Below are 56950 nucleotides of genomic sequence, written 5' to 3' on the forward strand. Positions count from 1 at the left end.
CACGGCCCGCATGAATGGGCTGCGGATGGGACGAGCCGTGGTAGTGGCCTTATACAGGCCATCCTTCCCTTATACCTTCGGCCATTTGTCGGAGCAATGCTTCGGAGCCCTTCGTAATGTCGTTGTTTGTCTGGGAGCAAATGCTCCCTGAGGGATGTCATCGTTTGGAATGCAAGTAACCGTTAAAGCCCAATGAGGCGGCGGTAGATCGTCAATGCGAATCTTTATTGAGACCGTTGATATTCTTTCGTTGAAAACGTTGCCTTCGTCATCGATGAGGAAGAGTCCCGGCTGGATATTGTCGATACGCATGACTGCCTTACGCCGCTGCCGGCTCCAGCCGCACGCCCGATGCCGACGTCATGCCCCTGCGCGGGGCAATGCTTGCAAACCGACACGAAAACAAGGAAAGGCCAAAGCCCATGGAGTCGCAAATACAAACGCCCCGCGGCACGCGGTTTGAGGCATCCTTCCCCATGCTAGAATCGCCCGCATTCCTTCCCTGCTGCGGGCCAGAAAAAACATGGCAAGACCGGCGGCTTCGGCCGAACGCAACGATGCTCAATCCGAAAGCCGGCGCAAGTACGATCCCGAGCAGACCAAGCGCAATATCCTCGAAGTCGCGACCGCCGAGTTCTCGGCGATGGGTCTCGCCGGCGCGCGTGTAGACGCGATCGCCGAGCGCACCAATACCACCAAGCGCATGCTGTACTACTACTTCGGCAGCAAGGAAGGGTTGTACGAAGCGGTGCTCGACAAGGTCTACGGCGACATCCGCGCGCTCGAACTGGACCTGCACATCGACGAACTGGACCCCACGGAAGGCCTGCGGCGTCTCGTCGAATTCACCTTCGACTATCACGACCGCCATCGCGACTTCGTGCGCCTCGTGACCATCGAGAACATTCACGGCGCAAAGTACATCGAGCGCCTGAAGACCTTCCGCAGCCGCAACGCCAGCGCGATCCGCACGATCGAGGACCTGCTTGCGCGCGGGGTGGCGAGCGGCGCGTTCCGCGACGACATCGATCCCATCGATCTGCACCTGCTCATCAGCTCGATGTGCTTTCACCGTGTAGGCAACCGCCACACGTTCGGCGCCGCGTTCGGGCGCGACCCGTCGCATCCGCGCCTGCGCGCGCGCCATCGCGAGATGATCGTCGATGCGACGCTGCGCTTTGTGAAGAAGTAAGGCGGCCCGAAAGACGCGGCCGCCCTGGCCGCTTCGCGCGCGCCGGGTCGATGCGTGACGCATTGGTCAAGGCGTGCCCGCCTGCCCGCACAGCGCCGCGCAGTGCTGCCAAAACGCCCCGGCGAACGCTACAAATTCATCTCCAAAAGCCCGGCGAGCCCCGTTCTGCGCGGCTGTCAGCTAGCGTTGCTTGTCCCAAAAAAGTGCGCAAACGCATTACACTACGGCGGACAAGGCCGCCGCTCGCGGCCTCGCCCTGCGCAGCCGCGCCCTGCCTCGCCGGCAGGGGCGGTGCGCCGGTCCACGCCACCGGAGAGTCCCAAGCGCAATGAGCACAGCCATGCCCCGTTCCGGCCAAGCCGGCCTGCCGCGACAGACTCAGGGTCGTTACACCCTCGGCACGCGCATTGTCCTCAGCTTTGGCTTGCTGTTCGTGCTGATGCTCGCAATGGCCGCCATCTCCTGGGATCGCCTGCGCGCCATCGACAGCGAGGCGATGAGCCTCACGCACGATTCGGTGCCCGGGCTGTTCTACGCGACCTCGTTGCGCGCGGCGGCCAACCAGACTTACAACCTCGTGGAGCGCGCGGCCTTCGTCGATGCCGATCCGCAGAGCATTGCGCGCGATGTTGCCGCGCTGCCCACGGCGATGGCGCAGGTGGACGAGAACGCGCGGCAGTACGAGCGCTCGCTCTTTCGGGCGGACGACCGCGAGCGCTTTCAGCGCTTTCGCGACGCCTACGCGCGCTATCTGCCGATGGCGAAGGCCGTGGCAAGCCAGCTGAGCGCATCGCGCCCGGCAGCGCAGGCCGCGTTCATGCAAATCGGGCCGGCGTGGCAGGAAGTGCTCGCCACGGCCAATGCGCTCGTCGAGGAGAACCGTCAGCAGGCCGACGAATCCGCGCAGACCATTCGCAGTTCAGTCACGGGCACGGAAATCACGCTCGCGACGGCGCTCGGCGTCGTGCTGATCGCCGCGCTCGCCACGGGGTACGCGCTTTATCGCGCGATCACGGTGCCGATGGCGCGGCTCGTGGAGGTGCACGACTCCATGCGCACCGGCAACCTTTCGCAGCGCCTCGCGTTGAACCGCGGCGACGAATTCGGCGTGCTGGAGGACGGCTTCAACCGCATGAGCGACGAACTGGCGAGCCTCGTGGCCCAGGCGCAGAAGTCGTCGCTGCAGGTCACGACCTCCGTGGCCGAAGTGGCCGCGACCTCGAAGGAGCAGCAGGCCACGGCGAGCGAGACGGCGGCCACCACGACCGAGATCGGCGCGACCTCGCGCGAGATCTATGCCACGGCGCGTGACCTCGTGCGGACCATGAGCGAGGTGGCGACGGTGGCCGAGCAGTCGGCCGGGCTCGCCAGCACGAGCCAGAGCGGCCTCACGCACATGGAAGACACCATGCGCAGCGTGATGGAAGCCGCGGGCTCGGTGAACGCGAAGCTCGCCATCCTCAACGAGAAGGCTGTGAGCATCAATCAAGTCGTGGCGACGATCACGAAGGTGGCCGACCAGACCAACCTGCTTTCGCTAAACGCGGCGATCGAAGCGGAGAAGGCGGGCGAGTACGGGCGCGGCTTCTCCGTGGTCGCCACCGAGATCCGGCGTCTCGCCGACCAGACGGCGGTGGCGACCTACGACATCGAGCAGACCGTGAAGGAGATTCAGTCGGCGGTGTCGGCGGGCGTGATGGGCATGGACAAGTTCGCGGAAGAAGTCCGGCGCGGCATGCACGATGTGCAGGCCGTGGGCGCCCAGCTTTCGCAGATCATCGGCGCGGTGCAGACGCTCGCGCCGCGCTTCCAGGTCGTGAACGACGGCATGCAGGCGCAGGCCACGAGCGCCGAGCAGATCACCCAGGCGCTCACGCAGCTTTCCGAGGCCGCCCAGCAGACGGCGGAGTCGCTGCGCCAGTCGTCGCAGGCCATCGACAATCTCACGCTCGTCGCCAACGAACTGCGCACCGGCGTGTCGCGGTTCAGGATCGAGGCGTGACGCGGGAGCGGTGATGCTCTTCCTGGTGTTCGAACTGGACGGCGAACGTTACGCGCTCGATGCCCGCGAGATCGCGCACGTGCTGCCGTTGGCTCCCGTGCGCGCGTTTCCGGGCACGCCCGCGTATATCGCCGGCGTGATCGACTACGAGGGCGCGGCCGTGCCCGTGGTCGATCTGCCGATGCTCGCGCTCGGGCGGCCCGCGCGCGCGCTCATGTCCACGCGGCTCGTGCTCGTGTACGACCGTGGCGATGACGCCGGCGCGGCTGCATGCGCGCCGCCGCGTCGCCTCGCGTTGCTGCTCGAAAGCGCGACGCGCACGCAGTCGATCGCGCCCGAGCGTTTCGCCGAAGGCGGCATCGCGACGCCCGAGGCGCGCTGGCTCGGCCCCGTCGCGTCCGACGAGCGCGGTTTCGTGCAGTGGGTGAAAGTCGCCCATCTGCTCGATGCGCGCGTGCGTGCGCTGCTCTTTCCCGATCCGCCTTCGTGGCAAGGCGCGCCATGAGACAGGCCGACCCGCGCTTCGCCGCCTGGCTGCTCGAAGAAACCGGCATCGACGCCGAATCGCTGGGCGCCAATGCGCTCGCGCGCGCGGTGGGCGCACGGGCGGCGGTGACGGTCGAGGTCGAGGCGGATCTGCATCCTGCCGAGACGCGCAAGGAGTGGATGAGCGGCGCCGTGCTGCCCGAATGGGCGCGCGAAGCGTACTGGCAGCGTCTCACGACCACGCCTGCCGAGCGCCTGGCGCTGATCGACGCGCTCGTGGTGCCCGAGACCTGGTTTTTTCGCGAGCGCGAGGCCTTCGCCGCGCTCGCGCGCCTGGGTGCGAAGCGGCTGGCCGCGCAGCCGGGTGACGTGCTGCGCGTGCTGAGCGCGCCGTGCTCGAGCGGCGAGGAGCCGTACTCGGCGGTCATGGCGCTGCTCGATGCGGGGCTGACGCAGGAGCAGTTCGCCATCGACGCGATCGACATCAGCGGGCAGTCCATTGCGGCGGCCGCGCGCGGCGTGTACGGCCGCAATGCGTTTCGCGGCGACGGCCTCGCGTTTCGCGAGCGCTACTTCGAGGCGACGCCCGACGGATGGCGTATCGCCGCGTCGGTGCGGCGCGCCGTGACGTTCGAGCGCGCGAACCTGTTCGAATGGCTCGCACCGCACCCCGTGCGCTACGACTTCATTTTCTGCCGCAACGTGCTGATCTATTTCGAGCGCGCCGCGCAGGACCGCGCAATCGACCTCCTGCGTGCGCGCCTCACGGCGGGCGGCATGATCTTCGTCGGACCGGCGGAAACAGGGCTGATGATGCGCCATGAGATGGTGTCCGCCTATATTCCGCTCGCGTTCGGTTTTCGTACGCCTGAACCCGGCGCCACGGCGGATCATCATCCGGCGAGCCCGGCGGCAGCGGTACCGCCTGCGCTCACGCCACTGCCGGTGATCGCGGCTACGGCAGCGGCGCCGGCTTTCGGCAGCGCACCGGTGTTCACGCCGCTGGACGCGCCTGTGGCCGCGGCGGCGCGCCGACCCGCACCGCCGCAGCTTTCGCTGCGGCCCTTGCACGGTGCGCCGGCACCACGCGCCGCCGCCGTGGTGCGCGCGCCGGCTTCGGGCGCGCTGTCCACCGGGTCCACGCCTGAAGCGGCGCTCGCCGACGCGCGGCGCCTGGCCGATGCAGGCGCGCTCGACGAGGCCGAACGCCTCGCCGCGCAAGCGGCGAAGGCGCTGGCGCAGAACGCGGACACCTGGTACCTGTTAGCCCTGATCGCCGATGCGCAGGGCCGTCCCGCCGAAGCCCTCGCGCACTATCGCAAGGCCATCTATCTGGAGCCTTCGCACTACGAAGCGCTCACGCATCTGGCTGCGCTGCTCGAAGTGCAGGGCGACGGCGAGGGTGCGCGCCGTCTGATGCGCCGAGCGAAGCGCGCGGCGCAGGAAATGGCACGGCGCGGCGCAGCGAATGCAGGAGGCACGTATGCCTGAGCGCGACTTCACGGAGGACCTGGTGCTCGCCGCACAACCGCCCGACCCGTGCTGGAAAACCATCGGCACGCTCGGCGACAACTCGTGCCCGCGCCTCGAAACGTGCGTGCGTTGCCTGAATTGCCCGGTTTTCGAAGACGCGGCGGCGCGCATGCTCGACCGGCCCGCGCCGCTTGCGTCATCGGCGCTTGCGCCCGAACGCGTGCCTGAGTCCGCCGGCCCGCGGACGCGCCACGAAGGCTCGCTCGTGTTTCGCGTGGGCGCCGAATGGCTCGCGCTGCCCGCTACAGCGCTGCGCCAGGTGGACGAAGCGCGGACCATCCACACGTTGCCGCACCGGCGCAGCGCCGCCGTGCTGGGCGTTGTGAACGTGCGCGGCGTGCTCACGCTCGCGGTATCGCTGGCGGCGCTCCTGCATATCGAAGCGGCCACGGCAGGCGTGCAAGCGCGTGCTGCCACGCCGCGGCTGCTCGTGACCGAATGGGCGGGCGCGACGACGGCGTTTCCCGTCGACGCCGTGGAGGGCGTAACGAGCTTCGGCGCCGACGCGCTCCTGCCTGCGCCGGCCACGCTCGCGCAATCGGCCGGGCGGCATGTGCGCGGCGTGACGCACTGGCGCGGGCGTTCGGTGGGCGTGCTCGACGCCGACATGCTATTCGATGCACTTGCAAGGAGTTTGCGATGAGCGACGACGAACTGAGCCGCCGCTCGCTTCTCGACCTATTCCATGAGGAGGCAGCGGCGCAGACGCGCACGCTATCCGCGGGCCTGCTCGCGCTCGAATCCGCTCCCGAGGATGCCTCGACGCTCGAAGCCTGCATGCGCGCCACGCACTCGCTCAAGGGCGCGGCGCGCATTGTCGGACTGCCGGAGGCGGTCGAGGTGGCGAGCGCGATGGAGGATTGCTTCGTGGCCGCGCAGCGCGGCGAGTTGCGCATCGACGCGGCGCGCATCGATGCGCTGCTCGTCGGCATCGACTTGCTGATCGCGGCGGGCGACGTCTCGGCACCGCCGCTTTCGCGCGAGGCGGTCGAGGCGTTCGTTGCGCGCCTGCAGGGCGTAGTTCTGCCAGGCGCGGACGCCGCTGCCGCGAGCGTGCGTGTCCCCGAGGCCGACGACCTCGCCGCTCTGGCGGCGTCGCTGCGTCTACCCGAGCCGCAGCCCGAGACGCAGCGTGAAGCCGCGGCGTCCGCCGACGTTGAACCTGCCGCACTGGCGCGACCCTCGCAGCCACGTTCAGCCGACGCCGAGCGCATGCTGCGCGTGCGCGCCGGGACGCTCGATCGCTTGCTCGGTTTCGCAGGCGAATCGCTGGTGGAGTCGCGCCGTATGCGGCCGTTCGCCGACGGTCTCTTGCGCACGCGCCGCGCGCAGGGCGACGTGCTCGCGGCATTGGGACAGTTCCAGGAACGCCACGCCGATGCGCTCGACGCCGACGCACGCGTCGCGCTTGCCGGCATTCGCAATGCGCTGGCGTCGCTGGATCATCAGCTATCCGAACGATTCGACGACATCGACCGTATCGACCGGCGCGGCACGCAACTCGCGCAGAGCCTCTACGACGAGGCGCTGCAATGCCGCATGCGGCCATTCGGCGATGCCGCGCACACGTATCCGCGCGTGGTGCGCGACCTTGCGCGCTCGCTCGGCAAGCGCGTGCGCTTCGCGATTGTCGGCGAGTCGACGCAGGTCGATCGCGACATCCTCGAAATGCTCGACGCGCCGCTCGGCCACTTGCTGCGCAATGCGCTCGATCACGGTATCGAGGACCCCGAAACAAGACGGCGCGCTGGCAAGCCCGAAGAGGCGAGCCTGACGCTCGAAGCGCGTCATAGCGCGGGCAAGCTGCTGATCGCCGTGGCCGACGACGGCGCGGGCATCGATCTCGACGCACTGCGCACGAACATCGTCGCGCGCTCGCTCGCGCAGCGCGAGGCCGTTGCCGCGATGTCCGACGCCGAGTTGTTCGACTTCCTGCTGCTGCCTGGCTTCTCGCTGCGCGACACCGTGACCGACGTGTCGGGCCGCGGCGTAGGCCTCGACGCCGTGCAGAACTTCGCGAAGGCCGTGCGCGGCACGGTGCGCATCGAAAGCGCGGCGGGGCAGGGCACGCGCTTCGTGCTGCAGTTGCCACTCACGCTCTCGGTGGTGCGCAGCCTGATCGTCGAGGTCGCGGGCGAAGCCTATGGGTTCCCACTCGCGCACGTGCGCCGTGCGCTCAGCGTGCCGCGCAGCACGATCGAGATGCTCGAAGGCCAACAGCACATTGCTTTCGAAGGGCGGCCCGTGGGACTCGTGACCGCGCGTCAACTGCTCGGTGCAGGCGCCGAACCCACGGCCACGGAAGACCTGAACGTGGTGCTGGTGGGCAGCGAAACGGGCCTTTATGGCGTGGCCGTGGACCGCTTCGCAGGCGAGCGCACGCTCGCCGTGCAGCCGCTCGACGCGCGTCTGGGCAAGGTGCGCAACGTGTCGGCCGCGGCGTTGCTCGACGACGGCGAGGTCGCGCTGATCGTCGACGTGGAGGACATCGTGACATCGGTTGGGCGTCTCGTGCGCGACGGTCAACTCGCGGGCGTCGCGCGCGGCGGGGCACAAGACGGGGCGCGCGCACGCAAGCGCATTCTCGTTGTCGAGGACTCCTTGACGGTGCGTGAGCTGGAGCGCAAGCTGCTCGAAAAGCGCGGCTATGATGTGACTGTGGCGGTGGACGGCATGGACGGCTGGAACACCTTGCGCAACGCGCACTTCGACCTTGTGATCACCGACGTCGACATGCCGCGCATGGACGGCATCGAACTCGTCACGATGATCAAGAGCGACGCGATGCATCGCAACGTGCCAGTGATGATCGTCTCGTACAAGGATCGTGAAGACGACCGGCGGCGCGGCCTCGACGCGGGCGCCGACTACTATCTGACCAAGGGCAGCTTCCACGACGAAGCGCTGCTCGACGCCGTACACGACCTGATCGGGGAGTCGACAGGATGAAAATCGGTATCGCCAACGACATGCCGCTCGCAGTCGAGGCGCTGCGTCAGGCCATCGCGACGCGGCCAGGCCATCGCGTGCTGTGGGTGGCGGCAAACGGCGAGGAAGCCGTGCAGTTCTGCGCGGCCCAAGTGCCCGACGTGATCCTCATGGATCTCGTGATGCCGAAACTAGACGGCGTGGAGGCCACGCGGCAGATCATGGCGCGCTCGCCGTGCCCCATTTTGATCGTGACGAGCAGCGTGGGTGCGAACGCCTGGCGCGTCTACGAGGCGATGGGCGCGGGCGCGCTCGATGCCGTGGACACGCCCACGCTCGCCGGGCCCGATACGCGCCGCACGATGGACCTGTTGCTCGCGAAGATCGAGCAGATCGGGCGCGTGTCCGGCGCGCTCGATTTCACCGCGCGCGCGCCGGCCGCAGCAGTGCCAGGCATGCCGAAGGCGCCGCTCGTCGCGATCGGTGCCTCGGCGGGCGGACCCGGCGCGCTCGCCGCCGTGCTCGGCGCGCTGCCCGCCAGTTTCGGCGCGAGCATCGTGATCGTGCAGCACGTAGACCAGTCGTTCGCCGCGGGCATGGCCGCCTGGCTCGACGGCCAGACACCGCTCACGGTGCGCATTGCGCTCGAAGGCGAGCAGCCCGCGCCCGGTTGCGTGCTGCTCGCCGCGACCAACGATCATCTGCGCATGACAGCCGGCGGCAAGCTGGCTTACACTCGCGAGCCGGCCGACACACCGTACCGTCCCTCCGTCGATACGTTTTTTCACAGCCTCGTCGAGCGCTGGACGGGCGAGGCGATTGGCGTGCTGCTCACCGGCATGGGACGTGACGGCGCCATCGGCCTGAAGGCGATGCGCGCCAAGGGCTGGCACACCATCGCCCAGGACGAGGCGACCAGCGCCGTGTACGGCATGCCGAAGGCGGCGGCGGCGCTTTTCGCCGCGCGCGCGATCCTGCCGCTTGGCGCCATTGCCCCCGAGCTTGCGAGCCGGGTGAAATCACCGCATCAATCTGCCGGCTAAACGCCAGCCATCACGAGACGCGACCGACATCATGACCGAGAAGTCCACTCTTCCAACCAGCGCAAACGTTGCCGATAGCACGGGCCTCGAGACGGCCCTTGATGCTGCCCTCGACCCCAGCAGCGCCGACGACGCCTCGCTCGCCGTCGCGCTGGAGGCCGTGCGCAGCGCGCTGGAGCAACCGCTGCCCGCCGCCGACATGCCGATGATGGTGCTGCTGGTGGACGACCAGGCGATCGTGGCCGAGGCCGTGCGCCGCTCGCTCGCGAGCGAGCGCGAGATCGACTTCCACTATTGCGCGCATCCCGACCAGGCCGTGCGCACCGCCGAGGAAGTGCGCCCGACCGTGATCCTGCAGGACCTCGTGATGCCGGGCACCGACGGCCTCACGCTCGTGCGCGCCTATCGCGCGAACGAAGCGACGCGCGACGTGCCGATCATCGTGCTCTCCACCAAGGAGGAGCCCGCCATCAAGAGCGCGGCGTTCGCCTCGGGCGCGAACGACTACCTCGTCAAGCTGCCGGACAGCGTCGAGCTGATCGCACGCGTGAAATATCATTCGCGATCCTACGTAAACATGCTCCAGCGCGACGAGGCGTATCGCGCGTTGCGCCGCTCGCAGCAAGAACTGCTCCGCGCGAACCTCGAACTGCGCCGCCTCACGCATTCGGATGGCCTCACGGGTCTCTCGAACCGGCGTTATCTCGACGAATTCCTGAGCGCCGAGTGGAAACGCGCGGAACGCGAGCGCACCGAGGTGTCACTGCTGATGATCGACGTGGACTACTTCAAACCCTATAACGACACCTACGGCCACGTGTCGGGCGACAACGTGCTGCGCTCGGTGGCGACGACGATCCGTCGCGAAATACGTCAGCCGCGCGACCTCGTGGCGCGCTTCGGCGGCGAGGAGTTCGCAGTTGTCTTGCCGGGCACGGGCAGCGCGGGCGCGCGGCTGCTCGCCGAGAAAATGCGCCGCGACGTTGCGGGGCTCGCTCTGCCGCACGTGGGCTCCGCCGTGAGCGAGCACCTCACGATCAGCGTTGGCGTGGCCACGCTCACGCCCGCGCCGGGACTCGCGGAAACGGCGCTGATCGAGGAAGCCGACGCCGCGCTCTACCGGGCCAAGCGCGATGGGCGTAATCGCGTGGCGTTTTCCACGCAGGTCTCCGGGCGCGAGTAGAGCGTCGAGGTTTAACGCGGCGTCCAGTCATACATCAGGATTTTGGCGCGCGCATCGTCCTCCACGAGCACCACGTAATCGCCGTTATCACGCTGCGCCGCGCTCATGCCCATATAAATGTCCACCCATCCGCTCGTGCTGCCCACGTCCGCACCGGGTGTCATCGAGCCGACGATCTGACCGCTGCGCGCGTCGTACACGTCGATTTTCTGCGTGTATAGCTCAGCGATGAACACGTAGTTCCCGGCCACGGCGATCCCCACCGTCGTCACTTGCGGACTGCTGCTCGTGTTCCAGGGCAACGACGCTTGCCACGTAAGCGTGGGCGAACCGCTCGACCAGTTGTCATAACGCGCGAGCACAGGCCCCGCTTCCTTCCAGTGCGAGGCATCCCACGCAATGTCCGCGGTGAAGCCGGTGATGTACATCGTGTCGGTTTCGGCCACATAGACGATACGCGCAATGCGGTTGAACGGCGTCGGCATCGGGAACATCTTCGACGATGCATAGGTGTACTGGGGATTGCCGTGCGCGTCGAGCCCTTGCATCGGCATCTCGCGGATACCCGAAAGCGGCGTGGCGAGCCACACGTTGCCGGGCGTGTCCACCCACCAGTAGCCGTTGCCGACAGTCGCGCCCGTCGAGGGGTTCGACGTGATCTCGCTGGCATCCACATGGCCGTCGCCGTTCGCGTCGCGCCACATCCATTCGCCGTAGGTCGGTTGACCGGCGGGCCAGTCGCCCGGCATCGGATTCTGGGCGAGCAAGCCCGAGGGAATCGCGATTTCGCCATCGGTTGCGGGCGAGAAGCGGTAGATGTTCAGGTAGCGCGCGTACTGGTCGAGCGTGTAGAGGAACCGCCGGCCATCGAAACGGCGCACCATCGGCGAGCCGCGCACGCCGCGCGTGGAATGGAGCGCAGGATCGTCGGGATAAGTGAAGCGGTCGAGCGTGAAGCCCGCATAGGTCCATTGCTTGCCAGGCGCCTGGCGGTAGTCGAGCGTGAAGCGTTTCGAGCCGGTAAAGACGTTTGCGGTATTGGCCGGGTCGAAGGCAGCGGCATCGACGAAAGTGAGGCCGTAGAGGCGCCAGGCCAGCGAGCGCGCGCCCATCGCATAGCTTTCGAGCACCGCTCCCTGGCCTACGAGCGCGGTGCCGTAAGGCCGTGGCCCCTGGCCGTTCTGCGCGACGTACAGATTGCCCGCCTGGTCGTAGCCGATGCTCGTGATGCCGTTAAAGCGCCAGTCGCCGGGCTTGCCCTCCACGACGTGGAAGATGCCCTGGCGCGTGCCGAGCGTGCCCGCTGCCGCCATCTGGCCGTTCGGCGTGCGCGTGTAGAGCAGGATCTGCTGCGTGGGTCCGTTGTCGGCAATCGAGAGTTGGCCGGATGGCGCGAAAGCGAGGTCGGTGGGCACCGTGCCCGCGGGCAGCACGGGCGCATCGTTGAGCGCGGTGCCGTCCGTGCGGTAGTGGCCGATGCTAGGGCCGCTCGCGTCCTGCAAGCCCTGAATCAGCCACAGCGTGCCGTCGCTCGCGAGCGCAATGCGCCCCGGCGAGGGCACGGTGAACGAACGCAGTTGACGCATGGTCTGCGCGTCGTAGACCACGATGCGGTTGTCTGCGGTATCGGCAACGTACAACTGCGTATCGGTGGACGCGAGGCCGCGCACGGCGCCGTCGCTGCCGCTCGGCGCGGCGAGCACGCGCAGGAAGCTGTTTTTGGTCGCGTTCGCGCTGTTGCCAATGCCGCTCGCGAACGGCGCGCCCTGCGTTACGTCCGAGCGCAGACGGCGCGTCACGCCGAACCACGTCTGGTTTGCAGGCGGATAGTCCGCGCCCACAAGGCCGTTGCCCTCGTTGCCGATCGACATCGCGGCATACACGTAGGTGCTGTTCGCCGCGATGGCGTCGCCGCCCGCATTGCCCCAGCCGTGCGTGTTGCCGGCCACGGCGAGTTTGTCGCCGCCGCGGTAGACGCCGATCTCGCTACCGCTTTCGTCCCAAGGCGCGTTTGCGTAGACGGTGCCGTCGGGCGCGACGGCAATCGCCTCTACGTCCTGCTGCATCCACTTGCCGTCGCCGAAACCGAAGCTGTTGCCGATCCAGGACGTTGTGTAGTTGAGCGCGCTTTGCGCGACGGCTGGTTGAATCGCGAGACCTTGCAGCGCAAATGACAAGGCGATGAAGCGAGCAGCATTTTTCACTTGAATTCCCGTAAATCACGAACTTGCCGGAGGGTGTACGGCTGTTGGGCGTGATGCTCGCATGGGCGTTTAAGGAAATAATTCAAATATTATTCAATGCGGGTAATGTGGCGTTTTTTTATGCGGATGCGATGAATGAGCGGTCCGCGCGGCGCAAAATCGCTCGAGCACAGTGCAAAAAGGGAATTTCGTCGCCCGGAGGAATAATCCGCGCCCGCCGCGTGTTAGTCCCCGCATCGCCACCCAATCAGCATTGAATCAAGATCATGAAGTTTCGCGGGCCGCTCGACGAGCCGCCAGTTTCCGAAGCCGATATCCAGGCCTATAGCGACGGCACGCTCGCCGGCGCGCGGGTGGCGCACGTGCGCCGCTACCTCGCGGGCAAGCCTGGCGAATGGCATCGCATCCTGTTCTATCGGCGCCTGAACGCCCAGATCCGCGATGCCTACCCGGCGCCGGCGGCGCAGACGGCGCACTCGCGCACCGCTCCCGCCCGAGGCAGGCGGGTGTCGCGCTACGCTCTCGCTCTCGCGGCCGCCCTCGTGTTGGCGGTTGGCGCATGGGGGTGGATCGCCGTGACGCAGCCGTCGCAGCAAGTGCTGAACAACGCCGCGGTCATGGCCCTGATGGAGGCCGAAAACGCGCAGCCCGAGGCGCTGGAAGCAGGCGCGGCGCGTGCGCCGTTCGATTTCGGCGCGGCCGGCCTGCACTTTCTCGGCGGCGGTGAAGTGCGGGTTGGCGCGTTCGCGAGTGCGCAACGTTATGTCTACGAGAACAGCCAGGGCGAGCGCGTGGTGCTGCTCGCGAGCCGCGCCTGGCTGGCGGGCGCGGCGCCCCAATGGAGCGCGCACCGCGCGGGTCCGCTGAGGCTCCTGATGTGGCGCGAACGCGGCACGCGCTGGGTGCTCGCGGGCAGCGCGCAAACGCGCGGCTTGATGCACGCAGCGGACCTCGCGACACTCGCCACGCCGCCGGCGCGCGAGGGCGAAGGATCGTGAACCCGCCCGGCGATGCAAATCGCGCAATGACCTTTGCAGCAATCCAGGATGAAACATGGACATCCGTGACGAGCTGATAGAACACGTGCCGCGCCTGCGACGCTACGCGCGCGCGCTGATCAACAATCGCGAGCTCGCCGACGACCTCGTGCAGGACACGCTCGAACGCGCGATCGCCCGCACGGAGCTGTTTCGTCCGGGTACCGACCTGCGCGCCTGGCTTTTCACGATCATGCACAACATCTTTGTGAACCAGGTGCGCAAGTCGGCGGCGCGCGGCGCGCACGTTTCCGTCGACGACGAAAGCGTGCCCGAAACCGATTACGCCGTGCCCGCCACGCAAACGGGCGCGCTCGAAGTGCGCGATCTGGATTTCGCGCTGCAGCGCCTGCCCGTGGAGCAGCGCGAAGTGGTGCTTTTGGTGGGGCTGGAGGAAATGAGTTACGCCGATGTCGCATTGGCGCTCGACATACCGATCGGTACGGTCATGTCGCGTCTGTCGAGGGGACGTGAGCGCCTGCGCGCGCTCATGGCCGGTTCCGTCCCGCGTGCGAATCTGAAGGTGGTGCGATGAGCGATCAACAAAATCCCGTCACGCAGGACGAGATCCACGCCTACGTGGACGGCACGCTTTCCGAGGCGCGCCGCGCCGATGTGGAGCGCGAGCTCGAGCGCAATCCCGAGCTTGCCGCGCGCGCGAGCGACTTCTTCGCGCTCAACAACCTGCTGCACGAGCGTTACGACCGCGTGCTCAACGAGCCGCTGCCCGCGCGCCTGCGCGTGGCCGCGCCTGAGCCGCAGGCGCAAACGGTGCGAAACACCCGGCAGGCGGCGAACTGGCCGCGCTTCGCGAGTCTCGCGGCGACGCTCCTGCTGGGCGTGGGAATCGGCTGGGGCGTGCACTACGGCATGGGCGGCATGAGCGGCGCGGGCGCACCCGCAGGCGCGGCCGGCGGCGGCGAGCTGCGCGCGGTGAGCGCGGACAGCTCCATGCGCTTCGCACAGCAAGCGGCGCTCGCGCACGTGGTCTACATGCCGACGGTGGCGCGGCCCGCCACGATGGACGACAGTCAGGAGCAGGACTTCGTGAAGTGGCTCGCCAACCGGCTCGGCACCAACGTTCGCGCGCCGATGCTCTCGAAGAGCGGCTTCGAGCTTTCGGGCGGGCGCTTGTTACCGGCCGACGACGGCGGCGAAGTCGCGCAGTTCATGTATCACAACGCGCAAGGCGAGCGCGTGACGCTGTGTATCTCGCACCGCAAGACGAGCGCCAACACCACCGCGTTCAAGCTGTATCAGGATGGACCGGTGAATGTGTTCTATTGGGTGGACGGAGATTTCGGGTACGCGCTTTCCGGCGGTATCGACCGTAAGGCGCTGCTGCAGCTCTCGCATGACGTTTATGCGCAATTGACGCAGCAGTGAGCGCGCCGGGCGCGGGCACGGCGGCTCGTGGGGCCGCCGCGCCGCGCTTGTGACCCGGGCTTCACCCGAGCTTCACCTAACCTTCACAGCAACAAAGCTGCGCGCGTTATTGCGCTGAATCAGCAGCGACATGCTCTTCGTCGCCTTTGCTTCGAGCGCGGTGGCTTGCTCCTGCGTTTCGATCAGCGTGCCGTCGAGCGACAGTACGACGTCGCCAGCCCGCACGCCCGCGCTCGCGGCCGGGCCAGTCGAGGCTTCCACCATCAAACCGAGCGGCAGGTCGGTCGAGCGCTTTTCCTCTTCGCTCAGTGCGTGCGCGATGAGGCCGAGGCGGTCCGCGGCATGGCGCGGCGCCTGCGCGGTGACGGGTTGGGCGAGCGGGGCGCCGGTGTCCGTCATCACTGCCTTGACGGCGCGCACGTTAGCCGGCGGCGTCTTGCTTGCCGGAGCCTCGACGGCGGCCGCGACTGGCGCGTCGGTCTTTTCCGCCGCCTGTGCGACTTCGGTCGCTCGTGCCGCCGTTGCCCCTTCTGCCCCGGCTGCCGCCGCAGGCGCATCCTCCGCCTTGCCATCGAACGCGGTGTTCGAGAAGCCGGTCACCGCTGGCTGCCGGTTGCGGATCACCTTGAGCGGGGCAGGCGTGGCGGGCGGTACGGCAGCGAGCGCGGCGGCGAGCGTCGCGGCCCGGTCGACGGGTTTGGTGCCGATCTGCACGATCACGTCGCCGGTTCGGATGCCCGCTTTGCCGATGGGCGAGGCCGGATCGACGGCGTCGACGAGCGCGCCGCCCGCGTGCGGCAAGCCGAGTGCCGCCGCGAGCCCGGGGCTCACATCTTCGATCTGCATGCCGAAGGTGCGGATCGTGCCGCCATTGCCCGCGCCTGTGCCGTTTGCCGCGTTCGCCGCATTGGCGCTGCCGGGGGGCGCCGCCTTGCGCGCCTGCAACTGGGCGCGGAACTGGTTGGCGGCGTCGATCGGAATCGCGAAGGTCAGGCCTTGGTAGCGGCCGCCGTCCGCGTAAATCTGCACGTCGATGCCGATCACCTCGCCCGCGCGATTGAAGATCGGGCCGCCGGAGTTGTCGGGGTTGACCGCCACGTCAGTCTGGAGGAACGGGAACGGCTTGCCGTCGGGCAGCGTGCGAGAAGTCGCGCTGAGGATGCCCGTCGTCACGGTGTTCTGATAGCTGTCCGGCGACCCGATTGAGAGCACCGGTTCGCCGGCATGCACCTTCGCCGTATCGGCGAGCTTCACGAACGGCAGATCGTGAGCGTCGATCTGCAGCACGGCAACGTCGCTTTGCGGGTCGACGGCGACCACCTCCGCCTTGAACTCGCGCTTGTCCGTGAGCCGCACGGTCACCTGCTCGGCGTTGTCGACGACATGCGCCGTGGTGAGCACGACGCCATCGGGGCTGACGATGAACCCGGAGCCCGCGCCCGTCATGACGCGCGGCCCGCTCGCGTCGGCGTCGGACGCCGGCTTCGGCGCGCGCTTGAAGAACGCGAAGAAAGGATCGTCGGCGTCGATGGCCTCCTGCTCGGGCTGCGCGGACGGGTCGTCGTCGCTGTGCGCGATCACGTGCACGACGGCGGGGCCGTAGCGCTCGGCGAGCGAGAAGAAGTCGGGTGTGGCGGCCGCCGGCGCGGATGTCTCTGCGGCGGCCTTCTGCGCGGCTGCCGTGTCGCTAGCCGCCTTGTCGTTGGCGGCCTTATCGTTAGCGGCCTTATCGGCGGCGGCTTTGCTGTTGGCGGTTTTGTTGGCGGGCGGCTTGGTGGAGGCCGGAGGCGGCGTTGTCGCGTTCGCCGCGTAACAGAAAGCGCTGACAAGCGCGAGGGCAAGCGCGGCCGCGGGGCGCGAAGTGCGGGCGAAGTTCAGGCGGAGCACAGCACACCTCCCAGTGATGATCGTGCTGGCGGGCGGCACGCGAACGCGGATAGCAAACGAATGCCGACGCACATAGTGTAGTCACGTCGCGAGGCAATTGGGGGGCAGGGTTTGTCCTGTAGCGCACGCAATTCGGCATGCCGGCGTGACGGTGCATGCGCGGAGCATCGAAGACGGCGGGTGGCTGACGTTGCGGCTGGCCAGGACGCTTGAGAGCGGGAGGGGCGGCGGCGAGACAAGCGCGCGCGATGCCCCGCTCGTCGCGAGCGGGGCGTTCGACTGTGGGAGGGGGGCGGCTAGCGGGAGGCGGCGATCGCTTTCAACTACCCGAATACAGGTTGCAGAAACTCACCGGCCCGACGCACGCCGTGCGGCGCGCCGGCGTCGCTCGTGCCCTGCATGGGCGCGCCCATGCCGCTGGGTTGCTGCTGTTGCTGCTGTGCCTTCGCATGAGCGACTTGCTGCGCGAATACAGGGCTCACATCGGGATACGAGCTATCGGTTACGAATTGCGAGCCGTTGGCCTGCGCTTCGATCAATTGTTCGCGCACCTGGGCACGCGTGAGTCCTTGCGCGGACGCGGTGGATACAGCGCCGATGGAAGCAATCACGACGAGCAAGGCGAAAAGCGGGCGGCGGTTAGTCATTTCGAACTCCTGATTAAATGGCATGGTTCGGCGACCGGCTGGAGCATGGTCGCATCAACGGAGACTGCACTGGGTATACCGCCGCGGGTGAGTTGCTATTCCCGTAGAGTTGTAACGGCGCGGTGTTTTTCTACGTGAGCTGTACCTGGAGCCAATGCGGCAGGCCCGCGCCGATCAGGCTGACGCCAACGAGCGCAAGCGCGCCGGCAAGGAGAAGAACGAGCGGACTGACCCGCGTTCTGAGCAGCACGCAAAGCGACACGACGGCAATCGCCTTCGCGGGCAGGCCGCCGTTCAGCGATTTGAGCAGCACCCAGCCCGCCGCGAGCATCATGCCGGCCGCGATGGGACGCAGGCCGCGCTCGAGCGCCAACTGCCACGCCGCGCCCTGATAGCGGCCCCAGATATGCGTGACGCCGTAGATGAGGAAGCCCGTTGGCAGCAAGAGCGCTGCGGTCGCCACGAGCGCGCCCCAGAAACCGGCCACCTGCCAGCCGATCAGTGTGACGAGCAGCGAGCCCGGGCCCGGCGCCATGCGCGAAATCGCGAAGTCGGCGGCGAATTGCGAATGCGTCATCCATGGATGCACTTCCACGACCTGGCGCTGAATCTCCGCGACGATCGCCTGGCCGCCGCCGATCGTCACCAGCGAAAGTGGCGCGAAAATGGCGGCTAGCTGACCGAGCAGGCGTGCCTTCATCGCGCACCCCGGCGGATCGCCACGTATTCGTAGAGCACGCTCACCGCGCCGCCCGTCACGACCACCCACACCAGCGACAAACGCAGAATGCCGATTGCAAGAAACGTCGCCGCCATGAGCAGCAGCGGCAGCCCTTGCCGCCGCACGCGTCGCGCGGTGACGACACCCATCGACAGCGACAGTCCTGTGGCCGCCGCAGCGGCGCCAGCGATCAGAATCTGCGTGAGCGGATGGAAGATGAGCGCGCCGACCACGCTGCCAATCACGATGATCAGACACGCGGGCGGCACGACGATACCGGTTACGGCCACGGCGGCGCCACGCCAGCCCAGCAGCCGATGCCCGATCCAGATCGCCATGTTCTTGACGTTGATGCCGGGCAGCGCCTGCGAGATGGCGAGCCCGTTGAGGAAGTCCTCTTCGCTGATCCAGTTGCGATCCTGAACGAATTCGCGCAACAGCCAGCCGCTCAAGCCGCCGCCAAAGCTCGTCAAGCCAATGCGGCTGAATATCAGAAAGAGTCCGAACAGCGTGGGGCGCGGCGGGGCGTTTGGCGGGGAAGCAGTCACGGGAATGGTGGAAAGCGGGTCATGCCGAACAGTTCGGCGATCGTCGCGTGCGGCCTTTCTTTCCGGTTTCAGCGCGACTGAGTCTGTCTTTTACCGGTATTTGAATGGGCAGCGCGGCAACGGTGGCCGAAATTATAGCGCCGTGACACTTGTGACGCTTAAGCGGTCAGCGGCGGGCTGTCATGCAAAATTCAGCGCGAGGTCAGGGCCGCTATGATGGTTGGACTCGCAGCGACTCGATCGCTGTAAAGCGCTGTCCGCCGCGTGGCTCCTGGCGTGACGTGAACAAAACGCCTTGTCGCCATTGCTCATGCCCAGGAAAAAGACCAGCGTCTGGCTCAAAGGTCTCGAACTGCTCACCCGCATGAGCGCACCGCGACCGAAGAAAAAGGCCGCAGCACGCAAAGTGGCGCCCGCGAAGGTCGCGAAGGCCGCGAAGGTCGCGAGGCCGGTAGCCAAACCGAAGCGCGCCGGGAAGGCGCACGTGGGGCGTGCGCAACCGTTGGGCACGGGCGGCAGGTGGATCCGCTCCTATCATTCCGCGCCGCCCAGGGCCGGCCATCTAGTCAATCACCTCGCGTATGCGCTCTATCTGCCCGCCGGCGCGGTTAGCGCCGCGGGCCTGCCGCTCGTGGTTATGCTGCACGGCTGCAAGCAGACGGCAGAGTCGTTCGCCGCCGGCACGCGGGTTTGCCGGTTGGCGGATCGGTCAGGTTTTGCCGTGCTGCTGCCCGAGCAGGCAAAAACGGCGCACGCACAGCGGTGCTGGCACTGGCACGGCGATCATGCGCAGTCGGAGGCCCCAGCGGTGGCCTCCCTCGTCGACGCGATCGTGCGCGAGCACGGATTCGATCGCGAGCGCGTCTACCTGGCGGGCATCTCGGCGGGGGCGGGGCTCGCGTCCGTGCTCGCCATGCGCTATCCGGGGCGCTTCGCGGCCGTCGGTCTGCACTCCGGACCGGTATTCGGCGCGGCCACCTCGACGATGAGCGCGATGAACGTCATGCGTCACGGTAGCCGCGAAGAGCCGGTGCATCTCGTCGATGCCGCGCTCGACGTCGCCGTGCATCCCGGTATGCCCACCTTCATCGTGCAAGGCGAAATCGACGCGGTCGTGGCGACGCGCAACGCGATGCAACTCGGCATGCAGTTCGCGCGTGTCAACCGGCTGCTCGACACGCAAGGCGAATTGCGCATTGGCGAGATACGGACCTATAGCCGCGACGCGGTGGCGTACACGGACTATGTCAAGGCGGGCAGGCTCGTCGTGCGGGTGTGTGTCGTTCGAGGGCTCGGGCACGCATGGAGCGGCGGCGACCCACGCGAACCGTTTCATTCGGATCGAGGTCCCGACGCGATGTCGATGATGTGGCAGTTCTTCCGGCGGCAACGGCGAAGCGCAGCAGGTGAAATGGCGTGAACGGGGTTCAGCTCTCGTTTGCGCGGCGCACTCGCGCCGGAAGCAGCACGGCCGCCGCGAAGCACAGCAGATGCAGAGCGCAGAGCGCTGCGAACGCCGGCAGGAATTGCCGCGGCTCGGCAGCGGAGGAACTCGGCACTGCCAGGGAAACGGCGATTGAGACGAGCGTGGTCGCGACCGGTCCGCCAATTCTCTGCGCGATATTCAACGCGGTATTCGCCACGGGAAGCCGTGCTTTCGGCATGCGGGCATACGCGGCGGAAATAGAAGGAATGCTAATGGTTCCCTGACCCACGCCCGCGATAAAAAGACTGCCCAACGCAAGGCCCGTGGAAAAGGTGTGGCCGGTCATCCACAGGAACGGCAGCGTGGCGCATAGCGCCAGTAGCGCGCCGCCTGCCGCGAGCGCACGGCAGCCCAGCCGCTCAGTGAGATAGCCCATGCAGGCGAACGAGCCCATCATGCCCGCGCCGGTCGCCGCGAGCAGCCAGCCTGCCTGCGCGGCGCTCAAGCCGCAGCCGGTTATCAGGTAGAGCGGAACAGCGAGCTGCCTTCCATACATGATGCCGTTGGCGAAGAATTGCGTGATGGCGGGCACCGCGAACATCCGGTCCGCAAACAGGCGCACGTCGATCAACGCCGACGTTGGGCGGCGTACCGAGTGCCACACGAATCCCGCGAGCAGCGCGGCGCCGGCAAGCAGAAATGCCGCGCCTTCCGCGTGCATGGCGCTCTGGAATCCATAGACAAGCGCGACGAGTCCAGGCGAGATCAACGCAAAGCCGGTGAAATCGAATTGGCGCCGCTGCGGCTGGCCGGCGTCGGGCGCGAGCAAGCGCGCAGCCAAGGCGACGCCGACTATGCCGACCGGTACGTTGATCAAAAAGAGCCAGGGCCAGGCCGCCCGCGCCAGCACGGCGCCGGCAAGCACGGGGCCGAGGATCGGGCCGAGCAGGATGGGCAGCGCTGCGTAGCCCATCACACGCTCCATGTTCTTGCCCGCGACGCGCCCGATCATCATCTGCGCCATGGGGGCGAGCAGTCCGGCAACCAGCCCCTGAAAAATGCGCGCGCCGATCAATGCCCCCATGCTTTGCGCCGCGCCGCACAGCACAGAAGCGAGCGTGAAGGTCGAGAAGGCAAAGAGATAGAGCCGCTTCGCACCTATGCGGTCCACCAGCCAGCCGTTGAGCGGGAGCATGAGCGCCATGGCCAGCAGATAGCCGCTCATGATCCACTGCGTCGTGCCAATGGGTGAGCGCAGCGCATGGCCAATGGACGAAAGGGAGACGTTGACGAGCGTCGAGTCCATCTGCGCCATGAACGAGCCAATGGAAACCACCACGGCGACCTTCCAGACGGACGGGGGAATCCGGTTTGCGGAACCACGGCCCTCGCGCATGCCGCTCATCGTTCAGCCAGCCTTCTGATGATGTCGCCTGCCTTGAAGTGCATGGCGCGCTCGTCTTCGTTGAGATCCGCGATGGCTTGCGAGAGCCACCGTTGTTTCGCGTCGCGGGTTTTCTTGCGGAGTTGCCGGCTCTTGTGCGTCAGCTCGATGTTTGGCAGACATGGCGATTCACGCGAATTCCGCTGTGACATCCCTTGAATGATGAAGTTAAATAGCCAGGCTTGCAAATTTACCTGTTCAAAATTCGGAGGTGCGAGAAGAGAAATGCCGACCGGCGAATGCCAGATGCGTGCCATTCAAGCGTATGCTTGCCGTTAAACGACGGCATTCAACCCCGATGGAGACACGCATGGCGGCACTACAAATCGACGATGTCCCGGCCGCGATCCGGCAGGCCAAGCGTAGGTTGCGCGCGCAACTGCCGAACTATCGCGAAGTGTTCGAGGAGGTCTCGCAGGCCATAGGCGAAGAAGCGCGGCACATCGCCCGGCTGCGCGAGGCGGGCGAGGCCGTGATTCCGGAGATCGCGTTCGCGGATATCGCGGCGCAGCGTGTGAGCGCCGAGACGATCGCGCTCGTGAAAGCGCGCGGCGCCTGCGTGATCCGCCGCGTGTTCGAGCCGGAGCAGGCCGCGCGCTGGGACGCCGAAATTGCCGATTACGTGGCGCGCAACGATCTCGACGCGCGCGCCGCCCAACGCGCGGCGCAGCGCAATGCCCTCCCGCCGCAAGCGAGCCGCCCGCTGATCTATGGTGTCTACTGGTCGCGCCCGCAGGTGCAGGCGCGCGAGTCCGCCGAACTCACAGCCGCGCGCGTCTTCCTCAACCGCCTGTGGCGCCACGAGAGCGAAGGGCGCGTGCATTTCGATCCCGACGTCGTGCCCGCCTACGCTGACCGTCTGCGGCGCCGGCCGCCCGGAACGGCGGCGCCCGGCCTCGCCGCGCATTGCGACGGCGGTGCGGTCGAGCGCTGGGTCGACGAGAATTTCCGCCAGGTGTATCGCCACGTGTTTTCGGGTGACTGGCGGCGCTACGACCCATTCGACGGCGCTTACCGTACGAACGCGAGCGAGATTCCTTCGCGCATCGCCTCTTCGATGTTCCGCACCTTCCAGGGCTGGACCGCGCTCACGCCGCAGGGGCCCGGCGACGGCACGCTGCAGGTCGTGCCTATCGCCAACGCCATGGCGTACGTCCTCCTGCGCGCGCTGCAGGACGACGTGGCCGAAGACGACCTGTGCGGCGCGCAACCGGGCCGCGGGCTGCCGATCAGCCCCGAATGGCACGCGCCGCTGTTCGATGCGCTGACATCGATTCCGCAGATGCAGGCCGGCGATACCGTGTTTTGGCACTGCGACGTGATTCACTCAGTGGAAGATGAACACCGCGGCCGCGGCTACAGCAACGTGATGTACATTCCGGCCACACCGGGTTGCGCGAAGAACGACGCCTATTTGCAGCGCCAGTTGCCGAGCTTCCTCGAAGGCCGCAGTCCGCCGGACTTTCCCCCTGAGCACATCGAAGCCGATCTGGGGGACCGGGCAGGCGCGGCCGATCTCACTTCGCTTGGCCGCACACAGCTCGGTTTGCCCGGCGCCGCTTGAGCTACGTAACACAGGCGGATGACGCGCGCGTGTCGGTGCATCGATTCGCGCGCTTGCCTGCAAAAGCACGCGTATGGCATGCTGTGCGCCGATCAACCGGCCACGACGACCATGGATTTCGCTTCGTCCGTCGCAACGTATGGCGCCGACCTGTCGGGCCTCGTTTGCGGTTTTCGCTTCGCGCCCGGGCAGCCCGGGCAGCCGGTCACGTGCGACGACGTCCTCGACGCGCTGCGGCGCACGCACGAGAGCGGCGAGCCGCAAGCCGCGCGCGACGATACGTTTTACTGGCTGCACTTCAATCTCGCCCATGCCGCGGCGCAACCGTGGATGCGCGCGCATCTCGACCTGCCCGACGCCTTCTTCGAGATGCTCGTGGAAGGCTCGCACTCCACGCGCATCGAACACGTCGACAATGGGCTGTTCGCCGTGGTCAACGACGTGATGTTCGATTTCGAACTCACGCCCTCGCAGATCGCGACGCTCTGGTCATACACGCACGAGCGCATTCTCGTCACGGCGCGGCTGAAGCCGCTGCGCTCCATCGACCGTCTGCGCGGCTACGTGCGCAACGGCGAGACATTCCGCTCGCCAGCTGAGTTGCTCATCCACTTGATGCGCGACCAGGCCGACCTGATGGTGGAGATCGTGCGCCGCACGAGCGTCGATGTCGATCGCGCCGAGGACCAGTTTCTCGCCTCGCGACGCTCTGCGAGCCGTCATGAACTCGCGGCCATGCGGCGCATCCTGGTGCGCTTGCAACGCATGCTCGCGCCTGAGCCGGGCTCGATTTTCCGTCTGCTCGCGCGGCCGCCGCGCTGGCTCCAGACACCCGACATGCAGGACCTGCGCGAAGCGACCGAGGAGTTCTCGCTCGTGCTGGGCGACATGGCCGGACTCGTCGAGCGCATCAAGCTGTTGCAGGAAGAAATTGCCGCGCGCCTCGAAGAGCAGAACAACCGCACGCTTTTCACGCTCACGCTCGTCACCGTGCTCGCACTGCCTATCAACATCGTCGCGGGCTTCTTCGGCATGAACGTGGGTGGCATTCCGCTTGCGGAAAACCGCCACGGGTTCTGGCTCATGGTGGTGCTGGTCGCGACCTTCACGGCGTTGCTGGGATGGTGGGTGTTCCGCCGGCGCGGCGACACCTGAGGCTTGCGGGCGCGCTCCCGGGCCGTAACGCGTGCACGGCGACTTCGCGCGCTACGGCGCGAAAGAAGACGGATGTAACCGCATCGAATCCGCATAACGCGCGCTCACGTTATCTGACGTTCGCGTGCGCCGGGCACCGCGCGCGTGCGCCGCGAGCGCGTTGGTGTATGTTGGCGTCATACCATAGCCACCCTCCATGACCGCCCTGGTGCGGAGGACGCCTTGCCCGAAGTCTCGTCCAACCCCGGCGCGGTCCGCGCGCGAGTTTCGCGTTTGCTCGTGCTGCTGGTCGCGGCGCTGATTCCGATCCTGCTGTGTGTGGCGCTCGCACGCTACGAAGCCGAGCGTATTGCGCGGCGCGAAGCGACCCTGGCTTCCACGTTCATCGTCGGGCAGGTTGTTTCGATTGTCGAGACGGCGCAGAGCGCGGCCCAGACGTTCGCGCCGCGTGCGGCCGAGGCATGCGAGGCGCTCTCGCCGGACCTCACGCTCAAGGCTGCCACCGTGCCCTATGTGCGCACGCTCAACATCCTGTATGGCGGCCGCATCGACTGCTCGTCCGCCATCGCGCAACAGGCGATTCCCATCGATGGCTTGCTCAACGGATATGTGCCGGCCTCGGACGACGAATGGCTCAGGATCGTCGACGACACGCCGGTGGTGCGCAACCGCCCCTCGCTGCTGGTTGGCGTAGCGGGCGAAGCGGGGCATGCGGTCGTGGCCGTGGTGGACGTACAGTATCTGCTGGACCTGCTGCATGGCGCCGCGCCCCTCACGGAATTTCGCCAGGCCGAGTTGCGCGTGGGCGAGGGCACCGTGTTGCGCGAAGCCATGGCGCTCGTGAACGTGCGCGGCGCGCCGTTGCTGGTCGACGTGCAAAAGCGCATGGCGGGCGCCACGATCGACCTGAAGATCTACGGTCAGCCCGAGCGCATCAACGAAGCGTGGGGCGGCCTGCTGCTGCGCTATCTGCCATGGGCGGCCGCCTTGTCCGCGCTGCTCGTCTGGCTCGTGCGGCGCTTGCAGCAAAGCGGGCAGTCGCGCCGCGAACAACTGCTGCGGGGCATACGCGCGAACGAATTCCATGTCGAATACCAACCGATCTACGGTGTGGCGACGCAGCGGTGCGAGGGCGTGGAGGCGTTGCTGCGCTGGGTGCGGCCAGGTACAGGCGCGACGCGTCCGGACGAGTTCATTCAGGCTGCCGAAGAAGAGCACGTAATCGTGCCGCTCACGCAGCATCTGCTGAAACTCATCGCGCGCGACGTTGCGACCTGGGACGTCGCGCGGGGCTTTCACGTCGGCGTCAATTTCGCGCCCGAGCATCTGTCGGGCGAGCAACTCGTGAAGGACGTGCTGGGGCTGCGCGCGGCGCTGGCGCCGCGTGGCGTGACCATCACGCTGGAAATTACCGAGCGCACGCTGGTGTGCAATACCGAGCAGGCGCGCAACAGTCTCGCGACCTTGCGGCAGGAGGATGTCAACGTCGCCATCGACGACTTTGGCACGGGATATTGCTCGCTCTCGTATCTCGAGAAATTTCCATTCGATATCCTGAAGATCGATCGGGGCTTCGTGCTCACGATCGATCCGGAAGGTAAAAGGGCGGCGGTGCTCGACTCCATCATCGATATCGCGCATAGCCTCGGGGCGCAGCTCGTGGCAGAGGGCGTGGAGACTCAGGTGCAACGCGACTATCTGTGCGCGCGCGGCGTCACGTACATACAGGGTTTTTTCTACGCGAAGCCCATGCCGTCGGAGGCGTTCATGCGCTGGTATCGCGCGCATGGGGCGCATATGTCGCCCGACCCGCGCATGACGGCTGGCACATAGGGCGCAGGCGTTGCGCGCCCGCGCATTCCCGCTGGCGTGATTTGCTTAGCGCGAAACATCGGTTCTGCGAACGCGTGCGTGCCGGTAGCATCAATGGCTCGATGGCTGCGCCGTATGGGTGCATGCCGAATGCCAATACGGACCCGCCGAAGATGACTCGCCCGACGCCGCCCACGCGCTATTCCCGCCGCCATTTCCTCGCCACGCTGGGCGCGACGCTCGCGAGCGCGGCGCTGCCCGCCACCGCCTTCGCGAAATATCAGCCCGACCAGTTCCGCATCGGCTACCAGAAGGCCGCGAGCACGCTGGTCCTGCTCAAGGCCTACGGTACGCTGGAAACGCGCCTGGCGCCGCTAGGCATCAAGGTGTCGTGGACCGAATTCCCGGCCGGCCCGCAATTGCTCGAAGGCCTGAACGTGGGCGCAATCGACTTTGGTTATGTGGGCGAAGCGCCACCCGTGTTTGCTCAGGCCGCGGGTGCGGATTTCGTCTACACGGCGTATGAACTGCCCACGCCGCACGCAGAGGGCGTGGTGGTGGCGAAGAATTCGCCGGTCCGTGACGTGGCTGGACTGAAGGGCAAGAAAATAGGCCTGAATCGAGGCTCGGACGTGCATTGGTTTCTCGTCGCGCTGCTGCAGAAGCACGGCCTTTCTATCGCCGACGTGCAGCCCGTGTACCTCGCCCCCGCCGACGCGCGCGCAGCGCTGCAAAGCGGCGCCATCGACGCCTGGGCGATCTGGGACCCGTTTCTCGCCGCCGTCGAATCGCAGGATGGCGCGCGCCTCATCGCCGATGCCAGCGGCGTAGCGAGCCATCATCAGTTCTTCCTGAGCCAGCGCGAATTTGCGCAAAATCGCAAGGACGCCCTCGCGATCGCGCTGGACGAACTCGGCAAAACGGGGCAATGGGTGCGCGCCAACACGGCGGCAGCGGCCGCGAAGCTTTCACCGATCCAGGGGCTGGATGCGGCGACGATCCAGACCGGCCTTACCCACTACGCGCATGAATACCGGCCGATCGACGCCGCCGTGATCGCGCAGCAGCAGAAGATCGCGGACACGTTCTACGACCTCAAGATCATTCCGCGCCGCGTGGTGACGAAGGACGCCGTGCTCGCGTAACGTCTGCGGGCACGGACGTCTTCCGGGCGCGCGCTTAGTGCGACGACCAGCCCTTGTAGCTGCTTACGTTGTCGCGCGTGACGAGCTGAGGCGTCATTTCGATCATCGGGTTGGCGGGCTTCTTGCCGTTCATGATGTCGTAGCCCACCTGCACGGCCGTCTGCGCCATCTTGTACGGGTCCTGGCTTGCCGAAGCCTGCACGAGCGTATCGCTCTTGAGCGCCGTTTCGATATCGGGCGCGCCGTCCACCGACGTAATGACGATGTTGCTGCGATGCAATTGCTTCGCGGCGAGGTCGCTGCCAATGGCCTGCGGATCGTTGATGGCGAACACGCCGGCAATCTTCGGGAAGCGCGTGAGATAACCCTGCATCGCGTTCATGCCGCCTTCGCGCGAACCCTTGCCGTCCTGGTCATCGGAGAGGATCTTGATGCTGGGAGTCTTGGCGAGCACCTGCTTGCAACCGTTCACGCGGTCGATCACGGCGGAGACCTGCGGCCCGTTCTGAATGATCACGTTGCCGGTGTTGTTGATTTTCTTCGCGAGGTATTCGCACGAAATTGCGCCGGCCTTCACGTTGTCGGTCTGCACGGTGGCGTTGGCGCCCGCGGCGGCCACGTCCACGGCTACCACCACGATGCCAGCCGCCTGGGCCTTCTTCACCGCCGGTTCGATCGCCTTCGGATCGGTCGCGTTCAGGAGGATCATGTCCACGTGCGCCGAAATGAAGTTGTCGATCTGCGTGAACTGCTTGTTGAGGTCGTAGTCGGCGGAAACGGCCGTGACCTTGGCGTTCGGGTTGATCTGCTTCGCCTTGGCCTCCGCACCCTGCACGATCGTCACGAAGTAAGGATTGCCGAGCGAACCCACGGTAACGCCGATCAATTTGAGCTGCTTGTCAGCGGCATGCGCGCCTTGCAGTGTGAAGCCGAGTGTCAGGGCGGCAGCGGCGAGAATGGCTTTTTTCTTGAACATGAGGTTGTCTCCTGAGGGGTCCTGTTTGGGTGCTTTCCCGGCGAGCGCAGCAGGACCGCCTGCGCTCGCGCTTGTTTCTCTCTGTTGAGCTGTTCAGTGGCTTACGTGCGGGCCGAGCCACGCTGGCGGTAGCGGTCGAGCGCGACGGCGCCAACGATCACGAGGCCCTTGATGATGTACTGCCAGATGTCCGAGACGCCGAGCAGCACGAGCCCATTGGTCAGGACTGCGATGATGAGCGCACCGATCAGCGTGCCGATGATCGAGCCCACGCCGCCCACGAAGCTCGTGCCGCCCAGAATCACCGCGGCGATCGCATCGAGTTCATAGGACTGGCCCAGTTGCAGGCCGTTGGCCGCGTAGAGGCGGGCGGCGGACATCACCGCCCCGAGACCCGCGAGCAGGCCCGAGACGGCATAGACGAACATCTCGATGCCCCACACCTTGATGCCAGACAGGCGCGCCGCTTCCGGGTTACCGCCCACCGAGTAGATGCGCAGGCCGAGCACGGTACGGCGCAGCACGAACCACGAGCCGGCCACCACCACGAGCGCGATGATCACGAGCCAGGGCACACCGAGCACCGTACCGTTGCCGATGAACGCAAACGAGAGCTGCGGGTTGAAGATCGTCGTGTCGTGGCCCATGAGGCGCGCAATGCCGCGCACCGCCGTGAGCGAGCCGAGCGTGACAATGAACGGCGGCAGGCGCAGGAGCGCGATGAGCGCGCCGTTGACGAGGCCGAAGCCGAGTCCCACCGCGAGCGCCATGGGCACGCCGAGCCAGCCCCAGCCCACGATGTTCGAGCCGATCATGGCGGCCATGGCCGCGGCGGCCAGCACCGAGCCCACCGAGAGGTCGATGCCGCCCGTGAGAATCACGAAGGTCATGCCGGCAGCGAGCACGATGTTGATCGACGCCTGCTGCGTGACGATCGATAGATTATCGAACGTAAAGAAGCCATCGTTGAGCAGACTGAAGCCGATACACAGCAGCACCAGCACCGGCAGCATGCCCGCTGTGCGGACGAGCGACTTCATGCGCTGGCGGTGGCCGTCGACCGCTACGCTGCGGGTGGGTTGCGCGCCTTGCGCGGGCTGCGTGGGCGTCGCCGCGACACCGTGCCGGGGAAGAATGCTTTTCATGTCGTACTCCTGAGGGACGTTTCTTGCGTATGCGGTGAAGATCAAGCGGCTTCGTCGAGCGGTTGCTGCGAGCCGGTGGCGAGTTCGATGATCGCTTCCTGGGTGATCGGCCTGGCCGTATAGCCGCCCAGCTCGCCGGCGAATTCGCCTTCACGCATGACGAGCACACGGTCGGCCACGCCGATGATCTCGGGCAGCTCGCTCGAAATCACGATGATGCCCACGCCGGTCCTGGCGAGGTCGTTGATGATGCGGTAGATCTCAGACTTCGCGCCGATATCGACGCCGCGCGTGGGTTCGTCGAGAATCAGCACGCGTGGTTTCGTTTCCAGCAGGCGCGACAGCAGCACCTTCTGCTGGTTGCCGCCCGAGAGCGCGCCAACGTTTATACGCGCATTCGGCACGCGAATGGAGAGCGAGCGGATGGCCTCCTTCGCGCGCTCGCCGCCGCGCGCGAGGTCGAGGACGCCCATGCGCGCGTCGCGCCCGGCCACGGCCACGTTGATGTTGTCGCGCACGCTCATGTCGAGAAAGAGGCCTTGATGCTTGCGGTCCTCGGTCAGATAGACGAGGCCCGCGTTGATCGCGTCCCGCGGCGTGTGCACGTTGAGCTTCTTGCCGTCGATGGCGATCTCGCCGCGCACGCGCGGCTCCGCGCCGAAGATGAGGCGGGCGAGCTCGGTGCGGCCCGCGCCGACGAGGCCCGCAATGCCGAGCACCTCGCCCGCGTGCAGGTCGAGGCTGCACCCGCGCACGCGCTTGTCGTCGGCCACGTCGCGCACGGTAAGCACGGCCTTGCCCGGATCGTAGGGGGCATGCGCCTTTTTGTAGAAGCCCGAAATATCGCGGCCCACCATCATGCTCACGAGGCTTTCCGCGTTGAGCGCGTCGCGCATGAGCGTGCCCACGTAGCTGCCATCGCGCAGCACGGACACGCGGTCCGAAAGCTCGTACACCTCAGCCATGCGGTGGCTGATGTAGATGATCGCAAGCCCTTCGTCGCGAAGCTGGTTGATCAGTTTGAAGAGGCGTTCCGTTTCACGTGATGAGAGCGGCGTGGTGGGCTCGTCCATCACGAGAATGCGGGCGTCGCTATGCACGGCGCGCGCGATCTCCACGAGTTGACGCTCGGCGATGGAAAGCGAGCCGACCAGCGTGGTGGGCCCGAAGCTCGCGCCGAGGCGCTTGAGCACGTCTTCGCTGCCGCGTTCCATGGCACGGCGGTCGACCGTGCCGAAGCGGCGGCCGCCCTTGCGCAGCTCGCGGCCCGCGTGAATATTCTCCGCGACCGAGAGATTGGGCGCGAGGCTCAGCTCCTGATAGATCACGGCCACGCCCAGCGCGCGCGACGCGTGCGGCCCATCGATCACGACTGGCTTGCCCTCGATGAGAATCTCGCCGCCGGGATCGGCCTGGTAGGCGCCGGAGAGAATTTTCATCAACGTGGACTTGCCAGCGCCGTTCTCGCCCATGAGCGAGTGGACCTCGCCGGGGTAGACGGTGAGGCGCACGTTGTCGAGCGCGCGCACCCCTGGGAAGGTCTTGGTGATGCCCCGCATTTCCAGCAGCGGCGGCGTGGACTCAGAGGGCGACATGGCTCTCCTCCTGCGCTTGTGCGTAAGTTTGTGCGCCGGCGCCCATGAGGATGCCCGCGCGCGGCGAAAAGTTGAAAAACATGGGGAGCGTGGCCGCGCCAAGCGCGCCCGCATCGGGACCGAAGGTGCCGCGCACGAGAGCAGGCGTGCCGCGCGCCTCGGGCGCGGTGGCCGCAACCGCGAGGCGCAGACGCTGCATGAGCGTGTCGATGAGGCCCGCGTCCACGTCGGCGTCGAGCACCACGGTGGGCACGTCGAGCACACAGAAGGCGGAACGCAGCGCGGGGGCGAGCGCATCGACGCAGTCGTCGAGCCATTCCTGCACGCCGGGGTGGCCGCGCGCAATGCAGGCTTCGAGATCGGCGCGGCTGTCGATCGCCTCGCCGCAATACTGCAGGTGGCGGCGCAGCGCGATGAGCGAGGCGCGCGAAAGCAGGATGTCCCACTGGCCCGGCGGCTTGGGCGCGGAGGGCAGGCGGCTGGGCGGCACGGGCATCACCGCGAAGTCGCCCGCGTTGCCGGTGAGGCCGCGCACGCAGTCGCCGTCGATGGCGATGCCGCCACCGATGGCCGGGCCGAGAAACAGATAAAGGAAGTCCTCGCGCTGGCGCCCGCAGCCGTAGAAAATCTCGGCGATGGCGGCCGCGTTGCCGTCGTTCTCGCTGAACACGGGCAGCGCCGTGGCGCGCGCGAGTTCGCCTGCGAAGTCCACATCGTTCCACACGCGGAAGGTATCGGTGGGCAGGCCCAGTTCGCGCAGCCAGCTGCCGAGGTTGTACGGCTGCGCCACGCCAATGCCGGCCAGGCGGCTGCGTTCCTCAATCGTGAGGATGCCTAATAGATCGGCGATATCGCGCTGCACGATTTCCTGCGCGACCGAGGGTTGTGGCAGCAGCATGTCGCGCGTGCGGCGCTCGATCATCTGGCCTGCGAAATCGACGAGGACGGTTTCGATGTTGGTCCGGTCGAGCCGCACGCCGATGGCGAACGCGCCGCGCGGGGAGAGGCGCAGGAGCGAGGCGGGCTGGCCGCGCTGACCGTCGCGGCGGCCGCTCACCTCGATCAGGCCATTGGCCGTGAGCGACGTGATGATGGTGCCCACCGCGGTGCTCGTGAGATTCGCGAGGCGCGCGAGATCGGCCTTCGACGCCTCGCCCGCGCGACGTAGCGCCTGCAGCAGCAGGCGTTCGTTGAAGCGGCGGACGTTGGCGGAATTGCTGCCCTGACCGACATGCGGACTTCTCACGTGTCTCCTCCGGTCTCATGCAAAGCTGAAAGGGGGGTGTCGGCGTTTGGTGCATCCGTTGCCGACTAAATAAATCAAGTTGATTTATTTAATGCCAGAAATCGGGGGCTGTCAGCCTGGGGAAATCCCGTTGAAGGTAATGGGGGCGCTATGACAGGCGGCGGCGCGATGTGCGCCCGATGCAAAAGCTTAGGAGACTTTTTGAGGGAAGGGGAAGAAGCGGGGAGCGAGCAACGGATGTGCCCGCGCGCGATCGTGTGGCGCGCGGGCTGCGGGAGAAGAAGGAGAGGGGCTGCCTGTTACGAAGACCGCGCTTCACCTGCGTCGCGGCAGGCAAACCAGCGGCGCGCCGTGCGCGGCGGCGCTGCGCTTTCGGCCACCTCACGCCACCAGCGCTCACCGCGATGCGGCTGCGCCAGATCGAGCCTTTCGCCCATGCGCGGCGTGGAGAGCGTCACGCCGCGCGCGAGCGCGAGGCCGGTTACGCGCTCGAACGGGTCCTGCCAGCGATGCATCGCGAGATCGAATGTGCCGTTGTGAATCGGCACCAGCCACTCGCCGCGCAAATCCACGTGTGCCTGTACCGTTTCCTCGGGCTGCATGTGGACATACGGCCATTGCGGGTCGTACGCGCCCGTTTCGATGAACGTCGCGTCGAACGGGCCCAGTCGCTCGCCAATCGTGCGAAAGCCGTCGAAGTAGCCAGTGTCGCCGCTGAAGAACACGCGCACGTCGGCGTCGGCGATCACCCACGAGGCCCACAGCGTGCTGTTGCCATCAAACAGGCTGCGCCCCGAGAAGTGCTGTGCCGGCGTAGCGGTGAACTCGATGCCCTCGACGTTCGCGCCTTGCCACCAGTCGAACTGGCGCACCTTCGCACCGTCGATACCCCATTCGATCAGCCGGTCGCCCACGCCAAGCGGCGTGAGAAAGACGCCCGTCGTCGCGGCGAGCGCGAGCACGGTTTCGCGGTCGAGGTGATCGTAGTGGTCGTGCGAGAGAATCACGCCGCGCAACGGCGGCAGGTCGGCAAGTGCGATAGGCGGCGCGTGAAAGCGCTTCGGCCCGAGGTTCTGAAACGGCGAAGCGCGCTGCGCGAACACTGGGTCGGTGAGCCAGAACTGGCCGCGCAGCTTGAAGAGCAGCGTGGAATGGCCGAGCCGGTAGACGCTGCGATCGGGCGCGGCTTCGAGCTGCTCGCGCGTGAGCGTTTGCACGGGCAGCGCGCCAGCGGGCATGGTGCCGCCCGGCTTGTGAAAGATCATGTTCCACATGATCTTCAGCGTTTTGCCGAACCCCTCGGCCGGGCGCGGACGCACGTTGCGAAAGCGCTCGCCGTCGTGCTGCGGCGAGGTGTGCGAGAGTTCGCGGCCGCGTTGTGCGGCGCTCAGTCCCAAGGTACGGCTCAGCGATGCGAAAGGCGAGGTCATGGCGGCGGCTGCCTTCGGAAAGGAGAAGTAGACTGCACAGTGTAGTTTATTCTGGTGAAAAGTAAACTGCCTGGTGTAAGATTCTGAAATGGATTGCACCCCAGCCACCCCTCAGCGTCTGACCGACCGCAAGCGCGCCGCCATCGTCGCGGCGGCCATCGACGAATTTCTGGCCTCCGGCTTCGACGCCACGAGCATGGACCGTATTGCCGCGCGCGCGAGCGTCTCGAAGCGTACGGTCTACAACCATTTCCCGAGCAAGGAGGCGCTGTTCGCGTCGATCCTGTGCCAGCTCTGGGACGCGAGCGCGACCGCCGACGCGCCGGGCTATCGCGCCGGCGAGCCGCTACGCGCGCAGCTCGTCGAGTTGCTGATGCGCAAGCTGCGGCTCCTGAACGATGAAGCGTTTTTCAAGCTCGCGCGCGTGGCGATCGCCGCGGGCATTCACTCGCCCGAACGCGCGCGCGACATGGTGGCCCGCATCGGCGAGCGCGAAGAGGACCTTACCGTCTGGGTGCGCGCCGCCGCCGCCGATGGCCGTCTGAAAGCGACCGACCCGGCGTTCGCCTCGCAGCAACTGCACGGCGTCGTGAAGGCATTCGCCTTCTGGCCGCAGGTCGCGATGGGCCAGCCGCCGCTCGACGAGGCGCAGCAGCGCCAGGTCGCCGAGTCGTCCGCCGATCTCTTCCTCGCGCGCTACGCGTGAGCGCCTGCAAGCGCGCCTGGCCACGACGCGCAATGGTTTTTCTGGAATAGACTCTTGCCTTTCAGGATCGCAGGCTTCACTGAAAGGACAACTTCATGCCATTCATGCTGCTCATCGCCGAACCGCGTGGTCAGCGCGACACGCGCGCGCAATCCGAAGGCGAGGCGCTTTACGCGCGCATGGTCGAATTCGCGGATGAACTCGCCGCCGAGGGCAAGCTGATCGACGCGCACTCGCTCACCGCCGACACGAACGGCGCGCGCGTGCAGGTGCGCGAAGGCCGCACAAGCGTCGTCGATGGCCCGTTTGCCGAAGCGAAGGAGATGATTGGCGGCTTTTTCCTGGTCGATTGCGCAACGCGCGACGAGGCGCTCGCCATCGCGCGGCGCTGTCCCGCGGCGCAATGGGCGAGCGTTGACGTGCGTGAAACCGGGCCGTGCTTCCGCTGAAGCGGCGTCTTTCCAGGTAGTTTCCCCAAGCACGTAAATAATTTCGCTGTCCGTTGTCGAATTCCGTGCGCCCCGCGCGTCGTGTTCATGAGCGCACCAACGGGTGCCTTCGAACATTCCCGAACGTCACATTCAGGAGAAGACAATGCGATTCATGATCATGGTGCGCGCCAACGCGTTGACCGAAGCGGGCGAGCCTCCCGACGACGTCGAAATATTCGCCGAGATGGCGCGCTATCACGACGAACTGGCGAAGGCGGGCGTGCTGCTCGACGCCTCGGGCCTGCAGCCCAGTTCGCGTGGCTTTCGCGTGCATTACACCAACGGCAAGCCCACGATCGTGGACGGTCCGTTCGCCGAAACGAAGGAACTGATTGCCGGCTATACGCTGATCCAGGTGCGCTCGCGCGACGAAGCGCTCGAATGGGCCCGCCGCTTCCCGTCTCCCTTCGGCCAGGCCGAATGCGAGGTCGAAGTGCGGCAGCTCTACGAACTCGACGAACTTCCGGCGTGCGAAGGTGTCGAGAGTTTTCGCCAGCTCCAGGAACAACTTAAGTCATCCTGAATATTTTCATCGACCACTGCGGGAGCACAAACATGCATAAGCACATCTTCGTCAATCTGGGCGTGCGCGATCTCAAGCGCTCGATGGACTTCTTCGGCCAGCTCGGCTTTACGTTCGACCCGAAATTCACCAACGAGCAGGCCGCCTGCATGGTGCTCGGCGAGAACATCTACGCCATGTTGCTCACCACCGGCTTCATGCGCAATTTCACCGACAAGGCGCTCGTGGACGCCCGCGAAAGCACCGAGGTGCTGACGTGCCTCTCGTGCGTGTCTCGTGAGGAAGTGGACACGCTCGTGGAAAAGGCGCTCGCGGCGGGCGGCACCTCGAAGCGTCCGCCGATGGAAAGCGGCACCGATATGTACGGCCGCAGCTTCGAAGACCCCGACGGCCACATCTGGGAGTTGATGTACATGTCGCCGGCGGCGATCGAAAAGGGCGCGCACGGTTCGTGACCGGTCAAAGCGACAAACGGGAAGCATTTGCAGCAACGCGCCGCGCGGTCGAAGCCGTGTGGCGCATCGAGTCGGCGAAGGTGATCGCCCACGCCGCGCGCATCGTGCGTGACGTGGGCGTGGCCGAGGAAATCGCGCAGGACGCGTTCGTTGCCGCGCTGGAAAGCTGGCCCGCGCGCGGCATTCCCGAGAACCCCGGAGCGTGGCTCATGACCGCCGCGAAACATCGCGCGCTCGACCGGCTGCGTCGCGCGGCGTCGCATGCCCGCGCGCACGAGGCGATGGGCGCGGATCTCGAAGCGCTGGAGGCGCACTTCGCGCCCGACTTCGTCGAGGCGCTCGACGCCGCGCGCGAGGACGAAATCGGCGACGATCTGCTGCGGCTCGTGTTCGTTGCGTGCCATCCCGTGCTGCCGAAGGAAGGGCGCGCCGCGCTCACGCTGCGCTTGCTCGGCGGGCTCACCACGGCCGAGATCGCGCGTGCGTTTCTCGTGCCCGAGGCGACCGTCGCGCAGCGCATCGTGCGGGCCAAGCGCACCCTCGCGGCGGCGAAGGTCCCGTTCGAGGTGCCGCGTCTCTCCGACCTCGAGCCGCGACTTGCTTCGGTGTTCGAAGTGATTTACCTGATCTTCAACGAAGGCTATGCGGCCACGGCGGGCCCGGACTGGACGCGGCCCGCGCTCTGCGAAGAGGCGCTGCGGCTCGGCCGCATGCTGGCGGAGCTGGTTCCGCTCGAGGGCGAGGCGCACGGCCTGGTTGCGTTGATGGAACTGCAGGCTTCGCGCCTGAGCGCGCGCGTGGATCGCGCAGGGCGCGCCGTGCTGCTCGCCGATCAGGACCGCAGCCGATGGGATGCGCTATTGATTCGGCGCGGGCTTGCCGCGATCGCGCGCGGCACGGCTTGCGCGGGTGCGCCGGGCCCGTATGCGCTGCAGGCCGCGCTTGCGGCTTGCCATGCGCGCGCGACGAGTGCGGCGGCGACCGACTGGGCGCAGATCGTTTCAATCTACGACGCGCTTCTGAAACTCGACGCCTCGCCCGTCGTGCGGCTCAATCGCGCCGTGGCGGTGGGCATGGCGCAAGGGCCGCAGGCGGCGCTCGACCTCGTCGATGCGCTGTGCGAAGAGCCCGCGCTGCGCCACTATCCGTGGCTGCCGGCCGCACGCGGTGACTTGCTCGAAAAGCTCTCGCGCCCTGCCGAAGCGCGCGAGCAATTCGAGCGCGCGGCCGCGCTTACGCAAAACGCCCGCGACCGTGAAGTGCTGCTGGCAAGGGCGCAGGCGTGCGGGGCGCGCACATAGAGCTTGAACCGCTGAGCGGCGCCCCTTGCGCTCCTGAAATATCGGGGCACAACGCTTGCTACCTGTGCGCGCGGACCCACTCCCTTTGCGCGGCCGGCCGCGCAGGCTTGCGATGATTTCAAAGACGACGATTCTGGCGGTTTCGTGCTCGGCCCTGCTGAGCACGGCGTGTGTGCATCTCGGCCCGACGCGCTTGCGCGCCGATCAGGTCGACTATGCAAGAGCTCTCGGCGATGCAAAAAAGCGCGAAATACTCGCAGCGGTCGTCGGGTTGCGTTATGGCGATGCGCCCGCCTTCCTCACGGTCAGTTCGATCATCGCGGCGTATCAATTCGATTCGACGGCGGGCGCGACCGGCAATATCGGCTCGGGCTCGGAGCCGAACTATGCGCTGGCGACCGGCAGCGTCTCCTGGTCGAATCGCCCGACCTTCACGTTCTCGCCGACCACGGGCGAAGCGTTTGCCTCCGCCTACATCCGGCCGCTCGCGCCGGAACTAATCATGCCGCTCGCCGAAGGCGGCATGCCGGTCGATCTGCTGCTGCGGATCAGCGCGCAATCGATCGGCGGCCTGCAGAACGGTAGCGCGCTAGGTGGCGAGGACAGCGCGGGCTCGGCCGGTTTCTTCCAGCTGTTGCAGACGCTGCGGCGCCTGCAACTGGCCGGCGAGCTGAACGTGGAGTCGCGCAGCGAGAACGGCAAGAACAGTGTGTATCTCGCGCTCGGCGCGACGAACAGCGCGCAGTCGCCGCAGGTTTCGGCGGACCTGGCGCGCGTGCGTGAACTGCTCCATCTCGCGGCGGACACGCGCACTTACGAGATCGTCTATGGACCCTCGGCGCAGGGAGGCAATCGCATTCCGATGGTGACGCGCTCGGTGCTCGGCATCCTCACGAATATCGGCGCGCAGGTCCAGGTGCCGGACGCCCAGGTCCAGAGCGGCGCGACGAAACCGACCGTCGGGCTGATTGGGGGCGAAACGCGTCCGATCATCATCGTGCACCAGGGGCCGAAGGCGCCAGCCAACGCTTACGTCGCAATCGACTACGAAGGCACGGCGTATTGGGTCGAACGCGCCGATTTCGATTCGAAATACGCGTTCACGGTCCTGCAAAACCTCATGGCGCTCGCGGAAGCCGATACGAGCAGCAAGGCGCCGGTCGTGACGATTCCCGCGAACTAGGCGTAGCGCGCGTCGTTATGCAAAACGCTTGCGTGCGAACATCGCAAGGTCGATGCGGCTTTCGCCTTGGGTGATCCGCTCGGCCAGGGCCTCGCCGATTGCACTGGCGAACTTGAAACCGTGCCCGGAAAAGCCGGTTGCGACGTGCACGTTCGGGCAGGTGGGCACACGGTCGATGATGAAATGCTCGTCCGGCGTCATGTCGTATTCGCACGCGCGGCCCACGCGCAGCTTGCCCGCGCCAGGTAAATAGCGTTGCAGAAAGGCCTGGAGATCGCCGAGATCAGTCGGCTCGGCGCCGAATGGCGCGAGTGGTGCGTCCGCCGCCACGGGTTCGCCGGCGTCGTGGCGGCCCAGTTTCAGACCGCTGCCGTCGAGATCGGGAAAGCCGTAATAGCCCCCCACTTCCGAGGCGACGAAAAAGCCTGGAAAGCGCTCCGGCGCAAAGAGGCCGGGCTCGCACTCGAACCACGCAAAGCTCTTGCGCACGCGCGTGACCGGAACCTCGAGGCCCAGCGGTGCGAGCAGGCCGCGAGTCGATTTGCCGGCGCTCACGATCAGGTCGCGCGCGGTGAACTTTTCGTTCGTGTCGGTCCAGACGTTGACGCTCTCGCGCCCATGACATTCGATGCGCGTGACGCGCGTATTCGTGCCGAGCGTTGCACCGAGCGCGCTCGCGAGCTGACGGTAAGCGCTGATCGCGCGCTCGCAATAGAGCACGCCCGCGCCGGGTTCGAAGTTCGCGATCTGCTCTGGCTTGAGGCGCCAGGCGGGCCAGCGCTTGCTGGCAGCGGCTGAGTCGAGCGTTTCCAGCGCAATGTCGTGGCTGGTGGCGCTCGCCTGTACCTCGCGCAGAAACGCGTCGTCGGGCGAACCGATATTGACGACGCCCGTGCGCACGAACAGGGTCGTTTGCGTTTGCTGTTCGAGGTCTTCCCAAAGCTGCTGGGCGCGCAAGACGAGCGGCACGTAGGCGGCGCCTTCACCATAGGCGTGCCGAATGAGGCGCGTGCCGCCGTGATGCGCACCCTGATCGTGAGGCGGATCGCCGGCGTCGAGCAGCAGCACCTTGTTGCCGAGGCGGCTCAGATAATAGCCGGCCGCCATGCCCATCGAGCCCGCGCCGACGATGATCGTGTCGAAATGTCGATTGCTTACGTTTGCATCCTGCATGTGTGCCCCGTGTGCGCGACGGCGCGCGAACGTATGCGCGCCCGGCCCCGCACATCGGGACCGGGCGCGCCGTGAAGGGCATTCATTGTCGGCGCTTCGCCCGCACCTGTCGAGCGAGGCCGGGCGCGCCGGATCAGGCGCGCTCGTGCGGCTGCAGACTGAGGAGCGCGTCGCGTTCGAGCCGGTCGAGCAGGCCGACGATACGCTTGCGCTGGGTTGCAACCAGATCGTAGGTTTCGGCCACGGCTCGCAGGCGTTTGCGCCAGTAGGCGTAATCGAAGCCGCTCACAGCGCCGTCATCTTGGTGGTGGGTGTAGTACTGGACCATGCGCTCGACGTGGTCGAGCTGCGTGTCGGCCAGCGCCGCAGGCAGTAGCCCCGTGATCTTCGGAGGCACGTGTTTGGCCAGGGTGGTCATTTTGTTTTTGGTTCTCTCAGGTCGCCTTTGTGGCTGCACGGCCCGGATCGGAACGTTCCTCGCATATGAAATGCCGCGCACGGCTTGCCTCTCCCCCCGGCAGGCATCGCAATGCGGAACGCAGGAATCCGGTCCATCAGACGGGCCAGCCACCGCAGGAGCGGGCAGGCTTGCCTCGTTGTGGCGCAAATGTAGCGCGCTTTCCCGGGCCGGCTTGACCGTGCGTCTCAGTTTTCGGCGCGGTGGCGGTTTCGCCACACCGCATGCTCAGCCGCGCGCGCGCTGCCTGCGGGGCCCCGTGGACATGCGCGTGACAAGCTCCGGCGGCGGCCCGAGCACCATGGGCGGCTGCTGGTCCGGTTCGTCGATCAGCCGGATCAGGCTGCGGATCGACAGTTCCGCCACGGCGTCGGTCTGGATCGCGACCGTGGTGAGCGCGGGGCGCATTTGATGAGCGAGCTGAATGTCGGTGATGCCGATCACGGACACATCGTCGGGCACGGCGCGGCCCATGCTGACGAGCGCCTGAATCGCGCCGATCGCGAGCAGATCGTTGGTCGCGAAGATCGCGCTCACGCCCGGGTGCCGCGCCAGCAATTGCTGGCAGGCTGCGTAGCCGGAGTCGATCGAGTCGCGTACCTGCAGCTGCGCCACGCGTGCGGGATTCACGCCGCCCTCGCGCAAGGCCGTTCGGAATCCTTCCGAACGCGCATCCTGCAAGCCGCCGCAGCCGTCGCCGATCAGCATGGCGATATTTCGGTGTCCCAACTCAAGCAGATGCTGTGCGGCGAGCGCACCGGCGCGTGCGAAGTCCACGGCCACGCACGGCAGCACGGGCGGACTCTCGGGGTGCTCCCACATCGCCAGCAGAATGGGGCCGTTGTGCATGGCCGAAATGCACAGTTCGTTCATGGCGATGTCGGTGTTCATCACGAGCACGCCGTCCGCGAAGGTGCCCGCAATCTGGTTCAGGTAGGCACGACCGATTTGCGCGTCGTCGTCGGTGTTGCAGACCATGAGGAAGTGGCCCGCCTTGCGCGCGGCGCGCTCGGCCGCGAGTACGAACTCGGGGTAGAACGGGTTGGAGATGTTCGAAAGCATGAGCGCGAGCGTGGAGGAGCGGCCCTGCGCGAGCGCGCGCGCATTGAGGTTGGGCCGGTAGCCCAGTTCGGCGATGGCCTGCAGCACGCGCTCGGCTGTCTCGGGGCGGACCTTCTCGCGGTTGCGCAGCACGTTCGAGACGGTCGCCGCGGTGACGCGTGCGCGGCGCGCGACTTCTGACAAGGTGACCATGTAGGACCTTTCCCACATTCAGGGAAGATGATTCAAATGTTGCAATGCTGCGGCCGGGTTTGCTACTTTTCTCCCACAACATCAATGGAGACGACGAATGCGTGATGATGCCGGATTCGAATTTAAGCGGTTAAATGCCCGCTGCGCAAGGGCCGCGTGCTGTTTTCAGCATAAAAATTTAAGCGCTTAAATTTCGAGGCGAGAACATGGCGACGATACAGCTCTCGGGCGTCGGCAAACGCTACGGCGATCACCCGCCGGTGGTCCGGCGCGTCGATCTCGACATTGGACATCACGAGTTTTGCGTGTTCCTCGGGCCTTCCGGTTGCGGCAAGTCCACGCTGCTGCGCATGATCGCGGGTCTTGAGGAATTGAGCGAAGGCGAACTGCGCATCGGATCTCGGGTGGTGACGGACGTGCCCGCCGCCGAGCGTGGCGTGGCGATGGTGTTCCAGAGCTACGCGCTCTTTCCGCACATGACGGTGTTCGAGAACATCGCGTTCGGCCTGAAGATCGCGAAGGTGCCGAAAGCCGAGATCGAGCGCCGCGTGCGCGACGCCGCGCGCAGCCTGCAACTGGAGGCGCTGCTTGACCGGCATCCCAAGGCGCTATCCGGCGGGCAGCGGCAGCGCGTTGCCATCGGCCGCGCTATCGTGCGTGAGCCCGGCGTGTTCTTGTTCGATGAGCCGCTTTCCAATCTCGACGCCGCATTGCGCAGCCACACGCGTGTGGAAATCGCGCGCCTGCACCAGCGTTTCACGGATGCGAGCGTCGTGTACGTCACGCACGACCAGGTCGAGGCGATGACGCTCGCCGACCGCATCGTGCTGCTGCACGCGGGCGCCGACATGGAGCGCCACGGCAGCGTGGCGCAAAGCGGCGCGCCGCTCGATCTCTATCACCATCCGAAATCGCGCTTTGTGGCCGGGTTCATCGGCTCGCCGCGCATGAACTTCATCGATGCGACCGTCGACACGGTGGAGGATGAGGGCGTGCGCATCACGCTCCAGGGCGGCGAGACGCTGCTCGCCTGCGTGGACGGCCGTGCATTGCAGCGCGGCCAGCCGGTCACGCTCGGCGTGCGGCCCGAGCATCTGCGGCTGACTGGCGACGATCAATCGATTGCGTGCGCAACGGTCATCGCCGAGCGCCTGGGCGAACATAGCTATCTGCACGCAGATCATGCGGCGGGCACACTTGTCGCCAAAGCGCCGGGCGATTCGCCCATCGGCGTGGGCGAACGCATCCGTGTTCACGTGCCGCCGCAAGCGTGCCATCTGTTCGACGCCGAAGGCGTTGCGTTGCGCCGGCTCGCGGTCGCGCACGCGCCGGCGTTGGCCTGATTTCGTTATACCCCGCCGATAGAGCGGGTCACTAGGTCTGGCGGCGCGAGTGCCGTCAGTCGACAAAGGCAGTCCGACAGCATGTTGGATGGATCGACATAGGAGACAAAAGATGTTTTCTAATCGCTTGAAAACGTTCGGTTCGCTGGCCCGCGCCTCGGCCGCCGTTGCGATCGTTGCAGCAACGGCGTTCACGAGCATGGCCGCCAATGCCGGGACGCTCACCGTCAACGTCTCGGCGCGCGCCAACCAGCGCTCGACATGGCAAGACGCCTTCGACAAGTTCCAGAAGGCCAACCCCGACGTCAACCTCAAGGTCTCCTATATAACGGAGGAGGCCTACAAGGTGCAGATGGGCGGCTGGCTCGCGACCGATCCGCCCGATGTCGTGTCGTGGCACGACGGCGAGCGCATGGCCTATTACGCCGAGCGCGGCCTGCTGGAAGACCTTTCGCCGGACTGGGCCAAAAACGGCTGGAACGAGCAGTACGCGTCGGTGAAGAGCGCGTCCACCTGGAACGGCAAGCAGTATGCCGCGCCGCTGGGCTACGACGCCTATGGCTTCTTCTACCGCAAGGACCTGTTCGCCAAGGCCGGCATCAAGTCCGAGCCGAAGACTTTCGACGAATTGCTGGAAAGCTGCAAGAAGCTCAACGCCATTGGCGTGCAGCCCATTGCCGTGGCCGCGCGCGATAGCTGGACGCTGGCTGCCTGGTTCGACTATCTGGACCTGCGCATCAACGGCAACGAGTTCCATCAGCAGTTGATGGCCGGTCAGATTCCCTATACCGATCCACGCGTGAAGAAGGTGTACACCACCTGGAAGACGCTGATGGACAACCATTGTTTCATGGAGAACGCGCTTTCTTACGATGTGGATTCGATCGCGCCGATCCTCGTGAACGGCAAGGCGGCGATGATGCTGATGGGCACGTTCTTTTCGGCCAGCTTCCCGGCGAACATGAAGCAGGACGTGGGCTTCTTCCGCTTCCCGATCATCGACGCCAATGTGCCGACGGCCGAAGATGGTCCCGTGAACGTGCTGCTCATTCCGGCGAAGGCCAAAAACAAGGCCGACGCGCGCCGACTGCTGGCCTTCATGGAAACACCCGCGATCAACGCCGAACTCGCGCAAGGCTGGGGCCAGCTGCCTTCGAACAACAAGGCCGCGGAGCCTGACGATCCCATCTCCAAGGTGGGCTTCCAGACGCTCGCGAGCACGCGCGGCGGCATTGCGCAGTTCTACGACCGCGATATGCAAAAGGAAATGGCCGACGAAGGCATGAAGGCCATGCAGCAGTTCTACAGCGACCCGTCGCAACTCGATACGCTGCTTGCGCGCCTCGAAACGACGCGCCAGCGCATCTACCACAAGTAAAGCCGCGGTGCGGCCGGCCCCGCTGGCCGCACCTTCTCCGATCACCGGCGAGACTTCACCATGTCCGATACCTTGGCGCGCCCCATTGGGGCGGCGCGGCCACGTCGCGTCTCTACTGTGCGGCGGCAACAGAATCGTGCCGCGCTGTTTTTTCTGCTCCCGGGCTGCGCGCTCTTCACGCTGTGCGTGATCTACCCGATTTTCAGCAGCATTACGCTCAGCTTCTATAACTGGGACGGCATGACTGCGAAGACCTTCGTCGGCTTCGCCAATTACGTCGAACTGTTCCAGACCGACACGTTCTATACCGCGCTCAAGAACAATCTGCTGTGGCTCGTGCTGTTCCTGCTCGCGCCGCCGCTCGGTCTCGTGTTCGCGCTCTATCTGAACCAGCACGTGCGCGGCATACGCGCGGTGAAGTCGCTGTTCTTCGCACCGTTCGTGCTATCGGGCGTGGTGGTGGGCCTCGTGTTCTCGTGGTTCTACGACCCAACCTTCGGTCTGCTCAAGATGATCGTTGGGCACGGCATACCCGTGCTGGGCGACCCGAAGCTCGTGACGTTCGGCATCATCTTCGCCGCGCTCTGGCCGCAAGCGCCTTTCTGCATGATTCTGTATCTCACGGGCCTCACGGGCATCAACCCGGAGATCGTGGAAGCCGCGCGCATGGAAGGCGCGAAGGGTTGGCGGCTTTTCTGGTATGTGGTGCTCCCACAGCTTCGCCCGGCCACGTTCATGGCCATTGTGCTCACGGTGATCGGCGCGCTGCGCAGCTTCGACCTGATCGCGGTGATGAGCGGCGGCGGCCCGTTCGACAGCTCCACCGTGCTCGCGTACTTTATGTACGACCAGGCGATCAAGTATTACCGCGAAGGCTATTCGGCGGCGATTGCTGTCGTGCTGTTCGCCATCATGCTCGTTTATATCGTGTTCCATTTGCGCCGCATGCTGCGCGAAGAACGCTGAATTTTTTTATCGCATTTTTGTAGCTAGTCACGGAGTCGCTGCCCATGTATCCGCTTCCCGTCGATCGCTGGAAACCTGCGAATCGCGCACTCTACAAGATCTCGTTGCCGATTGCGCTCGTTATCTGGCTGCTGCCCATGCTCGCAGTGCTCGTCACATCGATTCGGTCTACAGAGGAATTGCAGCAGGGCGACTATTGGGGCTGGCCAAAGCACTTCGCCCTGCTGGAAAACTACGGCGCCGCGCTCACGCAAACGCCCATGCTCCATTACTTCGCGAACAGCGTGCTGATTACGGTGCCTTCGGTGATCGGCGCCATCGCGCTGGCTTCGATGGCGGGCTTCGCGCTCTCCACGTATCGGTTTCGGGGCAACACGGCAGTTTTGTTCGCCTTCGTCGCGGGCAATTTCGTGCCGATCCAGATCCTCATGATTCCGGTGCGCGACATGGCGCTGCGCGTGGGGCTCTACAACACCGTATGGGCGCTCATCATTTTTCACGTCTCGTTCCAGACCGGCTTTTGCACGCTGTTCCTGCGCAATTTCATCAAGCAGTTGCCGTTCGAGTTGATCGAGGCGGCGCGCGTGGAAGGCGCGAGCGAATGGGCGATCTACTGGCGCATCGTCATGCCGCTCGTGCGGCCGGCGCTCGCCGCGCTCGGCATTCTCGTGTTCACGTTCGTCTGGAACGACTACTTCTGGGCGCTGTGCCTCACGCAAGGCGACGACGCCGCGCCGATCACGGTGGGCGTGGCGGCGCTCAAGGGGCAGTGGACCACGGCGTGGAATCTCGTCGCGGCGGGCTCGGTGCTGGCGGCGCTGCCTTCGGTGCTGATGTTCTTCGCCATGCAGAAACATTTTGTCGCGGGGCTTACCTTCGGCGCGAGCAAGGGCTGATCGAGCCCAGCCGCAGCCGAAGGCCCTTTTTTATCTAATTCGTTATCCTGACGTTATTCCGAGGCGGATTGTCACTCATGCAAATCGGTGTTTGCTACTACCCCGAACAATGGCCGCGCACGATGTGGGCCGACGACGCGCGCCGCATGGCCGAACTCGGCATCACGCACGTGCGCATTGGCGAATTCGCCTGGAGCCGCATGGAACCGCGCGCGGGCGTGTATGAGTGGAGCTGGCTCGACGACGCGATCGAAACGCTCGCGGCGCGCGGCCTGAAGATCGTGCTCGGCACGCCCACGGCATCGCCGCCGAAGTGGCTCGTCGATGCGACGCCCGACATGCTCCCCGTGCGCGCGGACGGCACCCCGTGGAACTACGGCTCGCGCCGTCACTACGACATTGCGAGCGAGGCGTACCGCGCGCATTGCGTGCGCATCACCGAGGCGATGGCGCAGCGCTATGGTGCGCATCCGGCGGTGGTCGCATGGCAGACCGACAACGAGCTGGGCTGCCACGACACCGTGCCGAGCTGGTCGAACGCCGCGCAGCACCGCTTTCAGGCGTGGCTCTCCACGCGCTACGGCACGATCGAATCGCTCAACGAAGCATGGGGCAACGTGTTCTGGAGCATGGAGTACCCGTCGTTCGAAGCGGTGGGGCTGCCGGTACGCACGCCGACCGACGCCAACCCGGCGCATCATCTGGATTTCCGCCGCTACATGTCCGACGAAGTCGCGAGCTTTCATCGCGAGCAGGCGGATGTGCTGCGCCGCCACGCGCCGAAGGCGGATGTGTTGCACAACTTCATGGGCTTCTTCACGACCTTCGACCATTATCGGTTCGCTGCGGACAAGGCCATCGACGTGGCGACGTGGGACAGCTATCCGATTGCGCGCACCGAAGTGATCGGTTTGCCGGAAGCGGACAAGGCCCGTTACGCACGCACCGCGCATCCCGATGTCTCCTCGTTCGACCACGATCGTTACCGTACCATTGGCGGCGGACGTTTCTGGGTGATGGAGCAGCAAGCGGGGCCGGTGAACTGGGCGCCGTGGAACCCGGTGCCTGCTCCGGGCATGGTGCGCCTGTGGGCCTATGAGGCGTTCGCGCACGGCGCCGAACTCGTTTCGTATTTCCGCTGGCGGCAGTGCCCGTATGCGCAGGAGCAGATGCATTCGGGCCTCAATCTGCCGAATAACGAACTGTCTCCAGGCGGCCGCGAAGTGGAGCAGGCCGCGCGCGAAATCGCGGCGAGCGACGTGTTGCGCACGCTAGCACCCGCGGGGCGTGCTCAGGTGGCGCTCGTATTCGACTACGAAACACAGTGGATGTTCGAGATCCAGCGCCACGGCGCGAGCTTCGACTATCAGACGCTCGCGTTCGACTACTACAGCGCGCTGCGCGAACTCGGCCTCGATGTCGAAATCGTTTCGCGGCATGCGGATCTCTCGGCGTACCGGCTCGTGGTGGTGCCGTCACTGGCGGTCATCGACGACACCTTCGTCGATCAGATCGAGCGCAGCGACGGGCTCTGGGTGTTTGGGCCGCGCAGCGGTTCGAAGACCGCGCACTTCGCGATTCCCGGCGATTTGCCGCCCGGCGCATTGCAGCGCGTGCTGCCCTTGCAGGTACTCGAGGCCGAATCGCTGCGGCCAACGCTCGCGCCAGCGATCACGATAGGCGGCGTGCAGGGCGAGGCAGTGCATTGGCGGGACCACGTGCGCGCGAACGGCGCCACGCGCATTCAAGCGCAATTCGAAGACGGCTGGCCGGCGTTGCTCTCGCATGGCCGCGTGCGTTACGCCGCTGCGTGGTTCACGCGGGAACTGCATCTCGCCCTGTTCGATGAAGCCGCGCGCGGCGCGGGCCTCGAAACGCAGCGCCTGCCGCAAGGGTTGCGCGTGAGCCGACGCGGCGGATTGTGTTTCGCCTTCAACTTTGGCGAGCAGCGTGTGCAGGCTCCAGCCCCCGAAGGTGCGCAGTTCGTGCTGGGCGCGCGTGAGCTTGCGCGAGGCGACGTGTGCGCGTGGCGAGAAGACTCGCAGCGCCGCAGCTAGCCCGCGGGAGCGTGTTCCGCGTCGCGCCACGCGCCACGCGGAACACTGGCGCGCATCAGAACAGATGCCGTATGCCGATGCTCGCGCCCACCGTCGAGCCGGAGACTTCAAAGAGCGCGTTGTTGATCGACAAGCCCGTGTCCATGCGCCCGTGATTGTTCACATAGCCAAACTGGCCGTAGAGCGTCGTGCGTTTGGAGAGGAAGAACTGCACGCCGCTCGACGCGAGAAGCGAGTGATTGCTGCCGTCGTTGCCGTCGCGCGTGTACCAGACGCCCGCGTCGACGTCGAGGTAGGGCGTGATCATATAGCTGAACCCGCCGGAGTAGACGCTGTTGTCGAACGACTGCGCCACCTTGTACAGCGCATAGGAAGCCGAGATCGTGAGCGAGTTCGGGAAGCGGTAGCTCGCGCCGATCGTGCGGCCCACGAACTCCACAGTGCTCGGCACAGGCGTGGAGGTCGCGCTGCCTCCGGCGTTGCCGCTGTAGAGCGCGCCCGTGAGCGTGAAGCCTGCGATGTGGTAGCGCAGGCTCGCCGAATACTGACGTCCCGCCTGGAAGTCGCCCGCTGCGCCGCCCATCGCGAACATGCCCATCGCCTGAATGCCGGCGATTTCCGGCGACGTATACGTGAGCGCGTTGCTGTTGAAGAGGCCGGTCACGTACACGTTGTTCACGTAGCTCACCAGGCCGCTGCCGAAGTACGACATGCCGCGCGGGTCCGTCTGGTAAAGCGAGAGGAAGAACGGTGAGTACTGCAAACCAGCCTTGACCGTACCGTAAGGGCTTTCCATGCCGACCCACGCCTGACGCCCGAAGAAGTTGCCGTTGGAATTGCTGAACTGGCCGTTCGCGATGCTAATGCCGCTTTCGAGCGCGAAAACCGCGCGCATGCCACCGCCCAGGTCCTCGGCGCCGCGCATGCCGAAGTTCGAACCGGACATGCCACTGTCCGTGAACGAGAACTGATGACCGGCGTTCTGGCCCGTCAGCATGTTCATCGTATGGCTCGTATAGAGAATCGACCCATCGACGATGCCATACAGCGTGACGCTGCTTTGCGCGCTCGCGACACCTGCTGCGCCCATCAAACCGGCCGCCACGAGGCAGCGCACCAGCCATTTCATGCCGAGGTTGTCGCGTTGTAACATTTCGTCGTCCTTAGTGTTATTTATGGATTGAGGTCGATGCCGACAGGGTGTTGCGGGCGCTTCAGGCAATGCTCCAGGCAAAACCGCAGGGATAACTGCGGGCAACAGGGGGCCGGGGTTCCTCGCGGAACCGCACGAATCGGGAAACTGGGAGTGCTGCTCGGAGTGCTACTCGGAGTACTGCGGTCTGGCGCGGCGGCCGGGGTCTTCCCGGTCGCGCAGGAGCAGCGAGGGAGAGCGCGTGGTCATCTTGGGCCTGCTGCAAGGCATGAGCCGGATTGAATGCGCGTTCACCGATCGTTTCTCCCCTGACGAGAGGTGTACAACGTTGACGGAATGCTACGTTCGATGGGGGCTATTTTTGTACGACCGTGCGGAATCTGTCATCCTGGGAGAAACGATCACATTCTGCCCAGGAACGACGCACATTATCCCGCCGGGTTCTCCTCATCCTGAGGCGGCGCGGTCCCCGCGGGCGCGCCCAGAATGCTGACCTGGAAAACCGGTGTGCCCGCCAGCGATTCGAGGCTCGGGTCTTCGGGGTAGCTCAGCAGCAACGGAAGGATCACCGAGCCGCCAATCACGGCGCGGCGGCTGTTGTCGGCGGGGCGCAGGCCCCACACGTCCTGATAGACGAGCGGCACAGTCTTGCCGTCGCGCTCCGTGTTGCCGAGATAGAGCATCACGTGGCCGCCAATATAGACGAGCGTGCGCATGGGCGCGCCGTGCTGCACGAGCCAGTCGAGGCGTTGCGCGGGCGTGGACGCCGAAAGATCGGTCATCGCCCCGGCGTTCATTTGCGTGGACGAATGGCGCGGCAGCCACACGCCAAACGCCGCGAAAATGCTCTGCAGTTCGGCTGAGCAGTCGTTGTCGAAGTTGGTGTTGCCCCAGCCGTAGGGGCGGCCGATCAGCGCTTTCATCAACTGTGCGAGATGGCGCGGCGTGGCCGCGAGCGGCGCCGGCGCGATGGCGTTGGAATCGAGCGCCGCCGTGCGGATCGCCGCGTGGCCGTTTATATCGCGGGCCGGCACGAGCACTTCGTCCGGCGTCGCGCCCGAAGCGGGCCGCAGTGGCAGCAGCGTGCCCGCGGGCGCTTCGAAGCGGAACACGCCGCCGTCGTCGCGCAGCGCGGCGGAGGCCACCACCACGACGCCGAGCGACCGGTGCGCCGCCGCGCGCCACGCCGAAACGAAGGCGTCGTCGACGCTCGCCACGCCGTCGCTGCGCACCCAGCCTTGCACGTCCGGCGTCTGCACGTAGCGCCATGCGCCGTCGGCGCTCGTGCCGAGCACGTAGAGCGGCGTGCCCGGCCGCACGGCGCTCACCTGCAGGTTGTCGAAGGGGTAGCCTTCGCCCGCAAAGCGGTGCGAATAGAACGACGGGTCGATGGTGGGCAACTCGCGCACGTACAGCGCGGTCGTGGCGATGGCGCGGCGCGTGGCGTCGAAGCCGCTGGCCTGCTCGAACTGGTTGACGTTGGCGTTGCGCTCGATGGCGTCGATCCACGCCTTCGTATGCGGCCGGAAATTCATGCCGTAACCGATGCGCTGCGGCGCCTTGTCCGTGTTGTCGAAGTAGGCGAGGCGGCGCGTTTGCAGGGCGGCAATGTCGCTGCCGCCGTCGCGATACACGCGCTGCTCGACAAACGCGCGATTCCACGGCGAGGGGTCGTTCGGACCCGCACCGAAATAGCGCGCGACGAGGGCATCGAAATGCGTGCGCTGGACTTCGGGGGAAAAGAAAGGCTTGTCGTAATCGGCGCTGGCCGGATCGATCCAGTGATCGACGTTCTGGTCGTAATGCTCGATTGGAAAGAGCGTGACCGTGTCGGACGGGAGCGCTTGCCCGGCCTGATTTTGCGAGACCGGGCCGGTTGCGCACCCCGGCAGCACGCACGCGGCGACTAGCGCCAGTGCGAGGATGCACTCGCGCGGAGCGCGGGCGAACGTGGAAAGGCGAAAGGAAGAATCGAGGGCGGAGCGCATGGGCGAGCGGGCGGTTCGACAACCCGTGGATGATACAGGACGCGTCGCGCCCGCCGCCCTCGCTGTTGCCCGCCAATCAAACGATCATTGCTCGATCTGCCGGTTCCAGCGCGAATCCCACTGCGCGCGGCGCTCGTTGATGACGTCCCAGTCCACCACCGTCACTTTTTTCACGAGCTGGTCGAGATTGCCCAGGCTCTTTTGCATGTCGGGCGGCATGGTCGCGTTCTGGTTGGTCGGAATCTGCTTGCCGGCGGCGGCCGCCTTGCTTTGCGCAGGCGCCGAAAGCAGGAACTGCGCGAGCTTTTGCGCGAGTTGCGGGTCGGGATTGTTCTTCACCACGCACAGGTCCACGAGCAGCAGCACGGCGCCTTCCTTCGGGTTGGCGTAGGCCACAGGCAAGCCCTTGTCCTTCAGGTCGCCCACTGCGGTGGGCGTGAGCGGGAAGAGGCCGGCCTCGCCGGTCTGGATCATCTCCGAGAGCTTGGCCGAGTTCGGAATGTATTCAACGACGTTCGGTCCCACCGTGCTCGCCCACTTCGTGAAGCCCGGCTCGACGTTGGTCTCGCTGCCGCCCATCAAACGGTTGATGGCGAGAAAGCCGTGCAGGCCAAAGGTGCTGCTCGAAGCCGACTGGAACACCACCTTGCCCTTGTACTTGGGATTGGCGAAATCGAGCCACGAGGTGGGCGGCGCCCAGCCCTTATCCGCGAACAGCTTCGTGTTGTAGCCAATGCCCGTCATGCCGAGTTGCACGCCCGCGCCCACGTCGCCTTTCATGCGCGCGAACGGATAAAGCTCCTTGAGCACGGGCGAATCGTCGAGTTTCTCGCATACGCCCATGTTCACGGCGCGAGCCATCACGCCGTCGTCGAGAAAGACGACATGCATCTGCGGGCTGTTGCGGTTGGCGAGGAGCTTCGCGAGCACGTCGGAGGAGGTGCCCGGCACGACCACCACTTTCACGTTGTTGGCCTTTTCGAAGTCGGGCAGGACCTGGCTCGTGTAGGCCTTCTCCATCGGGCCGCCGTTCATGCCGACGTAGATCGTCTTCGTTTGCGACCAGGCGCTGGCGGAGAAGCCAACGGCGACGAGTGCGGCTAGCGAGACCAGTGTGCGTGTGAATTTCATCGTGGGGACTCCTTATTTGATTGGGAGAGCGGCATGAACGGAAGACTGCGTGAAGCGACCGATAGCGAACGCTTCGATAGGCGTGCTCGTCTCGCCGACGGTCACGAGTTCGGCGAGGACTTCGCCTACGCCCGGCGCCAGCAAAAAGCCGCCGCCGGAAAAGCCGAAGGCGTGCAAGAGGCGCGGCGTGGTATTGCTCAAGCCGATGATGGGGTTGTTATCCGGCGTTTCGCCTTCCACGCCGCTCCATGTGCGGATGAGCAGGGCGTCGCGCAGGGCGGGCAGCAGCGCGCAGGCGTCGCGCATGACGGCGCGCGTGGTGGCGGTGGAAGGCTGCGCGTATTCGCCGTCGCCGTGCCCGCGGCCGCCGCCTATCACGCAGTTGCCACGCTCGACCTGCCGTGCGTAGACGCCGCCGCCATAGACGCCGAGGTTGTGCTCGATGAAGCGCGGCAGCGGCTCGGTCACCCACATGTTCGGGTAGATCGGCTTCATCGGCACGGTTTCGCCGAATGCACCCGCCACCGTATTGGCCCAGGCGCCCGACGCGTTGATAAGCCAGTCGGCGCTGATGCGCTCGTTGCCCGCACGCATCTGGAAGCGCCGGCCGTCGAAGCTCAAGTCGCTGAGTGCGGTCTGCTCCTGCACATGCGCGCCAGCGCGCCGCGCCGCCGCCGCAAAGCCGGGCGAGACGAGACGCGGATTCGCATGGCCGTCGCTCGCGCAGAGCGCCCCGCCAATGGCGGCCTTGCCGAGCCACGGGTAGCGGCGGCGAAATGCGTCGCCGCTCATGACCAACGAGTCCACGCCGAACTCGCGCGCCATATCAGACCATGCGTGCAGCGCCTCGAGGTCGCTGTCAAGGCGAGCGAGACGCAAGTGCCCCGAAACGACGAATTCGCCGTCGATGCCGATCAGTTCGGGCAAGCGGTTCCACACACGCCGGGCGCGCACCGCGAGCGGCAGTTGTTCGGCGCTGCGGCCGTGAGTGCGCACGCCGCCGTAGTTCACGCCGCTCGCCTGCGCACCGCAAAAGCGCCGCTCGAACAGACCGACGCTCACGCCCTTGCGTGCGAGGGCGAGCGCCGCCGATGCGCCGACGAGTCCGCCGCCCGCAATCACAACCTGGAAGTGGCGCGTGTCACTCATCGTGGGCTTCCTCTTCGATGACCTGCACGCCGTCGTCGAACAGCATGGGTGAAATCGGAATCGGCTTGATGGGCGCCTGGCTGCGCAAACGGCCCACTTCGTGCAGCGGCTTGCTGGTTTCGGCGCTCAGGAGCACCATGGCGGATTCGCCGCACATACGCCCCTGGCAGCGCCCCATGCCTATGCGCGTGAGCGCCTTCAGTCGATTGACTTCAGTGGCGAGACCGTTGCGGATGCAACTACGCAGCGTGCCGGCATCGACTTCCTCGCAGCGGCAGATGGTGAGGTCGTCGGGCCAGTTGGCGGCGCAGTTGGCCGGAGGCGCGAACGCTTGCTCGATGCCCACGCGAAAGCGCGTAATGCGCTCGAGGCGCTTTTCGATTGTCGCCGCATCGGGCAAATCGGCGTCGCGCTGTGGTGCTTTGATGTCCATGTCTTCGAGCACCGCGAGTGCCGCGCGGCGGCCCGCGAGTTCGGCGGCATCGGCGCCTGCAATACCCGCGCCGTCGCCGGCGAGATAGACGCCCGGCACGGAGCTGCGGCCCGCCGCATCGCGTTCGGGCAGCCAGCAGCGGTTGAGGGTGTCGAACGCGAAGCGGCAGCCCGCGAGATCGGCGAGCTGGGTTTCGGGCCGCAAGCCGTAGCCGAGGCCGACCGCGTCGCAAGCCGTGGCATGCTCTTTCCCGTCGGCCGCGTGCCAGCGGATGTATTGCACCGCTTCGTCGCCTTCGATGGCCGCGAGCGAAACGCCATGCTCGACGCGCACGCCATGCGCCTTGAGCCACGCGACGTAATAAACGCCTTTGGCGAAGGTGCCAGGCTGGTTGAGCAACTTCGACGTAGCGGCGGCCTGGCGCGCGAACCGGCTGGTGTCGAGCACGGCGGCCACTTGCGCGCCCGCTTTCGCATACTGGTAGGCGACGAGATAAAGCAGCGGCCCGGTGCCGGCGAACACGGTGCGCTGGCCAATGGCGCAGCCCTGCGCCTTCAACGCGACCTGCGCGCCGCCGAGCGTATAAACGCCTGGCAGCGTCCAGCCGGGCAGCGGCACGATGCGGTCGGTCGCGCCGCTCGCGATGATCAGATGCGACCACGGCACACTGGCCTCGCGGCCCTCGCGCAGGGTGTCGAGCCGCCCCGGCTCGCACGACCAGGCGAGCGTGTCGGGCCGATAGTCGATCTTCGGGAGGAGGTCGGCCATGGCGTGATGGACTGCATCGGCTTTCTTTGCCTCAAAGCCGTAGAGTGCGGCTTTCGTGCGCGAGAAGCCCGTGCCAGCAGCGGGCTGGCGATAGATCTGGCCGCCCCAGCGCGCGTTTTCGTCGATCACGGTGGGGCGCAGTCCGGCGGCCACGAGCGTTTGCGCGGCGCGAATGCCGGCGGGTCCCGCACCGACGATGACGACACGAGGAGGCTTGGTCGTGCTCATTGCGCACCTCCATCGTATATTTCGGCTTCCGTATCAAGTCGCGTCAGCACGCGCATGCCTTCGCGCAGCAGCGTGGAGCAGGCGCGCAGGCGCGTGCCGTCCTCGCTGCGCACCCAGCAATCCTGGCAAGCGCCGATCAGGCAGAAGCCCGCGCGCGGTTCTGTGCTGAACTCGCTGCGGCGCACGTGGCGCTGGTGTGTGAGGATCGCGGTGAGCAGCGTATCGCCCGCGAGCGCCTTGACTTCGAGGCCGTCTAAAACGAAGGAAATGCTCGCGCGCGCGGTCTCGGCAACGCGGACGAACTGGGCAGGGGAAAGCGGCGTGACGGTGCTCATGGAAGGTCGGTGGCGCGGCAGCAGAAATCGGAAGAAGCGGGCGGTGTTCAGTGCTGCCCGATCAGAATGCGGTTGAGCCCGTACACGCGGTCGAGCAGGAACATCGCGCCAGCCGTGATGAAAATGACGAGCGCGGAAACGGAAGCCATCATCGGGTCGATCGACTCGGTCGCGTACATGTACATGCGCACGGGCAGCGTGACGGTTTGCGGCGAGGTCACGAAGATCGACATCGTCAGTTCATCGAAGCTGTTGATGAACGCGAGCAGCCAGCCGCCCGTGATGCCGGGCACGATCATCGGCAGCGTGACGCGGCGGAACGTGGTCCAGGCGTTCGCGCCGAGCGAGGCGGCCGCATGCTCGATGCTGCGGTCGAGGCCGCTGACCGAGGCGAGCACGAGCCGCATGACGAACGGCGTGATGATGATCATGTGCGCGAGGATCAGCCACGCGAACGAGCCGGTTGCGCCGACAAGCGCGAAGAAGCGCAGCAGCGCGATGCCCAGCACGAGCCCCGGAATCACGAGCGGCGAGAGCAGCAGCGCGTTGAGAAAGCCACGCCCCGGAAAGCGCGCACGACCGATAGCGAGACCCGCGGGCAACGCGACGACAAGCGAGAGCGTGGCCGAAGCGAACGCGAGCTTGAGGCTGTTGAAGAACGCCGTGATGAAGTCGGGGTAGTCGAGAATCGCGCGGAACCAGCGCAGCGAGAGGCCGTGCGTGGGGAGCGTCAAGGTTTCGTCGGGCGTGAAGGCCACGAGAATGACGATGACGAGCGGCGCCAGCACGAACAGAATGACGAAGGTGTGGAACGTGAGTGCGAGCGGTCCGTTTTTGCGCATGATGTTTTTTCCTTAGCCCATGCTGCGCGCGTAGCGCCGTTCGAGCACGCGGTAGTAGGTGAGCATCACCACGAGATTGGCGACGAGCAGCAGCACGGCAATGGTCGCGCCGAGCGGCCAGTTCATCGAACTGAGGAACTGGTCGTACACGGCGGTGGCCGCCACTTTCAGACGCCGGCCGCCCAGCAGGCCCGGAATCGCAAAGGCGCTCGCCGAGAGGCCGAACACCATGAGGCTCCCCGAGAGAATGCCGGGCATGAGTTGCGGCAGCACGATGCGGCGCATGGTGGTGAACGGCGAGGCCATCAGCGAGAGCGCCGCGTTCTCGGTTTGCGGATCGAGCCTTTGCAGCGCTGTCCACACCGGTATCACCATGAACGGCAGCATCACGTGCACGAGCGCGATGACGATGGCGAAAGTCGTGTATTCGAGCTTGAAGGGCCCCGCGCCGAACAGGCCGAAGAACTGGTTCACGAGGCCGTTCATGTTGAGCAGCATGCTCCAGCCGAACGCGCGCACCACGACGGAAACCAGCAGCGGCGCGAGGATCACGAGCAGAAACAGCGAGCGCCACGGGTCGCGCATGCGCGAGAGGATGTACGCCTCGGGCGTGCCGATCACGATGCACAGCAGGGTGGTGAGCGCCGCAATGCAGAAGGTGCGCAGGAAGATGGTGTGAAAGTACGACGAGCCCAGCACTTCTACGTAGTTGTGCAGATCGAATGCGGCGATGGGGCCGCTCATCGGATCGAAGCGGTAGAACGTGAGCGCCAGGGTCATGGCGAGCGGCACGAGCACGAGCGCGGCGAACAGCAGCATCGCGGGTGCGCTCATGAGCCAGAGCGGCATGTAGGCCTGCCAGCCGGCGCGCATCGTGGCGCGCGGCGCGCGTTGTGACGCGGGAAGTGTGCTAGACACGGGCGCCCTCCTGATGGATGAAGCGGATCGCGTCGCTATGCCAGTCAATGCCCACCTGGTCGCCTTCGGCGAGCGGCTCCTTCCCCT

General features: G+C 66.1%; 50 protein-coding genes and 1 pseudogene (1 of these 51 cut by a window edge). 27 read left to right on the top strand and 24 right to left on the bottom strand.

Annotated features, from left to right (window positions below; all coding sequences use genetic code 11):
- The first annotated feature begins 523 nt into the window (after positions 1-523).
- The 8 genes from JMY28_RS36735 to JMY28_RS36770 all read left to right on the top strand — a co-directional run bounded on the left by JMY28_RS36735 (position 524) and on the right by JMY28_RS36770 (position 10367).
- Positions 524-1192, top strand: coding sequence for a TetR/AcrR family transcriptional regulator (locus JMY28_RS36735; protein ID WP_201700785.1), 669 nt, complete (start codon positions 524-526; stop codon positions 1190-1192).
- A 328-nt stretch (positions 1193-1520) separates the two neighbouring features.
- Entirely contained in the window at positions 1521-3194 is a 1674-nt protein-coding gene (locus tag JMY28_RS36740) for a methyl-accepting chemotaxis protein (protein WP_201700786.1), read from the top strand.
- 13 nt (positions 3195-3207) lie between these two features.
- Positions 3208-3699 carry a chemotaxis protein CheW gene (locus JMY28_RS36745; RefSeq protein WP_201700787.1) on the top strand — a complete coding sequence of 164 codons (492 nt, stop codon included), beginning with the start codon at positions 3208-3210 and terminating at the stop codon, positions 3697-3699.
- Positions 3696-5171 (top strand): CheR family methyltransferase, encoded by a 1476-nt coding sequence (locus tag JMY28_RS36750; protein ID WP_201700788.1) that lies wholly within the window; start codon positions 3696-3698, stop codon positions 5169-5171. Before JMY28_RS36745 ends, JMY28_RS36750 begins: the two co-directional genes overlap by 4 nt.
- The gene (locus tag JMY28_RS36755) at positions 5164-5856 is read left to right on the top strand and encodes a chemotaxis protein CheW (protein ID WP_201700789.1); all 693 of its coding nucleotides are present in this window, start codon (positions 5164-5166) and stop codon (positions 5854-5856) included. Before JMY28_RS36750 ends, JMY28_RS36755 begins: the two co-directional genes overlap by 8 nt.
- Complete coding sequence (locus JMY28_RS36760; RefSeq protein ID WP_201700790.1) at positions 5853-8162, top strand: hybrid sensor histidine kinase/response regulator; 2310 nt, start codon at positions 5853-5855, stop codon at positions 8160-8162. The genes JMY28_RS36755 and JMY28_RS36760 overlap by 4 nt, the downstream gene beginning before the upstream one ends.
- Positions 8159-9184 carry a chemotaxis response regulator protein-glutamate methylesterase gene (gene cheB / locus JMY28_RS36765; protein ID WP_201700791.1) on the top strand — a complete coding sequence of 342 codons (1026 nt, stop codon included), beginning with the start codon at positions 8159-8161 and terminating at the stop codon, positions 9182-9184. The genes JMY28_RS36760 and cheB overlap by 4 nt, the downstream gene beginning before the upstream one ends.
- A 199-nt stretch (positions 9185-9383) precedes the next feature.
- Positions 9384-10367: a diguanylate cyclase gene (locus JMY28_RS36770; protein ID WP_236597211.1), complete on the top strand. Its 984-nt coding sequence runs from the start codon at positions 9384-9386 to the stop codon at positions 10365-10367.
- A gap of 11 nt (positions 10368-10378) precedes the next feature.
- Here JMY28_RS36770 and JMY28_RS36775 read toward each other — a convergent pair whose 3' ends face one another.
- The gene (locus JMY28_RS36775; RefSeq protein WP_236597212.1) at positions 10379-12433 is read right to left on the bottom strand and encodes an NHL repeat-containing protein; all 2055 of its coding nucleotides are present in this window, start codon (positions 12431-12433) and stop codon (positions 10379-10381) included.
- Positions 12434-12837: 404 nt separating this feature from the next.
- On the opposite strand from JMY28_RS36775, the gene JMY28_RS36780 reads away from it, so the two are divergent.
- Genes JMY28_RS36780 through JMY28_RS36790 form a run of 3 tightly spaced genes read left to right on the top strand, consistent with a single transcriptional unit; the run spans position 12838 to position 14994 of the window.
- Entirely contained in the window at positions 12838-13569 is a 732-nt protein-coding gene (locus tag JMY28_RS36780) for an anti-sigma factor (RefSeq protein WP_201700793.1), read from the top strand.
- Positions 13570-13624: 55 nt separating this feature from the next.
- Positions 13625-14143 carry a sigma-70 family RNA polymerase sigma factor gene (locus JMY28_RS36785; protein WP_201700794.1) on the top strand — a complete coding sequence of 173 codons (519 nt, stop codon included), beginning with the start codon at positions 13625-13627 and terminating at the stop codon, positions 14141-14143.
- Entirely contained in the window at positions 14140-14994 is an 855-nt protein-coding gene (locus JMY28_RS36790) for an anti-sigma factor family protein (protein WP_201700795.1), read from the top strand. Before JMY28_RS36785 ends, JMY28_RS36790 begins: the two co-directional genes overlap by 4 nt.
- 72 nt (positions 14995-15066) lie before the next feature.
- On the opposite strand, the gene JMY28_RS36795 is transcribed toward JMY28_RS36790, so the two are convergent.
- The 4 genes from JMY28_RS36795 to JMY28_RS36810 all read right to left on the bottom strand — a co-directional run bounded on the left by JMY28_RS36795 (position 15067) and on the right by JMY28_RS36810 (position 18797).
- Positions 15067-16881, bottom strand: a complete 1815-nt coding sequence (locus JMY28_RS36795; RefSeq protein WP_201700796.1) for a trypsin-like peptidase domain-containing protein — start codon at positions 16879-16881, stop codon at positions 15067-15069.
- A gap of 323 nt (positions 16882-17204) precedes the next feature.
- Positions 17205-17528, bottom strand: coding sequence for a DUF4148 domain-containing protein (locus JMY28_RS36800; RefSeq protein ID WP_407945579.1), 324 nt, complete (start codon positions 17526-17528; stop codon positions 17205-17207).
- Positions 17529-17658: 130 nt separating this feature from the next.
- A complete protein-coding gene (locus JMY28_RS36805) occupies positions 17659-18228 on the bottom strand; it encodes a chromate transporter (RefSeq protein ID WP_201700797.1) in 570 nt (189 codons plus the stop codon).
- Positions 18225-18797 carry a chromate transporter gene (locus JMY28_RS36810; RefSeq protein ID WP_201700798.1) on the bottom strand — a complete coding sequence of 191 codons (573 nt, stop codon included), beginning with the start codon at positions 18795-18797 and terminating at the stop codon, positions 18225-18227. Before JMY28_RS36810 ends, JMY28_RS36805 begins: the two co-directional genes overlap by 4 nt.
- 310 nt (positions 18798-19107) lie before the next feature.
- Between JMY28_RS36810 and JMY28_RS36815 the strand changes: the two genes are divergently transcribed.
- Positions 19108-20217 carry an extracellular catalytic domain type 1 short-chain-length polyhydroxyalkanoate depolymerase gene (locus tag JMY28_RS36815; protein WP_201700799.1) on the top strand — a complete coding sequence of 370 codons (1110 nt, stop codon included), beginning with the start codon at positions 19108-19110 and terminating at the stop codon, positions 20215-20217.
- 7 nt (positions 20218-20224) lie between these two features.
- On the opposite strand, the gene JMY28_RS36820 is transcribed toward JMY28_RS36815, so the two are convergent.
- Positions 20225-21628, bottom strand: a complete 1404-nt coding sequence (locus tag JMY28_RS36820; RefSeq protein ID WP_201700800.1) for a DHA2 family efflux MFS transporter permease subunit — start codon at positions 21626-21628, stop codon at positions 20225-20227.
- Complete coding sequence (locus JMY28_RS36825) at positions 21625-21924, bottom strand: hypothetical protein (protein WP_201700801.1); 300 nt, start codon at positions 21922-21924, stop codon at positions 21625-21627. Before JMY28_RS36825 ends, JMY28_RS36820 begins: the two co-directional genes overlap by 4 nt.
- 53 nt (positions 21925-21977) lie before the next feature.
- On the opposite strand from JMY28_RS36825, the gene JMY28_RS36830 reads away from it, so the two are divergent.
- The 4 genes from JMY28_RS36830 (at position 21978) to JMY28_RS36845 (ending at position 27343) form a co-directional block, all read left to right on the top strand.
- A complete protein-coding gene (locus JMY28_RS36830) occupies positions 21978-23231 on the top strand; it encodes a DUF1479 domain-containing protein (RefSeq protein ID WP_201700802.1) in 1254 nt (417 codons plus the stop codon).
- Between the two features lie 78 nt (positions 23232-23309).
- Positions 23310-24386: a transporter gene (locus JMY28_RS36835; protein ID WP_236597208.1), complete on the top strand. Its 1077-nt coding sequence runs from the start codon at positions 23310-23312 to the stop codon at positions 24384-24386.
- Between the two features lie 222 nt (positions 24387-24608).
- Positions 24609-26219 carry an EAL domain-containing protein gene (locus tag JMY28_RS36840; protein ID WP_201700803.1) on the top strand — a complete coding sequence of 537 codons (1611 nt, stop codon included), beginning with the start codon at positions 24609-24611 and terminating at the stop codon, positions 26217-26219.
- 152 nt (positions 26220-26371) lie between these two features.
- Positions 26372-27343 (top strand): sulfonate ABC transporter substrate-binding protein, encoded by a 972-nt coding sequence (locus JMY28_RS36845; RefSeq protein ID WP_236597209.1) that lies wholly within the window; start codon positions 26372-26374, stop codon positions 27341-27343.
- A gap of 34 nt (positions 27344-27377) precedes the next feature.
- Here JMY28_RS36845 and JMY28_RS36850 read toward each other — a convergent pair whose 3' ends face one another.
- From JMY28_RS36850 to JMY28_RS36870, 5 genes and pseudogenes are all read right to left on the bottom strand, one after another.
- Positions 27378-28319, bottom strand: coding sequence for an ABC transporter substrate-binding protein (locus JMY28_RS36850; RefSeq protein ID WP_201700805.1), 942 nt, complete (start codon positions 28317-28319; stop codon positions 27378-27380).
- Between the two features lie 101 nt (positions 28320-28420).
- Positions 28421-29374, bottom strand: a pseudogene (locus JMY28_RS36855) (ABC transporter permease subunit); the annotation flags it as partial.
- Positions 29375-29505: 131 nt separating this feature from the next.
- Positions 29506-31059, bottom strand: a complete 1554-nt coding sequence (locus JMY28_RS36860) for a sugar ABC transporter ATP-binding protein (RefSeq protein ID WP_201700807.1) — start codon at positions 31057-31059, stop codon at positions 29506-29508.
- On the bottom strand, positions 31046-32305 hold the full coding sequence (locus JMY28_RS36865; protein ID WP_201700808.1) for an ROK family transcriptional regulator: 1260 nt from the start codon (positions 32303-32305) through the stop codon (positions 31046-31048). The genes JMY28_RS36860 and JMY28_RS36865 overlap by 14 nt, the downstream gene beginning before the upstream one ends.
- 299 nt (positions 32306-32604) lie before the next feature.
- Positions 32605-33735 (bottom strand): MBL fold metallo-hydrolase, encoded by a 1131-nt coding sequence (locus JMY28_RS36870; RefSeq protein WP_201700809.1) that lies wholly within the window; start codon positions 33733-33735, stop codon positions 32605-32607.
- An 88-nt stretch (positions 33736-33823) separates the two neighbouring features.
- Between JMY28_RS36870 and JMY28_RS36875 the strand changes: the two genes are divergently transcribed.
- The 6 genes from JMY28_RS36875 (at position 33824) to JMY28_RS36900 (ending at position 38394) form a co-directional block, all read left to right on the top strand.
- Positions 33824-34441 (top strand): TetR/AcrR family transcriptional regulator, encoded by a 618-nt coding sequence (locus JMY28_RS36875; protein ID WP_201700810.1) that lies wholly within the window; start codon positions 33824-33826, stop codon positions 34439-34441.
- 95 nt (positions 34442-34536) lie between these two features.
- Complete coding sequence (locus tag JMY28_RS36880) at positions 34537-34890, top strand: YciI family protein (protein WP_201700811.1); 354 nt, start codon at positions 34537-34539, stop codon at positions 34888-34890.
- Between the two features lie 145 nt (positions 34891-35035).
- Positions 35036-35455 carry a YciI family protein gene (locus JMY28_RS36885; protein WP_201700812.1) on the top strand — a complete coding sequence of 140 codons (420 nt, stop codon included), beginning with the start codon at positions 35036-35038 and terminating at the stop codon, positions 35453-35455.
- A gap of 32 nt (positions 35456-35487) precedes the next feature.
- On the top strand, positions 35488-35910 hold the full coding sequence (locus JMY28_RS36890; RefSeq protein WP_201700813.1) for a VOC family protein: 423 nt from the start codon (positions 35488-35490) through the stop codon (positions 35908-35910).
- Positions 35907-37211 carry an RNA polymerase sigma factor gene (locus tag JMY28_RS36895; protein ID WP_236597210.1) on the top strand — a complete coding sequence of 435 codons (1305 nt, stop codon included), beginning with the start codon at positions 35907-35909 and terminating at the stop codon, positions 37209-37211. The genes JMY28_RS36890 and JMY28_RS36895 overlap by 4 nt, the downstream gene beginning before the upstream one ends.
- A 112-nt stretch (positions 37212-37323) precedes the next feature.
- On the top strand, positions 37324-38394 hold the full coding sequence (locus tag JMY28_RS36900) for a hypothetical protein (protein ID WP_201700814.1): 1071 nt from the start codon (positions 37324-37326) through the stop codon (positions 38392-38394).
- Between the two features lie 15 nt (positions 38395-38409).
- Here the strand turns inward: JMY28_RS36900 and solA are convergent, their stop codons facing one another.
- The 3 genes from solA to JMY28_RS36915 form a co-directional block, all read right to left on the bottom strand.
- On the bottom strand, positions 38410-39567 hold the full coding sequence (gene solA, locus JMY28_RS36905; protein WP_201700815.1) for an N-methyl-L-tryptophan oxidase: 1158 nt from the start codon (positions 39565-39567) through the stop codon (positions 38410-38412).
- 133 nt (positions 39568-39700) lie between these two features.
- On the bottom strand, positions 39701-39985 hold the full coding sequence (locus tag JMY28_RS36910; RefSeq protein WP_201700816.1) for a hypothetical protein: 285 nt from the start codon (positions 39983-39985) through the stop codon (positions 39701-39703).
- A 267-nt stretch (positions 39986-40252) separates the two neighbouring features.
- A complete protein-coding gene (locus JMY28_RS36915) occupies positions 40253-41278 on the bottom strand; it encodes a LacI family DNA-binding transcriptional regulator (protein WP_201700817.1) in 1026 nt (341 codons plus the stop codon).
- Between the two features lie 206 nt (positions 41279-41484).
- Between JMY28_RS36915 and JMY28_RS36920 the strand changes: the two genes are divergently transcribed.
- The 5 genes from JMY28_RS36920 to JMY28_RS36940 all read left to right on the top strand — a co-directional run bounded on the left by JMY28_RS36920 (position 41485) and on the right by JMY28_RS36940 (position 47918).
- Positions 41485-42621, top strand: coding sequence for an ABC transporter ATP-binding protein (locus tag JMY28_RS36920; protein WP_201700818.1), 1137 nt, complete (start codon positions 41485-41487; stop codon positions 42619-42621).
- A gap of 112 nt (positions 42622-42733) precedes the next feature.
- Positions 42734-43999, top strand: a complete 1266-nt coding sequence (locus JMY28_RS36925; RefSeq protein WP_201700819.1) for an ABC transporter substrate-binding protein — start codon at positions 42734-42736, stop codon at positions 43997-43999.
- A gap of 60 nt (positions 44000-44059) precedes the next feature.
- Entirely contained in the window at positions 44060-44965 is a 906-nt protein-coding gene (locus tag JMY28_RS36930; protein WP_201700820.1) for a carbohydrate ABC transporter permease, read from the top strand.
- Positions 44966-45009: 44 nt separating this feature from the next.
- The gene (locus JMY28_RS36935) at positions 45010-45861 is read left to right on the top strand and encodes a carbohydrate ABC transporter permease (RefSeq protein ID WP_133187218.1); all 852 of its coding nucleotides are present in this window, start codon (positions 45010-45012) and stop codon (positions 45859-45861) included.
- Positions 45862-45938: 77 nt separating this feature from the next.
- Positions 45939-47918 carry a beta-galactosidase gene (locus JMY28_RS36940; RefSeq protein WP_201700821.1) on the top strand — a complete coding sequence of 660 codons (1980 nt, stop codon included), beginning with the start codon at positions 45939-45941 and terminating at the stop codon, positions 47916-47918.
- 55 nt (positions 47919-47973) lie between these two features.
- On the opposite strand, the gene JMY28_RS36945 is transcribed toward JMY28_RS36940, so the two are convergent.
- From JMY28_RS36945 to JMY28_RS36985, 9 genes are all read right to left on the bottom strand, one after another.
- Positions 47974-49071 (bottom strand): porin, encoded by a 1098-nt coding sequence (locus JMY28_RS36945; protein ID WP_407945580.1) that lies wholly within the window; start codon positions 49069-49071, stop codon positions 47974-47976.
- A 428-nt stretch (positions 49072-49499) separates the two neighbouring features.
- The gene (locus JMY28_RS36950) at positions 49500-51059 is read right to left on the bottom strand and encodes an SH3 domain-containing C40 family peptidase (RefSeq protein WP_201700822.1); all 1560 of its coding nucleotides are present in this window, start codon (positions 51057-51059) and stop codon (positions 49500-49502) included.
- Between the two features lie 84 nt (positions 51060-51143).
- The gene (locus JMY28_RS36955; RefSeq protein ID WP_201700823.1) at positions 51144-52190 is read right to left on the bottom strand and encodes an ABC transporter substrate-binding protein; all 1047 of its coding nucleotides are present in this window, start codon (positions 52188-52190) and stop codon (positions 51144-51146) included.
- A 12-nt stretch (positions 52191-52202) separates the two neighbouring features.
- Complete coding sequence (locus JMY28_RS36960) at positions 52203-53339, bottom strand: NAD(P)/FAD-dependent oxidoreductase (protein WP_201700824.1); 1137 nt, start codon at positions 53337-53339, stop codon at positions 52203-52205.
- Entirely contained in the window at positions 53332-54768 is a 1437-nt protein-coding gene (locus JMY28_RS36965) for an FAD/NAD(P)-dependent oxidoreductase (RefSeq protein WP_201700825.1), read from the bottom strand. The genes JMY28_RS36960 and JMY28_RS36965 overlap by 8 nt, the downstream gene beginning before the upstream one ends.
- Positions 54765-55103, bottom strand: coding sequence for a (2Fe-2S)-binding protein (locus tag JMY28_RS36970; protein WP_201700826.1), 339 nt, complete (start codon positions 55101-55103; stop codon positions 54765-54767). Before JMY28_RS36970 ends, JMY28_RS36965 begins: the two co-directional genes overlap by 4 nt.
- Positions 55104-55150: 47 nt before the next feature.
- The gene (locus JMY28_RS36975; RefSeq protein ID WP_201700827.1) at positions 55151-55945 is read right to left on the bottom strand and encodes an ABC transporter permease; all 795 of its coding nucleotides are present in this window, start codon (positions 55943-55945) and stop codon (positions 55151-55153) included.
- A gap of 12 nt (positions 55946-55957) precedes the next feature.
- Complete coding sequence (locus tag JMY28_RS36980; protein WP_407945581.1) at positions 55958-56863, bottom strand: ABC transporter permease; 906 nt, start codon at positions 56861-56863, stop codon at positions 55958-55960.
- Positions 56856-56950: the final stretch of an ABC transporter ATP-binding protein gene (locus tag JMY28_RS36985; protein ID WP_201700828.1), read on the bottom strand. The gene runs 997 nt beyond the window's last position; 95 of the gene's 1092 nt are visible here — the last part of the coding sequence; the start codon falls outside the window, past its right edge; the stop codon is at positions 56856-56858. The genes JMY28_RS36980 and JMY28_RS36985 overlap by 8 nt, the downstream gene beginning before the upstream one ends.

The organism is Paraburkholderia hiiakae (assembly GCF_904848665.1).
Classification (GTDB): Bacteria; Pseudomonadota; Gammaproteobacteria; order Burkholderiales; family Burkholderiaceae; genus Paraburkholderia; species Paraburkholderia hiiakae.

Bases quoted from the DNA above. Each gene is read 5' to 3' on its own strand.
- JMY28_RS36790 (WP_201700795.1), top strand. From the start codon at position 14,140: ATGAGCGATCAACAAAATCCCGTCACGCAGGACGAGATCCACGCCTAC.
- JMY28_RS36890 (WP_201700813.1), top strand. From the start codon at position 35,488: ATGCATAAGCACATCTTCGTCAATCTGGGCGTGCGCGATCTCAAGCGC.
- JMY28_RS36830 (WP_201700802.1), top strand. From the start codon at position 21,978: ATGGCGGCACTACAAATCGACGATGTCCCGGCCGCGATCCGGCAGGCC.
- JMY28_RS36770 (WP_236597211.1), top strand. From the start codon at position 9,384: ATGCCGATGATGGTGCTGCTGGTGGACGACCAGGCGATCGTGGCCGAG.
- JMY28_RS36965 (WP_201700825.1), bottom strand. From the start codon at position 54,768: ATGAGCACGACCAAGCCTCCTCGTGTCGTCATCGTCGGTGCGGGACCC.
- JMY28_RS36850 (WP_201700805.1), bottom strand. From the start codon at position 28,319: ATGTTCAAGAAAAAAGCCATTCTCGCCGCTGCCGCCCTGACACTCGGC.
- JMY28_RS36780 (WP_201700793.1), top strand. From the start codon at position 12,838: ATGAAGTTTCGCGGGCCGCTCGACGAGCCGCCAGTTTCCGAAGCCGAT.
- JMY28_RS36825 (WP_201700801.1), bottom strand. From the start codon at position 21,924: ATGGCACGCATCTGGCATTCGCCGGTCGGCATTTCTCTTCTCGCACCT.
- JMY28_RS36800 (WP_407945579.1), bottom strand. From the start codon at position 17,528: ATGACTAACCGCCGCCCGCTTTTCGCCTTGCTCGTCGTGATTGCTTCC.
- JMY28_RS36740 (WP_201700786.1), top strand. From the start codon at position 1,521: ATGAGCACAGCCATGCCCCGTTCCGGCCAAGCCGGCCTGCCGCGACAG.
- JMY28_RS36875 (WP_201700810.1), top strand. From the start codon at position 33,824: ATGGATTGCACCCCAGCCACCCCTCAGCGTCTGACCGACCGCAAGCGC.
- JMY28_RS36900 (WP_201700814.1), top strand. From the start codon at position 37,324: ATGATTTCAAAGACGACGATTCTGGCGGTTTCGTGCTCGGCCCTGCTG.
- JMY28_RS36880 (WP_201700811.1), top strand. From the start codon at position 34,537: ATGCCATTCATGCTGCTCATCGCCGAACCGCGTGGTCAGCGCGACACG.
- JMY28_RS36930 (WP_201700820.1), top strand. From the start codon at position 44,060: ATGTCCGATACCTTGGCGCGCCCCATTGGGGCGGCGCGGCCACGTCGC.
- JMY28_RS36845 (WP_236597209.1), top strand. From the start codon at position 26,372: ATGACTCGCCCGACGCCGCCCACGCGCTATTCCCGCCGCCATTTCCTC.
- JMY28_RS36945 (WP_407945580.1), bottom strand. From the start codon at position 49,071: ATGTTACAACGCGACAACCTCGGCATGAAATGGCTGGTGCGCTGCCTC.
- JMY28_RS36815 (WP_201700799.1), top strand. From the start codon at position 19,108: ATGCCCAGGAAAAAGACCAGCGTCTGGCTCAAAGGTCTCGAACTGCTC.
- JMY28_RS36975 (WP_201700827.1), bottom strand. From the start codon at position 55,945: ATGCGCAAAAACGGACCGCTCGCACTCACGTTCCACACCTTCGTCATT.
- JMY28_RS36925 (WP_201700819.1), top strand. From the start codon at position 42,734: ATGTTTTCTAATCGCTTGAAAACGTTCGGTTCGCTGGCCCGCGCCTCG.
- JMY28_RS36820 (WP_201700800.1), bottom strand. From the start codon at position 21,628: ATGAGCGGCATGCGCGAGGGCCGTGGTTCCGCAAACCGGATTCCCCCG.
- JMY28_RS36940 (WP_201700821.1), top strand. From the start codon at position 45,939: ATGCAAATCGGTGTTTGCTACTACCCCGAACAATGGCCGCGCACGATG.
- JMY28_RS36745 (WP_201700787.1), top strand. From the start codon at position 3,208: ATGCTCTTCCTGGTGTTCGAACTGGACGGCGAACGTTACGCGCTCGAT.
- JMY28_RS36735 (WP_201700785.1), top strand. From the start codon at position 524: ATGGCAAGACCGGCGGCTTCGGCCGAACGCAACGATGCTCAATCCGAA.
- solA (WP_201700815.1), bottom strand. From the start codon at position 39,567: ATGCAGGATGCAAACGTAAGCAATCGACATTTCGACACGATCATCGTC.
- JMY28_RS36760 (WP_201700790.1), top strand. From the start codon at position 5,853: ATGAGCGACGACGAACTGAGCCGCCGCTCGCTTCTCGACCTATTCCAT.
- JMY28_RS36775 (WP_236597212.1), bottom strand. From the start codon at position 12,433: ATGCAGCAGGACGTAGAGGCGATTGCCGTCGCGCCCGACGGCACCGTC.
- JMY28_RS36785 (WP_201700794.1), top strand. From the start codon at position 13,625: ATGGACATCCGTGACGAGCTGATAGAACACGTGCCGCGCCTGCGACGC.
- JMY28_RS36935 (WP_133187218.1), top strand. From the start codon at position 45,010: ATGTATCCGCTTCCCGTCGATCGCTGGAAACCTGCGAATCGCGCACTC.
- JMY28_RS36805 (WP_201700797.1), bottom strand. From the start codon at position 18,228: ATGAAGGCACGCCTGCTCGGTCAGCTAGCCGCCATTTTCGCGCCACTT.
- JMY28_RS36960 (WP_201700824.1), bottom strand. From the start codon at position 53,339: ATGAGTGACACGCGCCACTTCCAGGTTGTGATTGCGGGCGGCGGACTC.
- JMY28_RS36750 (WP_201700788.1), top strand. From the start codon at position 3,696: ATGAGACAGGCCGACCCGCGCTTCGCCGCCTGGCTGCTCGAAGAAACC.
- JMY28_RS36755 (WP_201700789.1), top strand. From the start codon at position 5,164: ATGCCTGAGCGCGACTTCACGGAGGACCTGGTGCTCGCCGCACAACCG.
- JMY28_RS36970 (WP_201700826.1), bottom strand. From the start codon at position 55,103: ATGAGCACCGTCACGCCGCTTTCCCCTGCCCAGTTCGTCCGCGTTGCC.
- JMY28_RS36915 (WP_201700817.1), bottom strand. From the start codon at position 41,278: ATGGTCACCTTGTCAGAAGTCGCGCGCCGCGCACGCGTCACCGCGGCG.
- JMY28_RS36835 (WP_236597208.1), top strand. From the start codon at position 23,310: ATGCTGTGCGCCGATCAACCGGCCACGACGACCATGGATTTCGCTTCG.
- cheB (WP_201700791.1), top strand. From the start codon at position 8,159: ATGAAAATCGGTATCGCCAACGACATGCCGCTCGCAGTCGAGGCGCTG.
- JMY28_RS36920 (WP_201700818.1), top strand. From the start codon at position 41,485: ATGGCGACGATACAGCTCTCGGGCGTCGGCAAACGCTACGGCGATCAC.
- JMY28_RS36955 (WP_201700823.1), bottom strand. From the start codon at position 52,190: ATGAAATTCACACGCACACTGGTCTCGCTAGCCGCACTCGTCGCCGTT.
- JMY28_RS36910 (WP_201700816.1), bottom strand. From the start codon at position 39,985: ATGACCACCCTGGCCAAACACGTGCCTCCGAAGATCACGGGGCTACTG.
- JMY28_RS36860 (WP_201700807.1), bottom strand. From the start codon at position 31,059: ATGTCGCCCTCTGAGTCCACGCCGCCGCTGCTGGAAATGCGGGGCATC.
- JMY28_RS36870 (WP_201700809.1), bottom strand. From the start codon at position 33,735: ATGACCTCGCCTTTCGCATCGCTGAGCCGTACCTTGGGACTGAGCGCC.
- JMY28_RS36885 (WP_201700812.1), top strand. From the start codon at position 35,036: ATGCGATTCATGATCATGGTGCGCGCCAACGCGTTGACCGAAGCGGGC.
- JMY28_RS36950 (WP_201700822.1), bottom strand. From the start codon at position 51,059: ATGCGCTCCGCCCTCGATTCTTCCTTTCGCCTTTCCACGTTCGCCCGC.